47 protein-coding genes and 2 tRNA genes (1 of these 49 running past the window's edge) are annotated in these 57,671 nt (G+C 72.7%); 36 read left to right on the top strand and 13 right to left on the bottom strand.

The window, feature by feature from the left end:
• On the top strand, positions 1 to 2,245 hold the 3' portion of the coding sequence (locus ABD944_RS26170) for a Tex family protein (protein WP_345180877.1). 371 nt of this gene lie to the left of the window's left edge; 2,245 of the gene's 2,616 nt are visible here — the last part of the coding sequence; the start codon falls outside the window, past its left edge; the stop codon is at positions 2,243 to 2,245.
• A gap of 51 nt (positions 2,246 to 2,296) precedes the next feature.
• Here the strand turns inward: ABD944_RS26170 and ABD944_RS26165 are convergent, their stop codons facing one another.
• Positions 2,297 to 3,448, bottom strand: coding sequence for an EamA family transporter (locus ABD944_RS26165; protein WP_345180875.1), 1,152 nt, complete (start codon positions 3,446 to 3,448; stop codon positions 2,297 to 2,299).
• Positions 3,449 to 3,742: 294 nt separating this feature from the next.
• Here ABD944_RS26165 and tig point away from each other — a divergent pair, with 294 nt between their 5' ends.
• The 4 genes from tig to clpX all read left to right on the top strand — a co-directional run bounded on the left by tig (position 3,743) and on the right by clpX (position 8,285).
• Positions 3,743 to 5,230, top strand: a complete 1,488-nt coding sequence (gene tig / locus ABD944_RS26160) for a trigger factor (protein WP_345180873.1) — start codon at positions 3,743 to 3,745, stop codon at positions 5,228 to 5,230.
• A gap of 250 nt (positions 5,231 to 5,480) precedes the next feature.
• Positions 5,481 to 6,113, top strand: coding sequence for a ClpP family protease (locus ABD944_RS26155; RefSeq protein ID WP_345181000.1), 633 nt, complete (start codon positions 5,481 to 5,483; stop codon positions 6,111 to 6,113).
• Positions 6,114 to 6,174: 61 nt separating this feature from the next.
• Positions 6,175 to 6,837 (top strand): ATP-dependent Clp protease proteolytic subunit, encoded by a 663-nt coding sequence (locus tag ABD944_RS26150; protein WP_185034410.1) that lies wholly within the window; start codon positions 6,175 to 6,177, stop codon positions 6,835 to 6,837.
• 173 nt (positions 6,838 to 7,010) lie between these two features.
• Positions 7,011 to 8,285 (top strand): ATP-dependent Clp protease ATP-binding subunit ClpX, encoded by a 1,275-nt coding sequence (gene clpX / locus ABD944_RS26145; RefSeq protein ID WP_149261596.1) that lies wholly within the window; start codon positions 7,011 to 7,013, stop codon positions 8,283 to 8,285.
• A gap of 71 nt (positions 8,286 to 8,356) precedes the next feature.
• Here the strand turns inward: clpX and ABD944_RS26140 are convergent, their stop codons facing one another.
• On the bottom strand, positions 8,357 to 8,950 hold the full coding sequence (locus ABD944_RS26140; RefSeq protein ID WP_345180869.1) for a TetR/AcrR family transcriptional regulator: 594 nt from the start codon (positions 8,948 to 8,950) through the stop codon (positions 8,357 to 8,359).
• A 38-nt stretch (positions 8,951 to 8,988) separates the two neighbouring features.
• On the bottom strand, positions 8,989 to 9,786 hold the full coding sequence (locus tag ABD944_RS26135) for an MFS transporter (protein ID WP_345180867.1): 798 nt from the start codon (positions 9,784 to 9,786) through the stop codon (positions 8,989 to 8,991).
• 195 nt (positions 9,787 to 9,981) lie between these two features.
• On the opposite strand from ABD944_RS26135, the gene ABD944_RS26130 reads away from it, so the two are divergent.
• The gene (locus tag ABD944_RS26130) at positions 9,982 to 11,145 is read left to right on the top strand and encodes a GDSL-type esterase/lipase family protein (protein WP_345180865.1); all 1,164 of its coding nucleotides are present in this window, start codon (positions 9,982 to 9,984) and stop codon (positions 11,143 to 11,145) included.
• 36 nt (positions 11,146 to 11,181) lie between these two features.
• On the opposite strand, the gene ABD944_RS26125 is transcribed toward ABD944_RS26130, so the two are convergent.
• A complete protein-coding gene (locus tag ABD944_RS26125; protein WP_345180863.1) occupies positions 11,182 to 12,306 on the bottom strand; it encodes a class II histone deacetylase in 1,125 nt (374 codons plus the stop codon).
• A gap of 290 nt (positions 12,307 to 12,596) precedes the next feature.
• Between ABD944_RS26125 and ABD944_RS26120 the strand changes: the two genes are divergently transcribed.
• Complete coding sequence (locus ABD944_RS26120; protein ID WP_345180861.1) at positions 12,597 to 13,625, top strand: response regulator transcription factor; 1,029 nt, start codon at positions 12,597 to 12,599, stop codon at positions 13,623 to 13,625.
• A gap of 25 nt (positions 13,626 to 13,650) precedes the next feature.
• Here the strand turns inward: ABD944_RS26120 and ABD944_RS26115 are convergent, their stop codons facing one another.
• Together ABD944_RS26115 and ABD944_RS26110 are read right to left on the bottom strand one after the other, a co-directional pair.
• Complete coding sequence (locus ABD944_RS26115) at positions 13,651 to 14,304, bottom strand: response regulator transcription factor (protein WP_179836648.1); 654 nt, start codon at positions 14,302 to 14,304, stop codon at positions 13,651 to 13,653.
• Complete coding sequence (locus ABD944_RS26110) at positions 14,301 to 15,101, bottom strand: sensor histidine kinase (protein WP_345180858.1); 801 nt, start codon at positions 15,099 to 15,101, stop codon at positions 14,301 to 14,303. The genes ABD944_RS26115 and ABD944_RS26110 overlap by 4 nt, the downstream gene beginning before the upstream one ends.
• A gap of 382 nt (positions 15,102 to 15,483) precedes the next feature.
• On the opposite strand from ABD944_RS26110, the gene ABD944_RS26105 reads away from it, so the two are divergent.
• Both ABD944_RS26105 and ABD944_RS26100 read left to right on the top strand, forming a co-directional pair.
• Positions 15,484 to 18,105 (top strand): valine--tRNA ligase, encoded by a 2,622-nt coding sequence (locus ABD944_RS26105; RefSeq protein ID WP_345180856.1) that lies wholly within the window; start codon positions 15,484 to 15,486, stop codon positions 18,103 to 18,105.
• Positions 18,106 to 18,240: 135 nt separating this feature from the next.
• Positions 18,241 to 19,185, top strand: a complete 945-nt coding sequence (locus ABD944_RS26100; RefSeq protein ID WP_345180854.1) for a hypothetical protein — start codon at positions 18,241 to 18,243, stop codon at positions 19,183 to 19,185.
• Here ABD944_RS26100 and ABD944_RS26095 read toward each other — a convergent pair.
• A complete protein-coding gene (locus ABD944_RS26095) occupies positions 19,157 to 20,359 on the bottom strand; it encodes a folylpolyglutamate synthase/dihydrofolate synthase family protein (RefSeq protein ID WP_345180852.1) in 1,203 nt (400 codons plus the stop codon). The two genes, ABD944_RS26100 and ABD944_RS26095, sit on opposite strands and share 29 nt — an antisense overlap.
• A gap of 107 nt (positions 20,360 to 20,466) precedes the next feature.
• Here ABD944_RS26095 and ABD944_RS26090 point away from each other — a divergent pair, with 107 nt between their 5' ends.
• From ABD944_RS26090 to ABD944_RS26005, 18 genes are all read left to right on the top strand, one after another.
• Entirely contained in the window at positions 20,467 to 21,837 is a 1,371-nt protein-coding gene (locus ABD944_RS26090; RefSeq protein WP_345180995.1) for a bifunctional folylpolyglutamate synthase/dihydrofolate synthase, read from the top strand.
• Positions 21,838 to 21,842: 5 nt separating this feature from the next.
• Positions 21,843 to 22,187, top strand: a complete 345-nt coding sequence (locus ABD944_RS26085) for a DUF4233 domain-containing protein (protein ID WP_345180850.1) — start codon at positions 21,843 to 21,845, stop codon at positions 22,185 to 22,187.
• A 124-nt stretch (positions 22,188 to 22,311) separates the two neighbouring features.
• Complete coding sequence (locus ABD944_RS26080; protein WP_345180848.1) at positions 22,312 to 23,814, top strand: hypothetical protein; 1,503 nt, start codon at positions 22,312 to 22,314, stop codon at positions 23,812 to 23,814.
• Positions 23,815 to 23,859: 45 nt separating this feature from the next.
• Positions 23,860 to 24,267 (top strand): nucleoside-diphosphate kinase, encoded by a 408-nt coding sequence (gene ndk / locus ABD944_RS26075; RefSeq protein WP_345180845.1) that lies wholly within the window; start codon positions 23,860 to 23,862, stop codon positions 24,265 to 24,267.
• Between the two features lie 787 nt (positions 24,268 to 25,054).
• Positions 25,055 to 26,089 (top strand): rod shape-determining protein, encoded by a 1,035-nt coding sequence (locus ABD944_RS26070; RefSeq protein WP_185026548.1) that lies wholly within the window; start codon positions 25,055 to 25,057, stop codon positions 26,087 to 26,089.
• A 141-nt stretch (positions 26,090 to 26,230) separates the two neighbouring features.
• Positions 26,231 to 27,220: a rod shape-determining protein MreC gene (mreC, locus tag ABD944_RS26065; protein ID WP_345180843.1), complete on the top strand. Its 990-nt coding sequence runs from the start codon at positions 26,231 to 26,233 to the stop codon at positions 27,218 to 27,220.
• 1 nt (position 27,221) lies between these two features.
• Positions 27,222 to 27,821, top strand: coding sequence for a rod shape-determining protein MreD (gene mreD, locus ABD944_RS26060; RefSeq protein WP_345180841.1), 600 nt, complete (start codon positions 27,222 to 27,224; stop codon positions 27,819 to 27,821).
• Complete coding sequence (gene mrdA, locus ABD944_RS26055) at positions 27,818 to 29,890, top strand: penicillin-binding protein 2 (RefSeq protein WP_345180839.1); 2,073 nt, start codon at positions 27,818 to 27,820, stop codon at positions 29,888 to 29,890. The genes mreD and mrdA overlap by 4 nt, the downstream gene beginning before the upstream one ends.
• Complete coding sequence (gene rodA / locus ABD944_RS26050) at positions 29,887 to 31,071, top strand: rod shape-determining protein RodA (protein ID WP_345180836.1); 1,185 nt, start codon at positions 29,887 to 29,889, stop codon at positions 31,069 to 31,071. Before mrdA ends, rodA begins: the two co-directional genes overlap by 4 nt.
• Positions 31,072 to 31,131: 60 nt before the next feature.
• The gene (locus tag ABD944_RS26045; RefSeq protein WP_345180834.1) at positions 31,132 to 33,054 is read left to right on the top strand and encodes a TIGR03960 family B12-binding radical SAM protein; all 1,923 of its coding nucleotides are present in this window, start codon (positions 31,132 to 31,134) and stop codon (positions 33,052 to 33,054) included.
• Between the two features lie 149 nt (positions 33,055 to 33,203).
• A complete protein-coding gene (locus ABD944_RS26040) occupies positions 33,204 to 34,061 on the top strand; it encodes a TIGR03936 family radical SAM-associated protein (protein WP_345180832.1) in 858 nt (285 codons plus the stop codon).
• 203 nt (positions 34,062 to 34,264) lie between these two features.
• A complete protein-coding gene (locus ABD944_RS26035) occupies positions 34,265 to 37,357 on the top strand; it encodes an Rne/Rng family ribonuclease (protein ID WP_345180830.1) in 3,093 nt (1,030 codons plus the stop codon).
• A gap of 289 nt (positions 37,358 to 37,646) precedes the next feature.
• Positions 37,647 to 37,964: a 50S ribosomal protein L21 gene (gene rplU, locus ABD944_RS26030; RefSeq protein ID WP_179836635.1), complete on the top strand. Its 318-nt coding sequence runs from the start codon at positions 37,647 to 37,649 to the stop codon at positions 37,962 to 37,964.
• A 14-nt stretch (positions 37,965 to 37,978) separates the two neighbouring features.
• Positions 37,979 to 38,236, top strand: a complete 258-nt coding sequence (rpmA, locus tag ABD944_RS26025) for a 50S ribosomal protein L27 (RefSeq protein WP_067640985.1) — start codon at positions 37,979 to 37,981, stop codon at positions 38,234 to 38,236.
• A 95-nt stretch (positions 38,237 to 38,331) separates the two neighbouring features.
• Positions 38,332 to 39,729, top strand: coding sequence for a GTPase ObgE (gene obgE / locus ABD944_RS26020; protein WP_345180825.1), 1,398 nt, complete (start codon positions 38,332 to 38,334; stop codon positions 39,727 to 39,729).
• Between the two features lie 62 nt (positions 39,730 to 39,791).
• Positions 39,792 to 40,898, top strand: coding sequence for a glutamate 5-kinase (gene proB, locus ABD944_RS26015; protein ID WP_345180823.1), 1,107 nt, complete (start codon positions 39,792 to 39,794; stop codon positions 40,896 to 40,898).
• Positions 40,899 to 40,911: 13 nt separating this feature from the next.
• Entirely contained in the window at positions 40,912 to 42,171 is a 1,260-nt protein-coding gene (locus ABD944_RS26010) for a glutamate-5-semialdehyde dehydrogenase (RefSeq protein WP_345180821.1), read from the top strand.
• A 64-nt stretch (positions 42,172 to 42,235) separates the two neighbouring features.
• Positions 42,236 to 43,990: a TIGR03767 family metallophosphoesterase gene (locus ABD944_RS26005; RefSeq protein WP_345180818.1), complete on the top strand. Its 1,755-nt coding sequence runs from the start codon at positions 42,236 to 42,238 to the stop codon at positions 43,988 to 43,990.
• Positions 43,991 to 44,042: 52 nt separating this feature from the next.
• On the opposite strand, the gene ABD944_RS26000 is transcribed toward ABD944_RS26005, so the two are convergent.
• Positions 44,043 to 45,077: a M48 family metallopeptidase gene (locus ABD944_RS26000; protein WP_345180816.1), complete on the bottom strand. Its 1,035-nt coding sequence runs from the start codon at positions 45,075 to 45,077 to the stop codon at positions 44,043 to 44,045.
• Positions 45,078 to 45,168: 91 nt separating this feature from the next.
• Between ABD944_RS26000 and ABD944_RS25995 the strand changes: the two genes are divergently transcribed.
• From ABD944_RS25995 to ABD944_RS25960, 8 genes are all read left to right on the top strand, one after another.
• Complete coding sequence (locus ABD944_RS25995; protein ID WP_345180814.1) at positions 45,169 to 46,455, top strand: phenylacetate--CoA ligase family protein; 1,287 nt, start codon at positions 45,169 to 45,171, stop codon at positions 46,453 to 46,455.
• A gap of 52 nt (positions 46,456 to 46,507) precedes the next feature.
• Positions 46,508 to 47,107, top strand: coding sequence for a nicotinate-nucleotide adenylyltransferase (gene nadD, locus ABD944_RS25990; RefSeq protein WP_345180812.1), 600 nt, complete (start codon positions 46,508 to 46,510; stop codon positions 47,105 to 47,107).
• A gap of 144 nt (positions 47,108 to 47,251) precedes the next feature.
• Entirely contained in the window at positions 47,252 to 47,665 is a 414-nt protein-coding gene (rsfS, locus tag ABD944_RS25985; protein WP_345180809.1) for a ribosome silencing factor, read from the top strand.
• On the top strand, positions 47,658 to 48,320 hold the full coding sequence (locus tag ABD944_RS25980) for a histidine phosphatase family protein (protein ID WP_345180807.1): 663 nt from the start codon (positions 47,658 to 47,660) through the stop codon (positions 48,318 to 48,320). Before rsfS ends, ABD944_RS25980 begins: the two co-directional genes overlap by 8 nt.
• A 75-nt stretch (positions 48,321 to 48,395) precedes the next feature.
• Positions 48,396 to 48,468: transfer RNA gene (locus tag ABD944_RS25975), tRNA-Ala, on the top strand.
• A 321-nt stretch (positions 48,469 to 48,789) separates the two neighbouring features.
• Positions 48,790 to 48,981 (top strand): hypothetical protein, encoded by a 192-nt coding sequence (locus ABD944_RS25970; protein ID WP_345180804.1) that lies wholly within the window; start codon positions 48,790 to 48,792, stop codon positions 48,979 to 48,981.
• A gap of 113 nt (positions 48,982 to 49,094) precedes the next feature.
• Positions 49,095 to 49,490, top strand: a complete 396-nt coding sequence (locus ABD944_RS25965; RefSeq protein ID WP_345180802.1) for a hypothetical protein — start codon at positions 49,095 to 49,097, stop codon at positions 49,488 to 49,490.
• 84 nt (positions 49,491 to 49,574) lie between these two features.
• A tRNA-Ala gene (locus tag ABD944_RS25960) sits at positions 49,575 to 49,647 on the top strand.
• Positions 49,648 to 49,694: 47 nt separating this feature from the next.
• Here ABD944_RS25960 and ABD944_RS25955 read toward each other — a convergent pair.
• From ABD944_RS25955 to ABD944_RS25945, 3 genes are read right to left on the bottom strand one after another with little or no spacing between them, the layout of a single operon-like run.
• Positions 49,695 to 50,795, bottom strand: coding sequence for a baeRF2 domain-containing protein (locus ABD944_RS25955; protein WP_345180800.1), 1,101 nt, complete (start codon positions 50,793 to 50,795; stop codon positions 49,695 to 49,697).
• Positions 50,796 to 50,843: 48 nt separating this feature from the next.
• Positions 50,844 to 51,353, bottom strand: coding sequence for a DUF1360 domain-containing protein (locus ABD944_RS25950; RefSeq protein ID WP_345180798.1), 510 nt, complete (start codon positions 51,351 to 51,353; stop codon positions 50,844 to 50,846).
• 58 nt (positions 51,354 to 51,411) lie between these two features.
• Positions 51,412 to 51,669 (bottom strand): DUF7218 family protein, encoded by a 258-nt coding sequence (locus tag ABD944_RS25945; RefSeq protein ID WP_345180795.1) that lies wholly within the window; start codon positions 51,667 to 51,669, stop codon positions 51,412 to 51,414.
• A 67-nt stretch (positions 51,670 to 51,736) separates the two neighbouring features.
• Here ABD944_RS25945 and ABD944_RS25940 point away from each other — a divergent pair, with 67 nt between their 5' ends.
• Positions 51,737 to 54,961, top strand: coding sequence for an ATP-binding protein (locus tag ABD944_RS25940; RefSeq protein ID WP_345180793.1), 3,225 nt, complete (start codon positions 51,737 to 51,739; stop codon positions 54,959 to 54,961).
• A gap of 100 nt (positions 54,962 to 55,061) precedes the next feature.
• Here ABD944_RS25940 and ABD944_RS25935 read toward each other — a convergent pair whose 3' ends face one another.
• Together ABD944_RS25935 and ABD944_RS25930 are read right to left on the bottom strand one after the other, a co-directional pair.
• Positions 55,062 to 55,883 carry an ABC transporter permease gene (locus tag ABD944_RS25935; protein WP_345180789.1) on the bottom strand — a complete coding sequence of 274 codons (822 nt, stop codon included), beginning with the start codon at positions 55,881 to 55,883 and terminating at the stop codon, positions 55,062 to 55,064.
• 1 nt (position 55,884) lies between these two features.
• Positions 55,885 to 56,856 carry an ATP-binding cassette domain-containing protein gene (locus ABD944_RS25930; RefSeq protein ID WP_345180786.1) on the bottom strand — a complete coding sequence of 324 codons (972 nt, stop codon included), beginning with the start codon at positions 56,854 to 56,856 and terminating at the stop codon, positions 55,885 to 55,887.
• Positions 56,857 to 57,671 lie beyond the last annotated feature (815 nt).

The following is a 57,671-nucleotide window of genomic DNA, read 5'->3' as shown; positions in this document are numbered from 1 at the left end:
GAAGCGGCGGACGAAGGCCCAGATCGCCCGCGAGGCCGGGCTCGAACCGCTCGCCGAGATGCTGCTCGGCGACCCGTCCCGCGACCCGCAGGCCGAGGCCGCGGCGTTCGTGGACGAAGAGAAGGGCGTCGCCGGCGCGGCCGCCGCGCTGGAGGGCGCCCGCGCCATCCTGGTCGAGCGCTTCGCCGAGGACGCCGACCTCATCGGCGCCCTGCGCGAGCGGATGTGGAACCGGGGGCGCATGGTCTCGCGCGTGCGGGACGGCAAGCAGGAGTCGGGCGCCAAGTTCTCCGACTACTTCGACTTCGCCGAGCCGTTCGCGAAGCTGCCCTCGCACCGCGTCCTCGCGCTGTTCCGGGGGGAGAAGGAGGAGGTCCTCGACCTCGACCTGGAACCCGAGGAGGCGGGGGAGGACCCGGCCGCGCGCAGCTCCTACGAGGTGGAGATCGCCCGCCGGTTCGCGATCGCCGACCAGGGGCGTCCCGCCGACAAGTGGCTGTCGGACGCGGTCCGGTGGGCCTGGCGCACCCGGATCCTCGTCCACCTCGGCATCGACCTGCGCACCCGGCTGCGGCAGGAGGCCGAGGACGAGGCGGTCCGCGTGTTCGCCGCCAACCTGCGCGACCTCCTGCTCGCCGCGCCCGCCGGCACCCGCACGACCATGGGCCTCGACCCGGGCCTGCGCACCGGCGTCAAGGTCGCCGTCGTGGACGCGACCGGCAAGGTCGTCGCGACCGACACGATCTTCCCGCACGAGCCGCGCCGCAGGTGGGACGAGTCGATCGAGACGCTCGCCCGGCTGGCCCGCGAGCACCGGGTCGACCTGGTCTCGATCGGCAACGGCACCGCCTCCCGCGAGACCGACAAGCTCGCCGCCGACCTGATCGCCCGGCATCCCGACCTCGAGCTGACCAAGGTCATGGTGTCGGAGGCGGGCGCGTCGGTGTACTCGGCGTCGGAGTACGCGGGCCGCGAGCTGCCCGGCATGGACGTCTCGCTGCGCGGCGCGGTGTCCATCGCCCGCCGCCTGCAGGACCCGCTCGCCGAGCTGGTCAAGATCGACCCCAAGTCGATCGGCGTCGGCCAGTACCAGCACGACGTGTCCGAGGTGAAGCTGTCGCGCTCCCTCGACGCCGTCGTCGAGGACTGCGTGAACGCCGTCGGCGTCGACGTCAACACCGCGTCCGCGCCGCTGCTCACCCGCGTGTCGGGCATCGGCGAGGGCCTCGCCGACAACATCGTCGCGCACCGCGACGCCAACGGCCCCTTCCGCAGCCGCGCCGGGCTGAAGGGGGTCCCGCGGCTCGGCCCGAAGGCGTTCGAGCAGTGCGCGGGCTTCCTGCGCATCCCCGGCGGGGACGACCCGCTCGACGCCTCCAGCGTGCACCCCGAGTCCTATCCCGTCGTCCGCCGGATCCTGGACTCCGCGGGCACGGACATCAAGTCCCTCGTCGGCAACACCGCCGTCCTGCGCTCGCTCAGGCCGGCGGAGTTCGTCGACGACACCTTCGGGCTGCCGACCGTCACCGACATCCTCGCCGAGCTGGAGAAGCCCGGCCGCGACCCGCGCCCGGCGTTCCGGACCGCCACGTTCAAGGAGGGCGTCGACAAGCTCGCCGACCTCGAACCCGGCATGCTCCTGGAGGGCGTCGTCACCAACGTCGCCGCGTTCGGCGCGTTCGTGGACGTCGGCGTCCACCAGGACGGGCTCGTGCACATCTCCGCGATGTCGGACAAGTTCGTCTCCGACCCCCGCGAGGTCGTCAAGCCCGGCGACATCGTCCGGGTGAAGGTCCTCGACGTCGACCTGCAGCGCAAGCGCATCTCGCTCACGCTGCGCCTGGACGACGAGCCGGGCCGCGACCAGCAGGGCGGCGGCGGTCGGCGCGGCGAGCAGCGCGAGCAGCGCGAGCAGCGCGAGGGCGGCGCGCGTCCGGGACGCGGCGGTCAGGATCGGCGCGGCCAGGGCCAGCGGGGCCCGGGGCAGCGCGGTCAGGAGCAGCGGGGTCAGGAGCAGCGGGGTCAGGAGCAGCGGGGTCAGGAGCAGCGGGGCCAGGAGCAGCGGGGCCAGGGCCAGCGGGGTCAGGACCAGCGCGGCCGGAACCAGCGCGGCGGGCAGCGCCGCGGCGGCCAGGGAGGCGGCGACTTCTCCGGGGGCGGCGCCATGGCCGACGCGCTCCGGCGCGCCGGCCTGGACAAGGGCCTCCCCAGCAAGGACAAGGGCCGCTCCGGCAAGAAGCGCTGACACCCGGCGACAGCGTTGAACGGCGTCCCCCGCTCGGCGGCGGGGCGCCGTTCAGTCGTCGCCGAAGCCGCGCCAGCGACCGTCCGAGCCCGTCTCGGTCGGGCGCCGCGGGCGGACGGGACGCCGCGGCTGCGGCGCCGCCTCGGGGGGAGAGGCCTCGGGCCGGGCGTGGGAACCCTCGCCGAGCGGGTCCTGCGCGTACGGGGAACGCTGCCGCGGCACCTGCGGAGCGTGCCGGTACGCCTGGCCGAGCCTCGGGCCGCCCAGCGCCGGCCCGCCGACCGCCGTGCCGAACGGGTCCACCGCGTCGGCGCCCTCCGCGGAGGAGCCGTCGGGCTCGTCCGGAATCGGCCGGTGCCGGGGGAACTGCAGGACGGCGACCGCGCCCAGCGCCAGCGCGCCCAGCCGCATCGCCGAGTGCGCCGCGTCCTGCGGCCACGGCTCCGCGTACAGGAACGTGCCCATGACCAGCAGGTAGGTCTTGGCGCTCACGGTCATCACGGTGGCCACGATCGAGACCCGGCAGCGCTGGAACGCCATGACCATGATCCCGAACCCGATGGCCGCGGCCAGCACCGTCAGGTACGGCCACGGCGTCGCGGCGATGCGCGGGCTCGTGGCGTGCGCGTCGTCGCTCCACCCTTTGATCGCCAGCTCGGCGGTGCCGACCGGGAAGCCCGAGCTCAGACCGTAGGCGATGCCGGTCACCGGGCGGGCGTGCCGGCCGTCGGGCCGGTGGTCGCCGAGGACCAGGATCAGCACCGGCACCAGCACCGCGGGGGCGACCACCGCGGCGATCTTCCACAGCGGCGCGTCGGCCGAGCCGATCGGCTCGTCTCCCCGCAGCGACGCGGTCAGCAGCAGGATCGCCCCGCCGATCAGCACCAGGCTGAGCCACTCGCGCGGGGTCAGCCGCTCGCCGAAGAAGACCAGCGCGATCAGCAGCAGCGGCACGATGCCCGACATGAAGATCGGTACGGCGGTGGACAGCGGCAGGTTGCGCAGCGCGAGGATCTGCAGGCCGAGGCCGCCGAGCACGATCCCGAGCGCGATCAGGAAGACCCAGTTGCTCACGATCGTCCACACCATGTGCGGGATGCGGTTGCCCCGGACGGGGGGCATCCGGTCCGCCGCGAGCTTGAACACGGCGAACCCGAGGTAGTAGAGACCGGTCGCACTGGAGGCCGCGGCTATCCCGTTCATCCCGGACGAGTATGGGGGTCCCGGTGCTCCATGTCACTGCCCGTACGGTGGCGCTGACTCGGATTCGCCGGGCTTGCGGGCCTCCGATGTCCGCAGCCGGGGCCGCGACCCCATAGACTTGGCCGCGCGAAGGCGCGGAGCCGTATTTCGGCGTGCCCGCGCCGCCGAGAGACTGACCGGCCGAGCACCACGGCGCAGCCCGCTGCGTGGAGGCCGAGGGCTCGCACGTAAAGAGGAAGAGAACGCGTCGAACGCCGCGGCCGAGACAGCGCCCGATCAAGGAGACCGACCCCAGTGAAGACCGATGTCGAGGAGCTGACCCCCACGCGGGTCAAGCTCACCGTCGAGGTTCCGTTCGACGAGCTCAAGCCGAACCTCGACAAGGCGTACAAGGAGATCTCGCAGCAGGTGCGGATCAAGGGCTTCCGGCCCGGCAAGGTTCCCGCCCCGCTGATCGACAAGTACGTCGGCCGGGGAGCGGTCCTCCAGGAGGCGGTCAACGACGCGCTTCCCGAGCTGTACGGCCGCGCCGTCGAGGAGTCCGAGATCTTCGTGCTCGGACAGCCTGACGTCGAGGTGACCGAACTGGAGGACGGCACCCAGTTCGCGTTCACCGCCGAGGTCGACATCCGGCCGAAGTTCGAGGTGCCCGACTACGACGGCCTGGAGGTCGTCGTCGAGGACGCCGAGGTCACCGACGAGCAGGTCGGCGAGACCATCGACAACCTCCGCGAGCGCTTCGCCTCCCTCACCGGCGCCGAGCGCGCGGCCGAGGAGGGCGACTTCGCCACCATCGACCTCGTCGCGCGGATCGACGGCGAGGAGATCGAGGACGCCTCCACCGCGGGCTACTCCTACGAGGTCGGCAGCAACTCCGCGATCGAGGGGCTGGACGAGGCCATCGTCGGCCTCGCCGCGGGCGAGGACAAGACCTTCACCGGCACCCTGGTCGGCGGCGAGCACGCCGGCGAGGAGGCCGAGATCACCGTCACCGTGCAGAGCGTCAAGGTCAAGAACCTGCCCGACCTGGACGACGAGTTCGCCCAGCTCGCCAGCGAGTTCGACACGATCGAGGAGCTGCGCGAGGACGTGCGCGTCCGGCTCGGGCGGCAGGTGAAGCTGCAGCAGCTGTCCGAGGCGCGCGACAAGGCCCTCGAGGCGCTCCTGGAGAAGGTCGACATCCCGCTTCCCGAGAAGGTCGTGGAAGAGGAGATCGGCCGCCGCAACCAGCAGCTGGAGCAGCAGCTCCAGATGGCCGGCATGACCAAGGACGACTACCTCAAGGAAGAGGAGAAGACCGCCGAGGAGTTCGACACCGAGGTCGCCGACGCGGCCCGCCTCGCGGTCAAGGGCGGCTTCGTGCTCGACCAGCTCGCCGTCCAGGAGGAGCTGAACGTCGAGAACGAGGAGCTCAGCGAGTACGTCGTCTCGCAGGCGATGCAGATGGGCGTGCAGCCGCAGCAGCTCGCCGAGTACCTGACGCAGAACAACCAGCTCCCGGCGATCGTCTCCGAGGTCCTGCGCAGCAAGGCGCTGAACCTCGTGGTCGAGCACGTCACGGTCAAGGACGAGTCGGGCAACGAGATCGACGTCGACGCCGTGCAGCGCGAGCTGAACGGCGAGACCGTCCAGGCCGAGGACGCCGGCGAGGACGGCGCCGACGTGCAGGCCGAGGGCGGCGCTCCGGAGGAGGCCCCCGAGGAGACGGCTGAGGCCGCCGCTGAGGAGACCCCGGCCGCCGAGGCTGCCGACGAGCAGGACGGCAAGACCAAGGACGCCTAGAGCTTTTCCTGGACGTCCACGAGGCACCGGGCACGCCCCGCATCCGTACGACGGGTGCGGGGCGTGCGCGTGAGCGGGGTCCGCCGGGCCGGATGCGAGGCGAAGATCGTCCGGAACCCGCGCGTCGCCCGGGCCGCGCCGGGTACGCCCCTGGCGAAAAGCCGGGCCCCCGGGCGTGAGTGGGCCCGTGAGCGCGTTAATGTCCAATCATCCGAACCGATTAAAAGGACCGGAGGAACACCCGGTGAGCATGCCTCCGACTTTCGACGAGTCGTCGCGGATCCAGGCGCGGGTCGCCGAGGCGCCCCTGTTGCCTCTGGGCGACCAGCTGTTCCAGCGGCTGCTGCGCGAGCGCATCGTCTTCCTCGGCCAGCAGGTCGACGACGACATCGCCAACCGCATCTGCGCCGAACTCCTGCTGCTGTCGGCCGAGGACGGCCGGCGCGACATCACGCTCTACATCAACTCGCCAGGCGGCTCCGTCACCGCCGGCATGGCGATCTACGACATCATGCAGTACGTCCCGAACGACATCGTCACGGTCGGCATGGGCCTGGCCGCCTCGATGGGGCAGTTCCTGCTGTGCGCGGGCGCCCGGGGCAAGCGCTACGCCCTGCCGCACGCGCGGATCATGATGCACCAGCCGTCCGGCGGCATCGGCGGCACCGCCTCCGACATCAAGATCCAGGCCGAGCAGATGCTGTACGTCAAGAAGACGCTCGCCGAGAAGATCGCCGAGCACACCGGCCAGGAGCTCGACCAGATCGAGCGCGACTCCGACCGGGACCGCTGGTTCACCGCCGACGAGGCCAAGGACTACGGGTTCGTCGACCACGTCGTGCTCAGCGCCAACCAGGTGCCCTCCGAGGGCCCCGTCTCCTGACGACCTCACAACGATTCGGAGGCACACAGTGAGCGACCTCATCCGACCCGGTTTCAGCGATATGGTCCGGCCCGCCGCGTACGCGGGCGGCTCTCCGAAGCCGGTCGACGACCGCTACATCATTCCGTCGTTCGTCGAGCGCACCACGTACGGGGTCAAGGAGATGAACCCGTACAACAAGCTCTTCGAAGAGCGGATCATCTTCCTCGGCGTGCAGATCGACGACGCGTCCGCCAACGACGTGATGGCCCAGCTGATCACGCTGGAGTCGATCGACCCCGACCGCGACATCAGCATCTACATCAACTCGCCGGGCGGCTCGTTCACCGCCATGACGGCGATCTACGACACGATGCAGTTCGTCAAGCCCGACATCCAGACCGTGTGCATCGGCCAGGCGGCGTCCGCCGCGGCGGTGCTGCTCGCGGCCGGGACGCCGGGCAAGCGGGCGGCGCTGCCCAACTCGCGGATCCTGATCCACCAGCCCGCGACCGAGGGCAGCTACGGCCAGTCCAGCGACATCGAGATCCAGGCCCGCGAGATCATGCGGATCCGCGATCTGCTGGAGTCGATCCTGGCCGAGCACAGCGGCAAGGGCATCGACGAGGTCCGCCGCGACATCGAGCGCGACAAGATCCTCACGGCGGCCGAGGCCAAGGACTACGGCCTCATCGACGACGTCTTCGCCAGCAGGAAGCGGAAGGCCGAGGTAGTGTCGTCCTGAGACGGCACGAGGACGAGGGAGTCCCCCAGCCCGGTCGTCACACTTCCGGGCGAGGGGCTTTCCAAGTCCGCTGGAGGCGGTAACGTCGAACCCGACGTCGTGAGCCTCCGGGACGCAGACCAGCTGCGCCGCATCCTCCAAGGCTGGCGGCCCCACGAAAAGGAGACGGTTGGGTGGCACGCATCGGCGACGGTGGTGACCTGCTCAAGTGCTCGTTCTGCGGGAAGAGCCAGAAGCAGGTCAAGAAGCTCATCGCGGGTCCGGGCGTGTACATCTGCGACGAGTGCATCGATCTCTGCAACGAGATCATCGAGGAGGAGCTCTCCGAGACCTCCGACCTCAAGTGGGACAACCTGCCCAAACCACGGGAGATCTACGAGTTCCTCGACTCCTATGTGATCGGGCAGGAGACGGCGAAGAAGGCGCTCTCCGTCGCCGTCTACAACCACTACAAGCGGATCCAGTCGGGTGACACCGGCCGTGACGACCTGGTCGAGCTGGGCAAGTCCAACATCCTGCTCCTCGGTCCCACCGGATCCGGCAAGACGCTGCTCGCGCAGACGCTCGCCAAGCTCCTCAACGTCCCGTTCGCCATCGCGGACGCCACGGCGCTGACGGAGGCGGGCTACGTCGGGGAGGACGTCGAGAACATCCTCCTCAAGCTGATCCAGGCGGCCGACTACGACGTCAAGAAGGCCGAGACCGGGATCATCTACATCGACGAGGTCGACAAGATCGCCCGCAAGAGCGAGAACCCGTCGATCACCCGGGACGTGTCGGGGGAGGGCGTCCAGCAGGCCCTGCTGAAGATCCTGGAGGGCACCACCGCCAGCGTGCCGCCGCAGGGCGGCCGCAAGCACCCCCACCAGGAGTTCATCCAGATCGACACCACGAACGTGCTGTTCATCTGCGGCGGCGCGTTCGCCGGCCTGGAGAAGATCGTCGAGTCCCGGGTCGGCAAGCAGGGCATGGGCTTCGGCGCGCAGATCCGCTCCAAGTCCGACTTCGAGGAGTCGTCGGCGGTGCTCGGCGACGTGATGCCCGAGGACCTGCTGAAGTTCGGCATGATCCCCGAGTTCATCGGCCGGCTCCCGGTGATCACCTCGGTGCACAACCTCGACCGCGAGGCGCTGATCAACATCCTCACCGAGCCGAAGAACGCGCTGGTGCGCCAGTACCACCGCCTCTTCGAGCTCGACGGGGTCGACCTGGAGTTCACCGACGACGCCCTGGAGGCGATCGCCGACCAGGCCATCCTGCGCGGCACCGGCGCCCGCGGCCTCCGCGCGATCATGGAGGAGGTGCTCCTGTCGGTGATGTACGAGGTGCCGAGCCGGCAGGACGTCGCCCGCGTCGTCATCACCCGCGAGGCCGTGCTGGAGCACGTCAACCCGACCCTCGTCCCGCGCGACCGCCCCAAGCGCGAGCCGCGGGAGAAGTCGGCCTGACCCCGCACGAGATCTGAACCGCACGAGAGCAGCGGGCGCCCACGCGGCACCGCTGCTCTCGGCGTTTCCGGCTAGGGGCGCGGCCGTCCTGCGGCCGCGCGGGACGGGTGGTTCCTGAGGGCGAAGTCGACGGTGTCCAGCGCCCACGCCCAGGACGTGTCGGCCGCGCGGGCCGTGTGGCCGAAGGCGCCCGCCAGCTCCAGGCTCACGTAGCCGTGGAACACGCTGCCGAGGAAGCGCACCGCGTCGGTCTGGTCGGGTTCGGGAAGGTCGTACCCGCGCAGGATCGCCCTCGTCATCTCCGCGTGCCGGGGCCCGGCGCTCGCCGCCGCCGTCTCCGGGTCGAGTTCGAAGCGGGCCGCGGCGTACCGTCCGGGGTGCTCGGCGGCGTAGGCGCGGTAGGCGCCGGCGCACGCCACGAGAGCGTCCTTGCCCGCGCGTCCCGCCACCGCGCCCGCGACCCTGTCGGCCAGTTCCTCCAGGGCCAGCAGGGCGACCCGCACTTTCAGCTCCCGCGCGTTCTCGATGTGCGCGTACAGGCTCGGGTCCTTGACGCCGAGCCTGCGCGCCACCGCCGACACGGTGAGCCGGTCGAAGCCGATCTCGTCGGCCAGCTCCGCCGCCGTCCGGGCGAGGCGTTCGGCGGTGATGCCCGCGCGTGCCATGGAACCTCCGGACCTAGAGCATCTTGGTGACTGCCTATTCATGTTAGGGAACGCGCGGACATGGCGAAGCGGCCCGCTGCGGCCCGCCCGAGTTCGCCGTCCATGCTTTCGAGCGCAGCAGCCATCACGTGGCCCTCACCCCGCTCGGCGGGGACCGCGTCGAGCAGCGACGCCGTCAGTGCGGGCACCGCGAGCGCTCCGCCGAGGCCGACCGGAACCATCAGCGCCGCCACCGTCTCCACCCGGGTATGCGTGCCGACCGTGGTCAGCGCCGCCAGGCCGGCGGTCCCGAGCAGTTGTCCCGCCGCGATCAGCACGCGCGGGCCGAACCGCCCAGCCAGCCGCGCCGAGGCCAGGTTCACCACGGCGACCAGTGCCGTCATCGGCACGAACAGCAGACCCGTGTGGAGGGCCGACTGCCCGCGCTCCTGCTGGAAGTACAGGCTGAAGGTGAACACCCCGCCGCCGAGGCCGCGGCCGATGTCCGGCAGCGCGACGGTGACGATCAGCGCGTCCAGCGAGATGAGGACGAAGCCCAGCAGGGCGGTGCCGAGCGCCACGGGGGATCCGCCCCGGGGCGCCTCCGGCACCGCGGCGCGCTCGTCGTTGGAAGTGGGGGACGGGGGCGTCATGAGGGCTCGCCAAGTCTCGATGATCTCGATACTGGTCTCGACCGGGCAGGGCGCGGTGCGGGCGAAGCGGGCGGCCGGTGCGTCGGCGGCCGACCGTCGCGCGACAGGCAAATGGGCGAGCCCTTGAACGGGACGCGTCGCATTGCGCCCCATCGACCGCGCCCCGTTGACGGCGGACGGCTCCGCCCGGGCGCCGGCGCTCACACGCTGGCATCTGGCGCTCCGGCCCGGCAACGCCCGAATTCTCAAGGCGCCTTTAGCGCGGCTAACAGCCCTTGGCCGGCTGCCGCCGTCGCCCGGCCGAGGCGTGCGCCGGTGAGGCCGCGCGTGCCGGGGAACCTCGTTCCTAGGGTAACTTGGTGGTTGCCTAATACTATTAGGAAATATGAGGGGGCAGGCATGACCGAGTGGATCACCACTCCCATCGACATGCGCATCGTGCGCGGCGCGCTCGAACTGGAGCGGACGGCACGCGGTGTGCTGCCGCACCGGCTGCCCCTCGCCGCCCGCGTCCAGTTCCACGACGAGTACATGGCGAGGACGGAGGAGCAGCCGTCGGGAGTGCGGCTGGCGTTCCGCACCCGGGCCACCGCCGTGGAACTGGACGTCCTGCCCACGAAGCGGGCCTACGAGGGCGCCCCTCCGCAGCCGGACGGCCTCTACGAGCTCGTGGTGGACGGGCGTCCGGCGGGCCGGGGCAGCGTGCCCGGCGGGAACCTGGCCGTCATCGACATGGCGACCCAGAAGGCGGTCACCAGGCCGGGCGAGCCGGGCACCCTCAGGTTCGCGGGCCTGGCCGCCGAGGCCAAGGACGTGGAGATCTGGCTGCCGCAGGTCGAGTCCGCCGAGCTGATCGCCCTGCGCGCCGACGCCCCCGTCGAACCCGTCCCGGACACCGGACGACCCGTGTGGCTCCACCACGGCAGCTCGATCAGCCACGGCTCCACCGCCGCCGGCCCCACCTCCACCTGGCCCGCGGTGGCCGCCGCCCGGGGCGGGGCGGATCTGGTCAACCTCGGCTTCGGCGGCAACGCGATGCTCGACCCGTTCACCGCGCGCGCCATCCGCGACACCCCCGCCGACCTGATCAGCCTCAAGATCGGCATCAACGTCGCGAACGCCGACGCGATGCGGCTGCGCGCGTTCGGGCCCGCCGTGCACGGCTTCCTCGACACCGTCCGCGAGGGGCATCCCGACACGCCGCTGCTGCTCGTCTCGCCGATCCTGTGCCCCGTCCAGGAGCACACGCCGGGCCCCCTGGCCCTCGATCCCGAGGGCCCGAGGCTGCGGTTCCGGGCCACCGGCGACCCGGCGGAGGTCGCGAGCGGGCGCCTGACGCTGACCGTCATCAGGGACGCGCTGGCCGGCATCGCCGCCCGGCGCGCCCAGGACGACCCTCACCTGCACTACCTCGACGGCCGGGCCCTCTACGGCGAGGCCGACTACGCGGAGCTGCCCCTGCCGGACGGGGTCCACCCCGCCCCCGAGACCCACCGCCTCATCGGAGAACGCTTCGTGGCACTCGTCTTCGAGAGCGAGCACGGAGCCTTCGCGGCCCGCTGAGCCAGGGGAGGGGCCCGGGCGCCCGCCCGGGTGCCGCTAGGCGGCCGGGCCGCCGGATATGTCGCCGACCAGCGCCGCGACCTCGTCGACGAGGGCCTTCTGGTGCGGCTGGAGGTCCTGGCCCGCCATCCCGGAGACGACCGGCAGGAACGGGTCGTCGAAGGGCTCGGCGCCGGCCAGGGTCTCGATGACCGCCAGACCGCAGAACGGCACGTACACCGGGTTGTAGCCGCCCTCGTGCGACATCGCGATCCGGCCGGAGCACACGTCCTCGGCGACGTCCATGAGCCGCCGCGTCATGCTCCGGTAGCCCACGGAGGTGAGCAGCTGCCGGGCCAGCGGGTCCATCGCGCTGCCGTCGAAGCCCGAGGCGACGAGGATGAGATCCGGGCGGAACCGCCGCAGGGCCGGCGCCACCACCTGGTCCATGGCGTACAGGTAGCCTCCGTCGCCGGTTCCCGGCGGCAGCGGGACGTTCAGCGCGTACCCGAAGCCGGCGCCGTCGCCGCGTTCGGTGAGCGCGCCGCTGTTCGGCGGGAAGCAGTTGTCCTGGTGCAACGAGATCGTGAGCACGTCCGGGTCGCCGTAGAAGAACGACTGCGTCCCGTTGCCGTGGTGGACGTCCCAGTCGACGACCGCGATGCGCCGCACGCCGAGGACGTCGCGGGCGTGCCGGGCGGCGATGGCGAGGTTGCCGAAGACGCAGAACCCCATGCCGCTGCCCGCGACGGCGTGGTGGCCGGGCGGGCGGACCAGGGCGTACCCGTTGGCGACGTCGCCGTTGACGACCGCCTCGACCATCGCGATGACGCCGCCGGCCGCCAGGGTCGCGATCTCGTGGCCTCCCTTTCCGAAGGGGCTGAAGCCGTCGCCGGCGTCGCCGCCCTTCGGCCACCCGCTCTCCGTCTTGATCCGCTCCAGATGGTCCCGGGTGTGGACCTTCAGGATCTCCTCCTCCGTGGCGTGCCGCGGCCGCACCCGCTCCAGCCGGTCGATGAGCCCGGACACGACGATCAGTTCGTGGATGCGCCGCTTGGTCTCGGCGTTCTCCATGTGCATGAACGGTTGCAGCCCGGCCGCCGGGTCCGCCCCGAACAGGCCGGCGTTCGATCCGGTGTCATGCCAGCCGAAGATCTCGTGGTACAGGTAGCCCGTGGTCATCGCTTGTTCCTCTTCCGGTGACGAGAGCGCTTTGCCCAGTGGAGGTGCCGGTCGCCGCAGGTCCGCCTGCGGGCCCGGTCGCGTTATGGGACCGCGGGCCGGGCGTCCGGGACATCCGTAGAACTGCGGAGTCGCCCGGCCGGCGCGGGAGCGGCCCCCGCCCGGGGCCGGGGGGCGTGCGCGGCTTCGGATCGTGACGCCGGAAGATCTTGTCCGGGCGCCCGTCCGCGCCATAGATTCGGGGCTCTCGTCGTGGTTCGCTGCCCGACCGCGCGCGGCCAGGAGGTGCCATGCCCACATATCGGCATGTCGCGCTCGCGGCCGAGATCGGGATGCTGGTCCACGAGCCCGACGCGGCCCGGGCGCGCGGGGAGATGCTGCGCCTGCTGAACGAGGTCCTGGACGGCGACGCCGCGTCCCTGATCGCGGTCGACCCGTTCGACGGGAAGCACCGCCAGGTCGCCGGGGTCGGCTACACGGCCGAGACGGCGCGCTCGCTGGCCGTCGACTTCGCCCGCACCCCCTGGTTCGACGACGTGCTCAACGCCGATCTGCCCCCGTCCATCTCCGAGGAGCCGAGCCAGAGCTTCCGCCGCGGCTGGTTCTACGAGGAGCACGTGGAGCCCGCGGGATTCCGGGACGGCATGACGGGGGCCCTGCGGCACCAGGGGCGGTACGTGGGCCTCGTGCACCTCTCCAGCGGACGGCAGGGGGCGTTCGACACCCGGGGACGCCGGCTGCTCGCATCCGTCATGCCCGCGCTGGCCGCGGTGGCGGATGTGGCAGGGCGCGCCGTCCACGCCGGCGGGGTGCGGCCCTCGGATCGCGTCGCCCTCGTGTCCGGCGACCGGATCGTGCCGGTGCCGGAGCGGGAGCGGCCGCAGGTGCTGGAGGATCGCGCCTTCCGGGAGGTCGTCGCGGAGTTCCGGGAGTCGGGCGGCCGGCGGCTCCGCGCCCTCTGGCCCCTCGACCGGGCGTGGCACCGCGTCGGGCTGCTCTCACCCGAGCTTCCCGTCCGCCTGCCGGGGGCGGTGCTCGTCCACGCGCGGCCCGCCGTGGTGCCGTACGGACTGACCGGCCGCGAGGTGGAGGTCCTGACGCGCCTGGCGATGGGGATGTCCAACGACGTCATCGCCCAGCAGTTCTTCCTGTCGCCGCGCACGATCCACAAGCACGTCGAGCACGTCCTGCAGAAGACCCGGACGTCGAGCCGGACCGAGGCCGCGGCGCTCGCCGTGCGCGAGGGCATCCTGCGCCCCGTGCCCGGACTGCCCCGGCGCGCCGGGGTGCGGGCCTTCCTGACCCGTGCGGGCGGTTGACCCGCGCCGCCCCCGCGGGGGGACGTCAGCCGCGGGACTCGCCGAGGCCGGCCTCGCGGGCCAGGACGATGGCCTGGGCGCGGTCGGCGACGTGCAGCTTCATGAAGATGTTCGAGACGTGGTTGCGGACGGTCTTCTGGCTGAGGTAGAGCGTCCCGGCGATCTCGGTGTTGCTGCGGCCCTGCGCGATCAGTTCGAGGACCTCCCGCTCCCGCTCGGTGAGCTGCGGGAACGCGGCCTGCCGCGGGTCGGGCATGTCGGTGAAGTAGGTGAGCACGCGGCGCGCGATCTCCGGGCCGTAGATGGCCTCGCCCGCCGCGACCGCCTTCACGGCGCGGGCGATCTCCTCCGCGCCCGACTCCTTCAGCAGGTAGCCGCGGGCGCCGGCGCGCATCGCCGCGAAGACCGAGTCGTCGTCGCGGAACATCGTCAGCACCAGCACGCCGATGCGCGGGCTGGTGCGGGTGATGGTGCGGGTCGCCTCGATGCCGTTGCCGCCGGGCATGTGCAGGTCCATGATGACCACGTCCGGCTGCAGCTCGGCCGCGAGCCGCACCGCGCCCGGGCCGTTCTCGGCCTCGCCGACGACCTCCACCCCGAGCGCCTGCAGCAGGCCCTTCAGCCCCTGCCGGAACACCGGGTGGTCGTCGGTGATGAGCACCCGGATGGTCTCGGTCATCGCCGCTCGTCTCTTCCGATGGAGGGACGATGGTACCCGGCGGCGATCCGCGCGGCGGCGAGCGGCAGGCGGACGGTGACGACGGTCCCGCCGCCGTTCCGGGACGCGATCGCGCAGCTGCCGCCGACCTCGGCGGCCCACTCCTTCATCGCGGCCAGACCGCGGCGCGGCCTCGGCTGGCCCCCGTTGCGGAGGGCGTCCGGCAGGCCGGGCCCGGTGTCGGCGACCATCAGGTGAAGGTCGGCGTCCCGGGTCAGCCTGACCGTCACGGTGCTCTCCGGGGCGTGCAGCCGGACGTTCGTCAGCGCCTCCTGCGCGATCCGGTACGCCGCGACCTCCACCGCGGCCGGCAGCCCCGCGGGCTCGCCGTCGAACCGGACGTCCACCCGCTCGCAGCAGCCGGCGGCGAACGACTCGATCGCGGCGACGAGGCCGAGGTCGTCCAGCGCGGGGGGCCGCAGCCCGTGCGCGAGGTCGCGGATCTCCCCGACGGCGTTCGCGAGCCGGTCCCGGACCTCGGCGAGCAGCGGGTCCATGCGCTCCGGCTCGCCGGCGAGGGTGATGCGGGCGGCGTCCAGCGACATCGCGAGGCTGGCGAGCGTCGGCCCGAGCCCGTCGTGCAGGTCGTGGCGCAGCCGGCGGCGCTCCTCCTCGCGGCTGGCGAGGATGCGCTCGCGGGAGCGCTGCAGGTCGGCGGTGAGACGGTGGAGGTAGGGGATGGTCGCGGCACGTGCCGCCACGGCCCCCGCTGTGAACGCGCCGGCCAGCACGGCGGCGCGTGCCAGTCCCGCTCGCATCCCGTCCCTCTCCCTCCGCCCCGCCATCGCGGGACTTCGCCGCCACCCTTTCCGGCGAGGCGACCCGGTGTCAGGTGACCAGTGTCCCGACCGCGGCGGGAAAACGCTCTCTGACCCCTCCCGCCGCGTGTCGCGGGCGCCGCGCACGACGCTGGCCAGGCCGATGCCCGCGGGCGGCGCGCCCCTCCGCGCGGCGCTCGCGGACGCGGTGCGAGGCGGCCCGGCCGCGGGACGGGCGCCCCCGGAGGCCGTTCCGGTCGACCGGATCAAGGTGATCTGCGTGGACGCGAGCGGTGCGGCGGGGGCCGCCGGAGCGGATCTCCCCGGCGCGACCGGCCGTCCTGGGCCGTCCACCCCGCGCGTCCCCGTAGAATCGTCAGCCGTGACACAGCCCAGCACTGAGCGCGGCCAGGGCGCCGCCGCGGACGTCGACCTTCCCACCCAGTACCGACCGGCCGATGTAGAGGGCCGGCTCTACGAGCGGTGGGTATCGGCGGGGCTGTTCACCGCCGATCCGGAGCGCGCGCCCGAGCGGCCGGCCTTCTCCATCGTGATCCCGCCGCCGAACGTGACCGGCTCGCTGCACATGGGCCACGCCCTCGACCACTCCATCCAGGACACCCTCGTCCGGCGCCGCCGGATGCAGGGCCACGAGGTGGCGTGGGTGCCCGGCATGGACCACGCGGGCATCGCCACGCAGAACGTGGTGGAGCGCGAGCTGGCCAAGGAGGGCCTGTCGCGGCACGACCTCGGGCGCGCCGACTTCGTCGAGCGGGTCTGGCAGTGGAAGGCCGAGTCCGGCGGCCGCATCCTCGGCCAGATGCGCCGCCTCGGCGACAGCGTCGACTGGACGCGCGAGGCGTTCACGATGGACGACGACCGCGCCCGCGCCGTCCGGACGATCTTCAAGCGGCTGTTCGACGACGGCCTGATCTACCGCGCCGAGCGCATCATCAACTGGTGCCCGCGCTGCCTGACGGCGCTGTCGGACATCGAGGTCGAGCACGAGGAGGTCGACGGCGAGCTGGTGTCGATCCGGTACGGGTCGGGCGACGACGAGATCGTCGTCGCGACCACCCGGGCGGAGACGATGCTCGGCGACACCGCCGTGGCCGTCCACCCGGAGGACGCCCGGTACGCGCACATGGTCGGGCGGGAGATCGAGCTCCCGCTGACCGGCCGCCGGATCCCCGTCGTCGCCGACGAGCACGTCGACCCCGCGTTCGGCACCGGCGCCGTCAAGGTGACCCCCGCGCACGACCCGAACGACTTCGAGATCGGCCGGCGGCATTCCCTGCCGTCCCTGTCGGTCATGGACGAGCGGGGCGTCGTCACCGCGCACGGCCCGTTCGCGGGGCTGGACCGGTTCGAGGCCCGCCCGGCGGTCGTGGCCGCGCTGCGCGAGCAGGGCCGGATCGTCAAGGAGGTCCGCCCCTACAAGCACTCGGTCGGGCACTGCCAGCGCTGCTCCACGGTCGTCGAGCCGCGCGTGTCGCTGCAGTGGTTCGTCAAGGTCGAGTCGCTGGCGCGGGCCGCGGGCGACGCCGTCCGCGACGGCCGCGTCAAGATCCACCCGCCGGAGATGGCGTCCCGCTACTTCGAGTGGGTCGACAACATGCACGACTGGTGCATCAGCCGCCAGCTGTGGTGGGGGCACCGGATCCCGGTCTGGTACGGGCCGGACGGCGAGGTCGTCTGCCCGGGGCCCGACGAGGAGCCGCCCGCCGGCTGGACGCAGGACTCCGACGTCCTCGACACGTGGTTCTCGTCCGCGCTGTGGCCGTTCTCCACGCTCGGCTGGCCGGACGAGACGCCCGACCTGAAGCGCTTCTACCCCACGTCCGTCCTGGTCACGGGCTACGACATCCTGTTCTTCTGGGTCGCCCGCATGATGATGTTCGGGCTGTACGCGATGGACGGCGTCCAGCCGTTCGACACCATCGCCCTGCACGGGATGGTCCGCGACCAGTTCGGCAAGAAGATGTCCAAGTCGTTCGGGAACGTCATCGACCCGCTCGACTGGATCGACGCCTACGGCGCCGACGCCACCCGCTTCACGCTGCTGCGCGGCGCGAACCCGGGCGGCGACGTCCCGGTGGCCGAGGAGTGGGCGCAGGGCTCGCGCAACTTCTGCAACAAGCTGTGGAACGCGACCCGGTTCGCGCTCATCAACGGTGCGCACACCCGCGGCGACATGCCCGCCGAGCTCTCCACGGTCGACGCCTGGGTGCTGTCCCGGCTGCACGCGGTGATCGCCGAGGTCGACGCGCACCTGGAGGCGTTCGACTTCGCGAAGGCGTGCGAGGCGCTCTACCACTTCGCGTGGGACGAGGTCTGCGACTGGTACGTGGAGCTGGCCAAGGTGCAGCTCGCCGACGAGCGCGCCGAGGCGACGCGCCGCGTGCTCGGCGAGGTCTTCGACAACCTGCTGCGGCTGCTGCACCCGGTCGTCCCGTTCGTCACCGAGGAGCTGTGGACGTCCCTGACGGGCGCGGAGACGGTCGTCACCGCGCCGTGGCCGGCCGCCGACCCGGCGCGGCGCGACGGCGGCGCCGAGGAGCTCGTCGGCTCCCTCCAGCGGATGGTGACCGAGGTGCGGCGGTTCCGCGCCGACCAGGGCCTCAAGCCCGGTCAGCGGGTCGCCGCGCGGATCGAGTGGAACGGCTCCGCCCTGCAGGGCCACGAGGACGGCATCCGTGCGCTGCTGCGCCTCACCGAGCCGGAGGACGGCTTCTCCTCGACGGCGTCCCTGCCGGTCGAGGACGTGAAGGTGCACCTCGACACCGCCGGGGTGATCGACGTCGCCGCCGAGCGAAAGCGGCTGGAGAAGGACCTGGCCGCCGCCCGCAAGGAGGTCGACCAGGCGCGGCGCAAGCTCGGCAACGAGGCGTTCATGGCGAAGGCGCCCGAGGCGGTCGTGGCGAAGAACCGCGACCGGCTCGCCCAGGCGGAGTCCGACATCGGCAGGCTGGAGTCGCAGCTGGCCGCGCTCCCGGCGGGCTGACCTCCGCGGGGGGCCGGCCCGGCCGCTCTTGACACGGGTGCTGACACGGCGATCCTTCGGCGCCGCGGCGCCTGCCGCAGTTACGATCCGGTAGGGCCCGTGGGCCTTTGCGGTAGTTGAACCATCAGGAGTGCAATGGCCGATTCACCACCTCGGTCCGGCACGCCGGACTCCCCGTCCGGCGACGATCTGGACGCGGCGCAGGTCATCGAGGACGGTCCCGGACCGGAGTCCGCCCCGGCGCCCTTCGGCGGCGCGCGCCCCTGGTGGTCGGTCGACATCGGCGACGGGACCGGCCCGCACGCGATGGTGAACGGCACCGGCCCGCACGCCATGCCGAGGAACGGCACCGGCCCTCACGCGATGCCCGTCTCGGCGAACGGGTCGGGAGCGATGCCGGTCGTGGGCACGGGCCCGCACGGCGTCCTGCGGGACGGCACCGGTCCGCTGCCGCCGGTGCCGGGCCCGCCGGCCGGGCCCGGCGGGCGCCTGCCGAAGCCGCTGCTGGTCGCGGGCGCCGTGGCGGTCGCCGGGGTGCTGCTCGTCGCGGGCGTGCTGGCGCTGCGGGCGGGCGGCGGCGCCGGCGACACCGGGGCGACGGCCGGTCCCGGGCCGTCCAAGAAGGTGGTCAAGGCGGGGCCGACGGCCGGGGGCCTGCACAAGGATCCGCTGACCTCGCCGCAGGCGAGCGTCGCGTACCCGTTCGTCGCGGGCGCGGTCGAGGCGGGCGGCGTCCCGGTGGCCGGGAGCGGCCTCGCCGTCTACACCGAGGAGCCGGTGCGCAAGGTCAACGTGCTGTTCGTGGGCGGGACGGGCCGGATCGGCGATCCCGCGGACTTTCTCCAGGAGACGCAGCCCACCACGTTCATCGCCGGGCAGGACGCCGACCCGGGGCGCAGAGGCGGCAAGGCGGTGTGCGGCACGTTCGCCGTCCTCGCCGAGACCCACACCTACTGCGCGTGGGCCACCAAGGACTCCTTCGGCGTCGTCGCGTCCAACAAGCCCACGGCGAACCCGCAGTTCCCCCTGATGGCCGACCTGATGCACCGCATCAGGAAGGACGTCGAGAAGCCGAAGTGACGTAGAGGCGCTCGGTGTCGGCGCCCACCGCGTCCAGGACGAGGCCGGTGAAGTAGACCGTGCCGAGGGCGACCACGCGGTGCCCGAGCGTCGCGAGCGACTCGGGCGTGATCGCGGCGGGCCCGACCACGTCCCACCGCGGCGGCAGGGCGCGGGTGAACCGCAGGTGCGGCAGCGCGAGCCGGACGAACGTCACGGGCAGCGCGCCCAGCGCGGCGACGGCGCCGTCCAGGTCCTTGTGGTCGGGGAGGCAGACCACGGCGTGGTCGACCGTCCCCCACGCCTCCCGGGCGGCGGCGAGGGCGGCGGCGACCCCGGTCCGGTCGATCGCCGAGTCGACCAGCACCCGGGTGGCCGACCCGGGCACGTCGTGCCACGACAGGCGGCCGGGCAGGACGATCGAGGACAGCACGTCCCGCACCGTCCCGGCGGGGGGCTCGGCCACGCCGGGGAGGCGGCGGGCGGCGACCACGCCGAGTTCGGCGGCCGCGCGTCCGAGACCGGCGGGGAGCAGGTCCCGGGGGAGTCCGCTGCCGCCGGGTCCGACGAACTCCACGGCGCCGAGGACGCCCGCGACCTCGGCCGACTGCGGCGCCGACAGGACGCGCGTCCGCGGCCCGGCGACGCCGAGCTTCTCCTCGGCGATCTCGGCCGGCGTGTCGCCGAGCACCCCGGCGTGCTCCCGGAAGACGGGCGTGATCGCGGCCACGTCCGGGGGGAACAGCGCGACCTCGTCCGACCGTCCGCCCATGCCCGCCTCCAGGACGAGCGCGTCCGCCCCGGCGCGGCGCGCGTGCAGGACGCCCGCGACCGTGAAGAGCCCCGACGGCGACAGGTAGCCGCCGGACGGCGGGGGGAGCGCGGCCACGGCCTCCGCGAGGACGTCCGCCAAGCGGGCGAGTTCCCCGGCGGAGACGGCGCGCCCGTCCACCCTGATGCGGTCGCGCTCGCTGCGCAGCCCGGGACTCGTGACCGTGCACACGCGCAGCCCGGCGGCCCCCAGGAACGCCGATGCGTAGGTCGCCGCCGTCCCCTTCCCCTTGGAACCGACGACGGTCAGGACGGGAACGCCCGGCGCGAGGAGGCCCAGTGCGTCCGCCAGGGCGCGGGCCCGCCCGACGTCGCGGGACTCGCCCGGGGCCCGCCGCTCCCACTCGCGGAAGAACACCTCCATCCCTCCAGTGTGGGCCCGGACGGAGGCGCGCCCGCCGCCGAGTAGGCTCTGTGACCGTGAGTCAGGTATCCGAGCCGTCCGATTACAGGGCCACCGTCGGCGCGATCATGGGGCGTGGGGTCGAGTGGGAGATCGACCCGACCCTCGACCGGATCGCCGACCTGGTCGACGTTCTGGGGGCGCCGCACCGCGCGTACCCGGTGATCCACATCGCCGGGACGAACGGCAAGTCCACCACGGCCCGGCTCGTCGAGGCGCTGCTGCGCGAGCGCGGTCTGCGCACCGGGCTCTACACCAGCCCCGAGCTGACGACGCTGCGCGAGCGCATCGCGATCGACGGGGAGCCGATCAGCGAGGAGCGGTTCGTCGAGGCGTTCAACGACGTGCTGCCCTACCTGCAGCTGGTCGACGACAAGCACGAGACCCGGCTGTCGTTCTTCGAGGTGCTCACCGCGATGGCCTTCGCGGCGTTCGCGGACGCGCCGGTCGACGTGGCGGTGGTGGAGGCCGGCATGGGCGGCGCCTGGGACGCCACGAACGTCGCCGACGGCGCCGTCGCGGTGATCACGCCGATCGGCCTGGACCACACCCGCTACCTGGGCGACACGCTGGAGCAGATCGCCGGGGAGAAGGCGGGCATCATCAAGCCGGGCGCGATCGCGGTGCTGGCGCAGCAGCCGGTCGAGGCCGCCGAGGTCCTGCTGCGGCGGGTCGTGGAGACCGGCGCGACGGCGGCGCGCGAGGGCGTCGAGTACGGCGTGCTCGGCCGGGACGTCGCCTTCGGAGGGCAGCAGATCTCGCTGCGCGGCCTGCACGGCGTCTACGACGAGATCTTCCTGCCGCTCTTCGGCGAGCACCAGGCGAGCAACGCCGCGACGGCCCTGGCCGCCGTGGAGGCGTTCGCCGGAGGAGCCCCCACCCGGGGCGAGCCGAACCTGGAGGCCGCGACCCGGATCGCGCCCGGCGAGTCCTTCCTCGGCGGAGAGGAGGGGCAGCTCGATCCGGCCCTGGTCCGCAGCGGCTTCGCCAAGTCGGCCTCGCCGGGCCGGCTGGAGGTCGCCCGGACGGGCCCGACCGTCCTGCTGGACTCGGCGCACAACCCCGCCGGGATGGCCGCGACCGTCGCCACGGTCACCGAGTCGTTCGGCTTCACCCGGCTCGCCGGGGTCCTCGCCATCGCCGCCGACAAGGACGTCGCCGGGGTCCTCGACCAGCTCGAACCCGTCCTGGCCGAACTGGTGGTGACCCGCAACTCCTCGGCGCGCTCGATGCCGCCCGAGGAGCTGGCCGAGATCGCCGAGGGAATCTTCGGCGCCGACCGCGTCCATGTCGTCCGGCGGCTGGACGACGCCATCGACCGGGCGATCGGCCTCGCCGAGGAGACCGGCGAGTACCGGGGCGCCGGCGTGCTGATCACCGGCTCGGTGGTCACGGCGGGCGAGGCCCGCACCCTGCTGCGCGTCGGTGAAGGCCGGTGACGGGCATGAGCGCGCGGACCGCCCCCAACCCGGCGCGGAGGCTGTTCGCCACCGTGCTGGCGTGCGAGGCCATCGTGATCGCGCTCGCGATCCCGGTGGCGGTGACGGTGCTGGACGTGGACGGGGCGACCGCCGGCGGCGTGTGCGGCGGGCTGGCCGTCGCGTGCGTCGCGCTGGCCGGTCTGCTGCGCTTCCCGTGGGCAGTGCCCGTCGGCACCGTCCTGCAGGTGCTGATCTTCGCGACCGGGTTCATGGTCCCGGCCATGTTCTTCCTCGGTGTCGTTTTCGGGGCCCTTTGGGGCACGGCCATTTGGCTGGGACGCAAGGTGGGGAGCGCTCCGCCGCGCTAGGTTCGCGGGGACGGCACCATTGCGTCCGCCGATTCCCGTGTAATTCCCTTATCGCATTATTTGGACAAACTTCCCTTCCGGGAAATGCGCGTGCGGCGGACGACGACGTCCTAAGGAGCACGCCGTGTCCTCCCACGCACGCGAACATCCGCCCGGCGACCTCGCCAGGACGCGTCCCGCCGGGGCTCCGGCGCGCCTCGCCGAAGGGGACGCCCGGCGGAGGCTCGCGACGCTCGGCGCGCTGCTGCTGACGTTCACCGCGCTGCCCGCGGCGGTCCTGGTGGTGCCCGACGCGTCCGGCGACATCGTCCCCGCCGCCGCGAGCGCCCTCGCGCTCGGCGACGCCGAGATCCCCGGGCTGCTGCGCGCCACCGGGCTGTCCCTGCCCGCCCTGCTGGTCACGGTGCCGCCCGCCGCCGTCGCCGCCCGCCGGCTCCCCGCGTGGGGCGTGCTCGCGGCAGGGCTCGCGGTGCTGCTCGCCGGGATCGGCGCCGCCGGCCTCGCCCGCTCGCTGCCCGACATCGGGACCGTCCGGGCCGTCCAGGGCGTCGGGGCGGGCCTCGTCCTGCCCGCGAGCCTCGTCCTGGTCTGGGAACGCCGGAACCGCGCCCTGACGGCCGCCTGGGCCGGAGCCCTCGCGGGCACGCTCATCCTCGCGATGCCGCTGGCGCTGAAGGCCGTCCCCGTGCCCGCCGACGGCGCCGCCGTCCCCGACTGGCGCGTCGCGCTCGCACCCTGCCCGCTGCTCGCCGTCGCCGCCGCCGGAGCCGCGCTCGCCCACCCCCTCCTGCGCGGACGCCGCCGCCGGAGATCGCCCGCGCTCCGGCGCGCCGAGCGCGGCCGGCTGCTCCTCGTGCTGGTCCCGGCGGGAGGCTTCGCCTTCCTCTCCGTCGTCGCCGCGCACGCCTGGTCGCCCGGCGCGCGGCTCCTCCTCGCCGGGCTCACGCTGCTCGCCCTGGCCGGCCTCGCCCTCACCGGCGGCCGGGACGCGGCCGCCGGCGGCCCGCCCGGCGGCGCGGTCGTCATGATCGCCGTAGGCCTGCTCCTCCAGCCCGTCGCGGGCCCGCTCGCCGGGCTGGCCGCCGCCGGGACGGGGGCCGGGGCCCCGCCGCTGCTCCCGTTCGCCGTGGCCGCCGCCGACGCCCTCGCGGCGGCGCTCGCGGCCACCCGCGCCGGGACGCGCGGCGCCCTCCGCACCGGCCACCTCCTCATGATCGCCGCCGTGCCGCTCGGCCTCGCGGGCGGCGCCCTCGGCCGCTGGGCGCTGCTCGCCCCCCTCGTCCCCCTGGGCGCCGGCGCGGGGCTCGCCCTCGCCGCCTCGCTCCGCGACGCGAAGATCGGCGCCGCGCTGTTCGGGCTGTCGCTGTGCTTCCCCGCGGTGCTGGCCGGGCAGCTGCTCGTCCTGTCGCTGCAGGCCGGGCGGCTGGAGCGGATCCGTCCGCTCACCGGCGCCCAGCATGTGCACGCGCTCCTGGAGGGCTACCGCATCTGGCTGGTCGTCGCCGGGGTGGCCGCCGTCCTGCTCGCCGGAGCCACCGCCCGCCTGTGCGCCCGACACGCCGCGGCACCGCGTCCCCGCGCCGCACGGCCCCCCGGGAATGCCGCCGCGGACCCCGGGGCCGGGTAGGATTCGCGCGCTTACCGAATCCGAAATCCTCTAGGAGAAACTGTCGTGTCCGAGCGCACTCTTGTCCTGGTCAAGCCCGACGGCGTTCGCCGCGGCGTCGTCGGCGAGGTCATCTCCCGGATCGAGCGCAAGGGCCTGAAGCTCGTCGCGCTGGAACTGCGCACCCTCGCCCGCGAGACCGCCGAGGCGCACTACGAGGAGCACAGCAGCAAGCCGTTCTTCGGCGAACTGGTCGACTTCATCACCGGCGGCCCCCTCGTCGCCATGGTCGTGGAGGGCCCGCGCGCCATCGAGGCGTTCCGCTCGCTCGCCGGCGCCACCGACCCGGTCAGCGCCACCCCCGGCACCATCCGCGGCGACTTCGCCCTGGAGATCGGCGAGAACATCGTCCACGGCTCCGACTCTCCCGACTCCGCCGCGCGCGAGATCAAGCTCTTCTTCCCCGAGGTGTAGTGGTGCGCTAGCTGTACTGCCCAGGGGGGCGACCCCCTGGAACCCCCGTTGCGAGCCGAGCGATCCTCACGCCACGGTGCTGGTTTCCGTGCCCGTGCGGGTTGTCGTCGTGGCGCTCCGGTCGCCCGGCTCGGCGGGTCGGGCGACCTCCAGGCGCCCAGAGCGCCTTCCGGCCGCCCGACCCGCGCCCCGGCTCAGGTCGACTCCGAGAGCGTCACGACGTGCACGTCCAAGAGCGTTGGACGTGGAAGGCTCGCGCCCTCCTGGACAAGGGATCTCGGCCGGGGCATGAGTGCGGCTGTGCACTCGGCTGAGGGTGGGTTGAAGCGGGCTTGGATGTTCCTCATCCGAAAAGCGGTCGGAGGGGGCCGGTCGTCGCTCGTCCCAGAATCGGCTTGTGGGCGAGTAAGGGCTGGCCCCGCGGCATCTCGGGCGCCTTCATGCGCCGGTAGATCCACGGCCCGGGGTTCGGCTTTTCTGCCGCCGCGCGAGCGGTGCTTCCAGACGAATCGAACCGTGTTGCGGCGTGGGGCTGTGTCGGGCCGGGGAAGACCCCCTAAGATCCTCGGATACCCGGTGGCGCCGGGTCTGCCGTGGGCGCCGCGCGTCTTTGGCCGACCGGCCGCCGGGTCAGTCCGCCGGGTTCTCTTTATGGAAAACCGGGCTGGTCAGGACGCGTTTTTTTCGCGACGCGCGGCGCGGGGGTGACTGCCCGCGGAGGTACGCGCACGTTACGATGGACGCGCCGCTATACACGCCCGTCAATCATGAAGGGCTCCCTTTCTTCATGGGTAACAAGCTGTCGTTTCTTGGCCGTGACATGGCGGTCGATCTCGGTACCGCCAACACCCTGGTGTACGTGCGCGGGCGTGGCATCGTCCTGAACGAACCCTCCGTGGTCGCGATCAATACCAATACCGGGAAGATCGTCGCGGTGGGCATCGAGGCGAAGCGGATGATCGGCCGCACACCGGGCAACATCGTCGCGGTCCGTCCGCTGAAGGACGGCGTCATCGCCGACTTCGACGTCACCGAACGGATGCTGCGCTACTTCATCCAGAAGGTGCACAAGCGCCGGCACTTCGCCAAGCCGCGGATCGTCGTGGCCGTGCCGAGCGGGATCACCGGGGTGGAGCAGCGCGCGGTGAAGGAGGCCGGCTACCAGGCCGGCGCCCGCCGCGTCTACATCATCGAGGAGCCGATGGCCGCCGCGATCGGCGCCGGGCTCCCCGTCTACGAGCCGACCGGCAACATGGTCGTCGACATCGGCGGCGGCACCACCGAGGTCGCGATCATCTCGCTCGGCGGGATCGTCACCAGCCAGTCGGTGCGCGTCGGCGGCGACGAGCTCGACCAGGCCGTGATCTCTTTCTCCAAGAAGGAGTACTCCCTGATGCTCGGGGAACGCACCGCGGAGGAGATCAAGATGGCGATCGGGTCGGCCTATCCCGGCGGCGACGACGAGCCGCACGCCGAGATCCGGGGCCGCGACCTCGTCAGCGGGCTGCCGAAGACCGTCGTGATCTCCGCCGAGGAGGTCAGGAGGGCGATCGAGGAACCGGTCAACGCCGTGGTGGACGCGGTGAAGACCACCCTCGACAAGTGCCCGCCCGAGCTCTCCGGCGACATCATGGACCGCGGCATCGCGCTCACCGGCGGCGGCGCTCTTCTGAAGAACCTCGACGAACGGCTCCGCGAGGAGACCGGGATGCCCATCCATCTGGTGGACAACCCGCTCGACTCGGTGGTGCTCGGCACGGGCAAGTGCGTCGAGGACTTCGAGTCGCTCAGGCAGGTGCTCGTGCCGGAGCCGCGGCACTGATTCGGACATGGCCGGCCAGGGACGCCAGGGGGCGTTCCCCGGGCGAGCCGATTCGGACATAGTCCGCCGAGGGGGACGCGGGGGCGTCCCCCCTCGTGAGGCACTGGGCTCCCGGCGGACCAGGGAACGGGAGGTCGGTGCGTGAAGGACACCCGGCGCACCCGCGTGGTCCTCGGCGCGTTGCTGGTCGTGGCGCTCGCGATGATCACCATTGACTACCGCGGCGGGCAGGACTCGCCGCTGAGCGGCCTGCGCGGCCTCGGCGCGACGGTGTTCGGCCCCGTGGAGCGGGCGTCGGCGTCCGTCGTCCGGCCGGTCGGCAACACCTTCGACGCCATCACCGACGCGCCCGGCGAGCGGCGCCGGGCCGACCGGCTCGTGCGGCAGAACCAGCGGCTGCGCGAGCAGCTGCGCTCCAGCCGCCTCGACCAGGACCGGTCCGCGCAGCTGCGCAGGCTGCTCGGCACCGCGGGAATGGGCGGCTACAAGATCCACGCCGCGCAGGTGATCTCGGCGGGGCAGGGCTTCGAGGACACCGTCACCATCGACGTCGGCAGCAGCAGCGGCATCCGGCCCGACATGACCGTGATGAGCGCCGACGGCCTCGTCGGCCGCGTCACCCGCGTCGGGCCCGCGACCGCCACCGTCCTGCTCGCCACCGACCAGACGTCCTCCATCGGCTCCCGGCTGGAGGAGTCCAAGGAGATCGGCATCACTCAGGGCCGGGGCCGCCGCGGGCTCGGCCGGGGCGGCGCGACGCCGCTGCGGTTCCAGCTGCTCGACGCCGCCGCCCCGATCCGGGTCGGCCAGCGGATCGTCACGCTCGGGTCGCAGGGGCAGAAGCCGTACGTTCCGGGCGTCCCGATCGGCGTGGTCGAGCGGATCGAGCGCTCCACCAGCGGGCTGACCCGCACCGCCTACGTCCGGCCGTTCGTGCGGTTCACCAGCCTGGACGTCGTCGCCGTCGTGGTCGCCCCGCCGAAGACCGACCCGCGGGACGCGGTGCTGCCGCCCAAGCCCCCGCCGCCCCCGACCCCGACGCCGACCGCGACGCCGTCGGCGAGCAAGAGCCCGAAGGCGAAGCCGCGCCACTCCAAGAGCCCGTCCACGAATCCGACCCGGGGGGACTGACGTGCTGAACCCGCCCGAGGCGTCGCCGGCCGGCCGCGCCGCGGTGACCGCCGTGGTGATCGTCGTGACGCTGATCCTGCAGGTGTCGGTGGCGAACCGGCTGCCGCTGCCCGGCGGCGTCCAGCCCGACCTGGTGCTGCTCGCCGTCGTCGCGCTCGCGCTCGTCGCGGGCTCCATGACCGGGATGGTGGCCGGGTTCCTCGCGGGCCTCGCCGCCGACATCATCCCGCCCGCCGACCACACCCTCGGCCGGTACGCGCTCGTCTACTGCCTCATCGGGTACCTGTGCGGCGTCGCGTCCGCCGAGATGGACCGCCAGTCCGCGGTGCCGTTCCTCGCCGTCGCCGCCGGCGCGCTCGCCGGGACCGTGGTGTACGCGGGCACCGGCATGATCCTCGGCGACCCGCGCGCCGAGTGGGCGACCGTGTCCAGCATGGTGCCGCTGCAGGTGCTGTACGACGTCATCGCGAGCCCGTTCGTGGTGTGGGCGGTGCTGCGCGTCACCCGCCGTTACGAACGCGGGGAGCGCGCCCGCGGCGACCGCCTGGCCGTGCCCGCCGCCCGCTACCGCGCGATGTCGGGGCGGAGCGGGACCCTGTGAACCCGAGGACCCACTTCCGCCTCGTCGTCCTGTACGTGCTCGTCGCCGCGCTGCTGCTCGTCCTGATCGGGCGGATGTGGGCGCTCCAGGTCCTGGAGGGCGCGCACTACCGGGCGGTCGCCGCGGAGAACCGCACCCGCGACATCGTCGTCCCCGCCACCCGCGGCATGATCTTGGACGACCGCGGCAGGCCGCTCGTGCGCAACCGCAGCGCCCTCGTCGTGTCGGTCGACCGCACCACGCTGTCGCGGCAGAAGGACGGCGGCCAGACCATCCTGAAGCGGCTGGCCGCCGTGCTCGGGACGTCCCAGGAGGAGATGACCAAGCGGATCCGGCTGTGCGGGCCCGGCATCAAGCGGCCGTGCTGGCCGGGCTCCCCCTACCAGCCGATCCCCGTCGAGGACCACGTCGACCCCAAGCGCGCCCTGCAGATCATGGAGCGGCAGGAGGACTTCCCCGGCATCACCGCGCAGGTCCAGGCCGTCCGCGACTACCCGCAGCCGGAGGGCGCGCGCCCCGCGCAGCTGCTCGGCTACCTCCAGCCCGTCACGCAGGAGGAGCTCGACAAGCGCAAGGGCCTCAAGGTCACCGGTTACAGCGGCGTCGACCTCGTCGGGCGCGACGGCCTCGAAGCGCAGTACGACTCGGCGCTCAGCGGCGAGCCCGGGTTCCGCAAGGTCCTGGTCGACAGCCAGGGCCGCGTCACCGGCACCGCGCAGGAGCAGCCCCCGACGGCCGGCGGCAACCTCGTCACCAGCATCGACGCCGGCGTGCAGGGCGCGGCGGAGAAGGCGCTCAAGAACGCGATCGACGGCGCCCGCAAGCAGGGCCGCCCCGCCGACGCCGGGGCCGCGGTCGTGATGGACGTGCGCACCGGCCGGATGATCGCGATGGCGAGCTACCCGACCTACGACCCCGGCATCTGGACCGGCGGCATCTCCCAGGACGAGTACGACGCGCTCCTCGGCAAGAAGCAGGGCGAGCCGCTGATCTCCCGGGTCACCCAGGGGCAGTTCGCGCCCGGCTCCACCTTCAAGATCTCCTCGGTGGCCGCCGCGGTGAAGGACGGCAACAGCCTGACCGGCACCTACGACTGCCCCGGCTCCTACAACGTCGGCAACCGCGCGTTCCGCAACTTCGAGGGCGAGGAGCTCGGGGCGATGTCGCTGCACACGGCGCTCGTCAAGTCCTGCGACACGATCTTCTACCGGTTCGCCTACCAGGAGTGGCAGCGCGACGGCGGGATGAAGCCGAAGAAGAACCCGTCGGACCCGATGGTGAAGATGGCCCGCGACTACGGGTTCGGGTCGCGCACCGGCGTCGACCTGCCCAGCGAGAGCGAGGGCCGCATCCCGGACCGCGGGTGGAAGAAGTCCTTCTGGGACGCCACCAAGGCCGCCAACTGCAAGGGCGCCAAGACGGGCTACCCGGAGGTCGCCAAGACCGACCCGGCCCGCGCCGCCTACCTGAAGGCCGTCGCTACGGAGAACTGCACCGAGGGCTACGTCTGGCGGCCCGGTGACGCGGCGAACTTCTCGGTCGGGCAGGGCGACGTCCTGGTGACGCCGCTGCAGCTCGTCCGCGCGTACGCGGCCATGGCGAACGGCGGGAAGCTGCTGACCCCGCGCCTCGGGGTCGCGGTCGTGCGCCCCGACGGCTCGATCGTCCGCCGGATCGACGCGCCGCCGCCGCGCCGGCTGCCCGTCGACGGCAAGGTGCTCAAGTACATCCGCGAGTCGCTCGCGGAGGTGACGAAGAGCGGCACGGCGTCCGGGGCGTTCACCGGCTTCGACTTCAAGCGCGTCGACGTCGGCGGCAAGACCGGTACCGCGGAGGTCTACGGCAAGCAGGACACGTCCTGGTTCGCCTCGTTCGGCCCGGTGGACAAGCCGCGCTTCGCGGTGGTCGCGATGGTCTCCCAGGGCGGGCAGGGCGCGCAGACGTCCGCGCCGGCCGTCCGGGAGATCTGGGAGGCCATGTACGGGACGAAGGACCGCAAGGCCATCCTCCAGGACGGGAGGCTCCCGTCCGAGCTGCCGCGGATGCCCGTCGAGGGGACCGCGCCATGATCACCGACTCCGGGGTCGGCAGCGTCGACGCCTACGCCGCGCACCGGTCGTGGACCAGCCGGCTCGCCGGTCTGCGCAGGCTCGACCTGCCGATGCTGCTGGCCGTGCTGGCGCTGTCGGCGGTGGGCGCGCTGCTGGTGCGCTCGGCCACCTTCCACCTGCTGACCGAGCAGGGCAAGGACCCCGAGGGCTTCCTCAAGCGGCACATCCTGAATCTGATCATCGGCTTCCTGCTTGGCGGCCTCGTCACCGTCCTCGACTACCGGCTCCTGCGCGCCTACGTCCCCATCCTGTACGGGCTGGCGTGCGTGGGGCTGCTGGCCGTGCTGACCCCGCTCGGCTCGACGATCAACGGCTCGCACTCGTGGATCGTGGTCGGCGGCGGGTTCCAGGTGCAGCCGTCGGAGTTCGCCAAGGTCGGGCTCGTGGTGCTGCTGGCGATGATCCTCGGAGAGCCGCGCGACGGGGAGATCGGCCCCGGCCGGCGGGACGTGCTGCTCGCGCTCGTGCTCGCCGGGGTGCCCGGCGTGCTGATCATGCTGCAGCCCGACCTCGGCACCACGCTGGTGTTCATCGCGGTCGTGCTCGGCATGCTGGCGATCTCCGGGGCCCAGAAGCGCTGGCTCGTCGGGCTGGTCGGCGGGGGCGTCGCCGCGGGCGCCGCCGTGTACTTCTTCGGGCTGCTGAAGGCCTACCAGATCGCCCGGTTCACCGCGTTCCTGAACCCCGAGGCCGACCCGCGCGGCGCCGGCTACAACGCCCAGCAGGCCCGCATCGCGATCGGGTCGGGCGGGGCGTTCGGCAAGGGCCTGTTCCACGGCGAGCAGACGGGCGGCCACTTCGTCCCGGAGCAGCAGACCGACTTCATCTTCACGGTGGCGGGGGAGGAGCTCGGCTTCGTCGGCGCGGCCGTGATCATCGCCCTGCTCGGCGTGGTGCTGTGGCGCGGGCTGCGCATCGCCACCCAGGCCGCCGACCTGTTCGGGACGCTCGTCGCCACCGGGGTCGTGTGCTGGCTGGGGTTCCAGACGTTCGAGAACGTCGGGATGACGATCGGGATCATGCCGATCACCGGGCTGCCGCTGCCGTTCGTGTCCTACGGCGGGTCGGCGACCTTCGCGAACATGATCGCCTTCGGCCTGCTGCAGGCCGTCCACGTGCGCCGCCGCCCGTTCGATTAGCGACCGGCGACCGCGTAGGCTGGACGTTCATCCCACGTCCCCTGCACGGAGGGTTCCGTCATGCCGGTCGAGTCGCTCTTCCCACGCCTGGAGCCGCTGCTCCCGAGCGTGCAGAAGCCGATTCAGTACGTTGGCGGCGAGCTGAACTCCCAGCTCAAGGACTGGGACGAGGCCACCGTCCGATGGGCGCTGATGTACCCGGACGCCTACGAGGTGGGGCTCCCCAACCAGGGCGTCCAGATCCTCTACGAGATCCTCAACGAGCGCGACGGCGTGCTCGCCGAGCGGACGTACTCGGTGTGGCCCGACATGGAGGCCGTCATGCGGGAGCACGGCATCCCGCAGTTCACCGTCGACGCGCACCGGCCGGTCGCCGCCTTCGACGTGTTCGGCGTGTCGTTCTCCACCGAACTCGGCTACACCAACCTGCTGACGGCGCTCGACCTCGCGGGCATCCCGCTGGAGGCCGCCGACCGCACCGGCGACCACCCGATCGTGATCGCCGGCGGGCACGCCGCGTTCAACCCCGAGCCGATCGCCGACTTCGTCGACGCCGCCGTCCTCGGCGACGGCGAGGAGATCGCGCTCGCCATCACCGAGGTCGTCCGCGAGTGGAAGGCCGAGGGCGAGCCCGGCGGACGGGACGGGCTCCTGCTGCGCCTCGCCGCGTCCGGCGGCGTGTACGTCCCGCGCTTCTACGACGTGACCTACCTGCCCGACGGCCGCATCCAGCGGGTCGCGCCGAACCGTCCGGGCGTGCCGTGGCGGATCGAGAAGCACACCGTCATGGACCTCGACCAGTGGCCGTACCCGAAGAAGCCGCTGGTCCCGCTCGCCGAGACCGTGCACGAGCGGTTCAGCGTGGAGATCTTCCGCGGCTGCACCCGCGGCTGCCGGTTCTGCCAGGCCGGAATGATCACCCGCCCGGTGCGGGAGCGGTCGATCACCACGATCGGCGACATGGTGGAGCAGGGGCTCAAGGAGTCCGGCTTCCAGGAGGTCGGGCTGCTCAGCCTGTCCAGCGCCGACCACAGCGAGATCGGCGACGTCGCCAAGGGCCTCGCCGACCGCTACGAGGGCACCAACACCTCGCTGTCGCTGCCGTCCACGCGGGTCGACGCCTTCAACATCACGCTCGCCAACGAGTTCTCCCGCGGCGGCCGGCGCTCCGGCCTGACGTTCGCGCCGGAGGGCGGCTCCGAGCGGATGCGCAAGGTGATCAACAAGATGGTCAGCGAGGACGACCTGATCCGCACCGTCACCACCGCCTACGAGAACGGCTGGCGGCAGGTCAAGCTGTACTTCATGTGCGGCCTGCCCACCGAGGAGGACGAGGACGTCCTCGCCATCGCCGACATGGCCAGGCGGGTCATCCAGGCCGGCCGCGACGCGACGGGCCGCAGGGACATCCGCTGCACCGTGTCCATCGGCGGGTTCGTGCCGAAGCCGCACACCCCGTTCCAGTGGGCGGCGCAGTGCGACCACGAGACCGTCGACCGCCGCCTGCGCGCCCTCAAGGACGCCCTGCGCGGCGACAAGGAGTACGGGCGCGCCATCGGCCTGCGCTACCACGACGGCCAGCCGTCGATCGTCGAGGGCCTGCTGTCGCGGGGCGACCGGCGCGTCGGCAAGGTCATCCGCGCCGTCTGGGAGGACGGCGGCCGCTTCGACGGGTGGAGCGAGCACTTCTCCTACGAGCGCTGGACGGCCTGCGCCGAGAAGGCCCTGGCCGGGGAGCCCGTCGACCTCGCCTGGTACACCGTCCGGGAGCGCGACGAGGTCGAGGTGCTGCCCTGGGACCACCTCGACGCGGGGCTCGACCGCGAGTGGCTCTGGCAGGACTGGCAGGACGCCGTCGACGAGACCGAGGTCGAGGACTGCCGCTGGACGCCGTGCTACGACTGCGGCGTCTGCCCCACGATGGGCACCGAGATCCAGATCGGCCCGACCGGCCGGAAGTTGCTCCCGCTGAACGTGGTCTGACGGGATTCGACCGCGTCGTCCCTTGAGCTGCAAGGGTTCCGGGCTTACGGGGGCGGTGCCTGGCCGAACCGGGTCGCGGGCCCCGTACTCTATAGGGAGACCTGTATTTCGACTCGACACGAGTAGGAAGGACCAGAACCCTGGCACCCATGCCGGAGGGTCCGGCACCGGCCCCCGTGACCCAGCGCCTGCGCGTCCGCTACGCCAAGCGGGGCAGGCTGCGGTTCACGAGCCACCGCGACATTTCCCGGGCCGTGGAACGCGCCGTGCGGCGCGCCGGGATCCCCGTCGCGTTCAGCGCCGGATTCACCCCCCACCCGAAGATCTCGTATGCGGGTGCGGCGGCGACAGGGGTGGCCAGTGAGGCCGAATACCTCGAACTCGGGCTCACCGAGACCCGCGACCCTGCGCGGGTGCGAGCCGATCTCGACGCGGCCCTGCCTCCCGGACTCGACGTCCTGGACGTCGTGCCGGTAAGGGCGGGCCACGGCGACGCCCCGGTGAAGCCGGGCGCGTTCACCGATCGGCTCGAGGCGTCCGAATGGCGGATCCGGCTGGACGGTGTCGCCGAAGGCGACGCCGCCGCGGCCGTGGCCGCCTTCATGGCCGCCGAGAACATCGAGGTGGAACGCCTCACGAAGAAGGGACGGCGCCGTTTCGACGTGCGCGCCGCCGTGTCCGCCTGCGAGCTGGACCGGCGTGCCGCCGAGACGGCGGATGCCCCTTGTGCGATACTTCGAATGGTTGTTCGGCATTCCACACCCGCCGTTCGACCCGACGACATCCTCACCGGACTGCGCCAGGTCGCCGACCTCGCGCCGCCGTCACCGCCGCTGGTGACCAGGCTGGCGCAGGGGCCCCTCGACGCGGAAACCGGTGGCCTCGCGGATCCCCTGGATCCCGACCGGGAGACCGGCCTACCGCCCGGCGACGACGCCGGGACGGCCCGCGGCCTTGAGCGGCCGCGGTCCGGGGACGCCGCGAGCGTGGATGCCGTCAGCGCCTGACCGTGGGACCGAAGCCGTGGAGGCACGGAACCGGCCCCGCAGGGTACGGAAGGCGCACCCCCGACGACTTCGTCGTCATGGCCGGACCACCGTCCGGCGGTGACGGCACCGACTGACGAGGTGCTCTCGTGCGGCGCACCGCATCGTTCCGCCTCCGGCGGGACGGGCGGACGCGCCCGGGAGCCTGACGGGAGATTGCCCGGATGCTTGAGAACGAAGCCGATGCGGCCGCGGCCGAAGGCGCCGACGGGACCGTTGACGACGAGTCCGCGCGGACCGAGGGGACCGAGGGGGCGCAGAGCGCGAGCCCCAAGAAGGGGCGCACGGGCGTGACGTCGCGTCCGCGCCGCGCGAGCCGGCCCGCGGGCCCGCCGCCCGACGTGGAGGAGTCCCCTGCCGCGACCCCCGCCGCGCAGCCGGAGGCGGCCTCCGCCGAGAAGCCCGCGCCCGCCGAGGAGGCCGCGGCGCCCGCCGAGACGCAGGAGCCGGCCGAGCCGCCGAAGCGGACCCGGACCCGCGCGCGAAAGACCACGAAGGCCGCCGCCGAGACGGCCGAGCCCGTCCCGATGACCGGCGCCGAGACCTCGCCCGAGGCCCCCGCCGAAGAGCCCGCAGAGCAGCCCGCCGAAGAGGCGCCGGCGCCCCGCACCAGGACCCGCCGCCGCCCCGCCAAGGCCGCCGCCGAGGTCCCGTCCGTGCCGCAGGTCCCGGCCGTCCCGGTCGCCGGGGAGGTGCCGACACCCGAGCAGGTGTCGGAGACCGAGCCCGCGAGCGGCGTCGGCGTCCCCGGCGTGACGTTCCAGCCGCCGATGGTCGTCTTCCAGCCGCCGCAGCCCAAGGCCGAGGCGCCCGCCCGGCCGAAGGCCGCCGAGGCCGAGCCCGCCGTGCAGGACGCCGGCGAGGAGGACGAGGACCAGGACCACGGGCCCGCCGACGAGGACGACTCCGAGGACCGCCCGTCCCGCCGTCGCCGCCGCCGCGGCGGCCGCGGCCGCGGCCGGGGCGGCAAGGAGGGTGCCGAGGACGAGGGCGAGGAGACCGAGGGCGAGGCCGAGGCCGAGGAGCCCAGGGAAGAGCAGCCCGCCAAGCCCGCCAGGGCCGCCAAGGGCAAGGCGGCGAAGGGCGGCAAGGCTTCCAGGGCCAAGGACAAGGAGCAGGCCAAGGAGCCCAAGGCCGAGGAGCCCGAGCAGGGCGCCGCCGAGGGCGAGGAGGACGACGGGGAGGGCGGCACCAGCCGCCGCCGTCGCCGCCGCAGGCGCCGGTCCGGGGTCGACGGCGAGTCCGGCGGCTCCGACGACCCGCCGAACACCGTCGTGCACGTCCGCACGGCCCGCGAGGAGCGCGCCGCCGCCGAGGACGAGGTCCAGTCCGTGCGGGGCTCGACCCGCCTGGAGGCCAAGAAGCAGCGCCGCCGCGAGGGCCGCGAGCAGGGCCGCCGCCGCCCGCCGGTGATCACCGAGGCGGAGTTCCTGGCCCGCCGCGAGGCCGTCGAGCGGGTCATGGTGGTCCGGCAGGAGGGCGAGCGCACCCAGATCGCCGTCCTGGAGGACGACGTGCTCGTCGAGCACTACGTCAACCGCGCGACGCACCAGTCGTACGTCGGCAACGTCTACCTCGGCAAGGTCCAGAACGTCCTGCCGTCGATGGAGGCGGCGTTCGTCGACATCGGCAAGGGCCGCAACGCCGTGCTGTACGCGGGCGAGGTCAACTGGGACGCCTCCGGGCTGGAGGGCCAGCCCCGCCGCATCGAGTCGGCGCTGAAGTCGGGCCAGTCGGTGCTCGTCCAGGTCACCAAGGACCCGCTCGGCCACAAGGGCGCCCGGCTGACCAGCCAGGTCTCCCTCCCCGGCCGGTACCTGGTCTACGTGCCGGACGGCTCGATGACCGGCATCAGCCGCAAGCTGCCCGACAAGGAGCGCACCCGCCTCAAGTCGATCCTCAAGAAGGTCATGCCGGAGCAGGCGGGCGTGATCGTGCGGACCGCGGCGGAGGGGGCGACCGAGGAGGAGCTCGCCCGCGACGTCTCGCGCCTGGCCGCCCAGTGGGAGAGCATCCAGAAGAAGGTCAAGACGGCCTCCGCGCCGTCCCTGCTCTACGGCGAGCCCGACCTGACGATCCGGGTCGTCCGCGACATCTTCAACGAGGACTTCACCAAGCTGGTGGTGTCCGGGGCCGAGGCCTGGGACACCGTCTCCGACTACGTCCAGTACGTCGCCCCCCATCTCGCCGACCGCGTCGAGCGCTGGACCGGCGACCAGGACGCCCTGTCGGCGTTCCGCATCGACGAGCAGATCGCCAAGGCCATGGACCGCAAGGTCTGGCTGCCGTCCGGCGGCTCCCTGGTGATCGACCGCACCGAGGCGATGACGGTCATCGACGTCAACACCGGCAAGTTCACCGGGCAGGGCGGCAACCTGGAGGAGACCGTCACCCGCAACAACCTGGAGGCGGCCGAGGAGATCGTCCGCCAGCTCCGGCTCCGTGACATCGGCGGCATCATCGTCGTCGACTTCATCGACATGGTGCTGGAGAGCAACCGCGACCTGGTGCTGCGCCGCCTCGTGGAGTGCCTGTCGCGGGACCGTACCAAGCACCAGGTCGCCGAGGTCACCTCGCTCGGACTGGTGCAGATGACCCGCAAGCGGGTCGGCCAGGGGCTGCTGGAGGCGTTCTCGGAGACCTGCGAGTCCTGCAACGGCCGCGGCATCCACGTCCACCTGACGCCGGTCGAGCCGAAGGCGGAGAAGGCGGCCGGCAAGGAGTCCGGACGCCGCCGCAAGCGCAAGGGCGAGGTCGAGAAGGCCGTCGAGGAGAAGCTGTCCCGGCACGAGGCCAAGCCCAAGGAGCCCGCGGAGGAGCCCGCCGCCGAGCCCGTGAGCCCGGCCGCCGAGACGGCGCCGGTCGTGGAGGCCGCGCCCGAGCCGGTCCGTTCGCGGCCGAAGAGGTCCCGGCCCGCCAAGCGCCCGGCCGGCCCGCCGCCCGAGATCGACGAGGCCCCGGCGCAGGCCGCCGTGGAGGCCGCCGAGGCCGCCGAGGAGACCGCCGGCACCGCGCCGGGCACGCTGGACTCCGCCGAGCCGGTGCCGGTCGACGCGAACGGCGCCGAGCCGGCCTCCGGCGCGCCCTCCGGCGAGCCCGCGGGCGAGCTGAACGGCGCCGTGGAGGCCGCCGGCGAGTCCAACGGATCCGCGCCCGCGGGCGACCAGGACGGCGCCGAGCCCGCCCGTCGGCGCCGTGCCCGGCGCCCCCGCGCGACCGCGGCCCAGGCCGCCGACGGCGGCGAGTCCTCGGACTGACGCGGTAGCGGGGCCCTGGCCGGACGCGTTCGCGTTCCGGCCAGGGCATCCGGTACCCTTGACCTTCGGCGCGTCATCGGCGCGTCGCCCGAATCCGCACCGCGAGCCCCGTCCGGGGATCGTTCGGTGCTCACCTCATCGATCCGGTGGGGCACAGCAGAGAGCGCCAGGGTCCTCCTGGTGTGCCGCCCTCGGCCCGGTGCCGGGGGTAGGCCCCCGTCCGGGGGCTGGTAAGCCACGCGTGGGACCGGTTCACTCCGGAAGCGCGCGCAGACGAAGGGTTTCCGCGGTGTACGCGATTGTCCGCGCAGGCGGCAGGCAGGAAAAGGTCGCCGTCGACGACGTGCTGACCGTCGACAAGCTGGCCGGTGACGTCGGGTCGACCATCACGCTCCAGCCCCTGCTGGTCGTGGACGGCGACGACGTCGTGAGCCGCACGGCCGACCTCGCCCGCTACGAGGTGACCGCCGAGATCCTCGGCGCGGTCAAGGGCCCCAAGATCAACATCATGCACTACCGGAACAAGACCGGGTACAAGCGGCGGATGGGTCACCGTCAGCCGTACACCGAGGTCAAGATCACCGGTATCAAGGCCGGCAAGAAGTAAGGGAGAGCGGTCTCATGGCACACAAGAAGGGCGCATCGTCCAGCCGCAACGGTCGCGACTCCAACGCCCAGCGCCTCGGTGTGAAGCGCTTCGGCGGCCAGGTCGTCAACGCCGGCGAGATCATCGTCCGCCAGCGCGGCACCCACTTCCACCCCGGCCCGGGCGTCGGCCGCGGCGGTGACGACACGCTGTTCGCGCTGGTCGCGGGCGCGGTGCAGTTCCGCCGCTACCGCGGTCGCAACGCGGTGAGCGTCGTCCCGCCGGCGGAATAGTCCGCCGGGGGCAGCGACTTTTTGTTCGAAGGGGCGGACCGTTTCCGGTCCGCCCCTTCGCCGTTCTTACCAAGGTTTTCCTGAGGAGAGTCACCGTGGCCGCTGGAGCGGGATCGGGCGCGCAGTTCGTCGACCGGGTGGTGCTGCACGTCGCGGCGGGCAACGGCGGCAACGGCTGCGCCTCGATCCACCGGGAGAAGTTCAAGCCGCTCGGCGGCCCTGACGGCGCCAACGGCGGGCGCGGCGGCGACGTCGTCCTCGTCGTCGACTCGAACGCCGCGAGCCTCCTCGAATACCACCGGCGCCCGCACCGCAAGGCGGGCAACGGCAGGCCCGGCCAGGGCAGCCTGCGGACGGGCGCGGACGGCGACGACGTGATCCTGTCCGTCCCCGACGGCACCGTGGTGAAGTCGGGCGACACCGTCCTCGCGGACCTGGTCGGCGAGGGCACCCGGTTCGTGATCGCCAAGGGCGGCAGCGGCGGTCTCGGGAACGCGGCGCTGGCGACGGCGAAGCGCAAGGCGCCCGGGTTCGCGCTGCTCGGCGAGCCGGGCGAGGAGCGCGACGTCGTCCTGGAACTGAAGAGCGTCGCCGACGTCGCGCTCGTCGGGTTCCCGAGCGCGGGCAAGTCGTCGCTGATCGCCGCGCTGTCGGCCGCCAAGCCGAAGATCGCCGACTACCCGTTCACGACGCTGATCCCGAACCTCGGCGTGGTGAGCGCGGGCGACACGACGTTCACGGTCGCGGACGTGCCGGGCCTCATCGAGGGCGCCAGCGAGGGCCGCGGCCTCGGTCTCGACTTCCTCCGCCACATCGAGCGCTCCTCCACCCTCGCGCACGTCCTCGACTGCGCGACGATGGAGCCGGGCCGCGACCCGGTCAGCGACTTCGAGGTCATCGAGCGCGAGCTCCAGGCCTACGACCGGGTGCTGGGCGACCGCCCGCTGTCGGACCGCCCCCGCATCGTCGTCCTGAACAAGGTGGACGTGCCCGACGGCCGCGACCTCGCCGAGATGGTGCGGCCGGAGTTCGAGGCCCGGGGCCTGCGGGTGTTCGAGGTGTCGGCGGCGTCGCACGAGGGGCTGCGGGAGCTGTCGTTCGCGATGGCGGCGATGGTGTCGGAGTACCGCGCCTCGCTGCCGGCGGCGGAGCCCACCCGCATCGTCATCCGGCCGGAGCCGGTCGGCGGGGACACCGACTTCGAGGTCAGGACCCTCGGCGACAACACCTACCTGATCACCGGCACGAAGCCGGTCCGGTGGCTGCGCCAGACCGACTTCGCCAACGAGGAGGCCGTGGGCTACCTCGGCGACCGCCTCGCCCGGCTCGGGGTGGAGGACGCGCTCGCCCAGGCGGGCGCCAGCGCCGGCGCCACGGTCCTGATCGGCACCATGGACGACTCGATCGTCTTCGACTGGGAGCCGGAGGTCGCGGCGGGCGAGGGCACGACGGGCCCGCGCGGCACCGACCGCCGCCTGAGCGGCTGGTCCTGAGCTAACAGCCGGGGACGTGGGGACGTTCCCGTAGAGAGCAGTGGCGTGAGCGGAGCTGAGTCATGAGTGGGCGTGAGGCGGTCGCGAAGGCGCGGCGGATCGTGGTGAAGGCGGGCTCGTCCTCGCTGACCACGCCGCAGGGCACGATCGACGTGAACCGCGTCGACGCGCTGGTCGACGTCCTCGCCGCGCGCCGCGGCGAGGGCACCGAGATCGTGTTCGTGTCGTCGGGCGCGATCGCGGCGGGGCTCGGCCCGCTCGGGCTGACCCGCCGCCCGCCCGACCTCGCGACGCAGCAGGCGGCGGCGAGCGTCGGGCAGGGCCTGCTGTTCGCCCGCTACACCTCCTCGTTCGCCCGTTACGCGCTGACGGTGGGGCAGGTGCTGCTCACCGCCGACGACATGATGCGCCGCTCGCACCACCGCAACGCCCAGCGGACCCTCGCGCAGCTGCTCGCCATGGGCGTCCTGCCGATCGTGAACGAGAACGACACCGTCGCGACCGACGAGATCCGGTTCGGCGACAACGACCGGCTGGCCGCGCTGGTCGCGCACCTGATCCGCGCGGACGCGCTGGTCCTGCTCTCCGACGTGGACGCCCTCTACACCGGCGACCCGCGCCGTCCCGGGAGCCGCCGCGTCGACGACGTGCGCGGCCCGGACGACCTCCGGGACGTCGAGCTCGGGGGCTCCGGGCGGGTCGGCACCGGCGGCATGGTCACCAAGGTCGAGGCGGCGAGGATCGCGGGCATCCCCGTCGTGCTGACCAACGCCGCGTCGGCGGCGCGCGCGCTTTCCGGCGACCAGGTCGGGACGCTGTTCCACCCAGCCGAGGGCCGCCGGATGTCGACCCGCAACCTGTGGCTGGCGCACGCGACGACGGGCCAGGGCCGCGTCATGCTGGACCCGGGCGCGATCGAAGCGGTCGTGCGGCGCCGCAAGTCCCTGCTCCCGGCGGGGGTGACGGGCGTCGAGGGCGACTTCGCCGCGGGCGACCCGGTCGACCTGTGCGACACGGCCGGCACGGTCGTCGCGCGCGGCCTGGTGAACTACGACGCGTCCGAGATCCCCGAGCTGATGGGGCGCTCGACGCGCTGGCTGGCCCGTGAGCTGGGCGCCGAGTACGAACGCGAGATAATCCACCGCGACCATCTGGTGATACTTCGATGACGGGAGCCTGCTGATGAGCGACGAGCGCGAGGAGTTCCTGCGGGTGGCGCGGCGCGCCAGGGAGGCCGCCGCCGGGCTGGCTCCGCTGCCGCGGTCGGCGAAGGACGCGGCACTGAACCGCATCGCAGACGCCCTGGTCACCGCCGCCCCGGAGATCGTCAAGGCGAACGAGGCCGACGTCGCGCGGGCCCGCGGCAACGGCACCTCCGAGTACATGATCGACCGGCTGAGCCTGTCGGAGGAGCGGATCGCCGCGATCGCCGACGCCGTCCGGAAGGTCGCCGCGCTGCCGGACCCGGTGGGGGAGACGGTCCGCGGGAACGTCCTGCCGAACGGGCTGGAGCTGCGCCAGGTGCGGGTGCCGCTCGGCGTCGTCGGGATCATCTACGAGGGCCGCCCGAACGTGACCGTGGACGCCGCCGCGCTGTGCCTCAAGAGCGGGAACGTGGCGATGCTGCGCGGCTCGTCGTCGGCGTACGACTCCAACACGGTGCTGGTCGAGGTGATGCAGGGCGCGCTCACCGGCACCGAGGTCCCGCCGGACGCGGTGCAGCTCGTCCCGGGCACGTCCCGCGAGTCGGTGAAGCACCTGATGCGGGCGCGCGGCCTGGTGGACGTGCTGATCCCGCGCGGCGGCGCGTCGCTGATCAACTCGGTGGTGGAGGAGTCGACCGTCCCGGTGATCGAGACGGGCGTCGGGAACTGCGCGGTGTACGTGGACGCCGCCGCCGACGCCGACACGGCCCTGGACATCCTCCTGAACGCCAAGACGCAGCGTCCTTCGGTGTGCAACGCCGCCGAGACGTTCCTCGTGCACGCCGACATCGCCGACACGTTCGTCCCGCGCGCGCTGGAGGCGCTGGAGAGCGCCGGTGTCACGGTGCACGGCGACGAGCGGATCCGCTCCTTCGGCGCCAACGTCGTGGAGGCGACCGAGGACGACTGGTACGCCGAGTACCTCTCGCTCGACATCGCCGCCCGCGTGGTCGACTCCCTCGACGACGCCGTCGCGCACATCCGCCGGTACGGCTCGGGGCACACCGAGGCGATCGTCACGACCTCCCAGCCGGCCGCGAAGCGGTTCGTCGCGCTGGTCGACTCGGCGGCCGTGATGGTGAACGCCTCGACGCGCTTCACCGACGGCGAGGAGTTCGGGTTCGGCGCGGAGATCGGCATCTCGACGCAGAAGCTGCACGCCCGCGGCCCGATGGGGCTGCCGGAGCTGACGTCCACCAAGTACGTGGTGACCGGGGAAGGGCACGTGCGCGGCTGAGCTCCGGATTTGTGACATTTTTGCCATTGATGTCACGTGTGCGGGTGTGGTCTGATTCACGATTGTGACTCGTCAGTACAGCCGCCGCCGCGTCCTGCGGGACGCCGCCCTCGGCGCGGGGATCGCCACCACCGGACTGGCGGCCTTCCCCGCCCGTCCCGCCGCCGCGGCGCCCGCGCTGCGCGGTCCCACCGCCGGCACCACCCTCGACCGGACCTACCTGCTCGGCGCCGCGGGCGCCGGCGGGTACCGCAAGGTGACCACCGGTCCGGGTGAGCCGCACCTGCTGCGCCGCGACCTCGGCGGCGCCGCCTCCGCGCGGCGGGCCGCCACCCGCCGCGGCGTCCTGGCGTTCGGCCACCTCACCGACGTCCACATCGTCGACGCGCAGTCCCCGGCCCGCGTCGAGTTCGTCGACCGGCTCAAGGACGGCCTGGACGTCCTGCCGGTCGAGGGCGCCTACCGGCCGCAGGAGATCCTGTCCACGCAGGTCGCCGAGGCCATGGTGCGGGCGGTGAACCGGGTCGGGCGCGGACCGGCGACCGGGCTCGGCCTCGCCTTCACCATCAACACCGGCGACGCCGCCGACAACGTCCAGTACAACGAGCTCCGCTGGATCATCGACCTGCTGGACGGCGGGCGCATCCGCCCCGACTCCGGCGACCCGAACCGCTACGAGGGCGTCATGGACTGGGCGTCCTACGACCGCTCGTTCTGGCACCCCGAGGGCCCGCCGCCCGGCGCCCAGGCGGACCTGCCGACCACCAGGTACGGCTTCCCGCGCGTGCACGGCCTGATCGACGCCGCGCGCCGCCCGTTCCAGGCGACCGGGCTCGACGCGCCGTGGCTGGCCGCGTTCGGCAACCACGACGGGCTCGTCCAGGGCAACCTGCCGGTCAACCCGCTGGTCTCCGGCCTCGCCACCGGCGGCATCAAGATCGGCGCTCCGGCGGACCCCGGCCAGGCCGAGCGCCTCGCCCGCATGATGAGCCGGGGCGACGCCGCCGAACTCGTCCGCCTCAGCCGCGAGCAGGGCGGCGCGGGCGGCCTGTTCCGCCCGGTGACCCCCGACCCGGACCGCCGCATGCTGTCGCGCGCCGAGGTCGTCGCCGAGCACTTCAAGACCACCGCGTCCCTGCGCGGCCACGGCTTCACCCTCGCCAACCTCCGCGACGGAACGGCCTACTACGCCTTCGACAAGGGCGTCGTGCGCGGCCTCGTCCTCGACACCGTCAACCCCAACGGCTACTCCGAGGGCTCGCTCGACCGGAAGCAGCTCGCGTGGCTGGAGGCGCAGCTGAAGGCGGGCAGCAGCCGCTCCATCGCCCCGGACGGCACGGTCGTGAAGCGCGCGGTGAAGGACCGGCTGTTCGTCCTGTTCAGCCACCACCCCATCGGCTCGCTGGAGAACCCCCTCGGCGGCGACCGCGTCCTCGGCGACGAGGTCGAGGCGCTCCTGCTGCGCTACCCGAACGTCGTCCTGTGGGTGAACGGGCACACGCACCGCAACCAGGTCATCCCGCACGCGCGCAAGGGCGGCGGGGGCTTCTGGGAGGTGAACACGGCCGCGCACATCGACTTCCCGCAGCAGAGCCGCATCGTCGAGCTGGCCGACAACGGCGACGGCACCCTCTCGGTGTTCGCGACGGTCCTCGACTCCGCCGGGCCCGCCTCCTACGGCGGCCGCCTCACCGACCCGGCCGGGCTGGCGTCGCTGTCCCGCGAACTGTCGGGCAACGACTGGCAGGACCGCGACGAGAACCGCCGCGGCGAGGCCGCCGACCGCAACGTCGAACTCCTCGTCCCCGCCCCCTTCTGAGAACGGCGAAGGGCCGCCGCGTCCGTGTCGCGGCGGCCCTGGCTCAGCCCGGTCAGTTGCCGGACGCGGGCCCGTTGTCGCGCCGGGTGAACCGGTCGAACAGCCCGCCGGCGGCCCCCGCCGCGGCGTCGGCCATGTCGCGGACCTTGCCCACGAACGGGTCGGCCGTCCGCTCCCACGACTCGCGGTACGACTGCGCGGCCTCCTTGATCCCGTCGCGGACCGACGCGTTGCCGTCGTCCTCCCGGCGGGCGTAGTCCCCGGCAAGGATGCGGTCGTACTCGCCGCTGCGCGCCCACTGCTCGATCTCGGCGAACCGGATCACCGCGAACGGGTGCGACTGCCCGAGCAGGTTCATGAACTTCAGCAGCCCGTCCCGCACGTCGCCGGCCGCGTCGTACTCGCGCGCCTGCTGCAGGAACGCCTCGCTGCTCATCTCGCCGAGCCGCGTACCGCCCGCGAGCTTCATGTTCACCCGCTTGGCCGCGTCGAGGTCCTGCCCGGCGAGCAGCCCGGCCCGGTCCGAGGACAGCTCCGCCTTCCGGAACCACTCCCGCAGCCCGATGATGATCGCCGCGATGCCGACGTTGCCGAGCGGCAGCCACGCCAGCCGCGCCCCGAGCTGCAGCAGGATCTGCATCATCGTCTGGTACACCGCGTGCCCGGACAGGATGTGCCCGACCTCGTGCCCGACGACGAAGCGCAGCTCCTCCTCGTCCAGCAGGTCGATCAGGCCGGTGTTCAGCACGATGAACGGGTGGTCGGACCCGAGCGCCATCGCGTTCGGCGTCGGGTCCTGCCGCACGTAGAGCTCGGGGACCTCCGGCATGTCCAGGATGTAGGAGGCGTCCCGGACCATGTCGTAGATGTGGCGGAACTGGTCCTCCCCGACGCGCACCGTCCCGCCGAGGAACATCAGCCGCAGCGACCGCTCGTTGACCAGCCCCGACAGCTTGCGCAGCACGACGTCGAACCCGGAGAGCGAGCGCAGCGCGACGAGCGCCGAACGGTCCGCCGGGTGTTCGTAGGCCCGGGAACTGATCCCCGGGAACCGCGTACGTGCTCGATCCGGTGTGTTCTCCGTCATGTCTGGCATGGTAGTTCCGACGATCCACTTTGCCGCAGGGTTCCCCGCCGCGGGAGCCGCGTCCGGCTCCGGCCGCGCCCGGGAGGCAGCCATGTTCGACCCGAAGGCCGAGGCGATGTCCCTCGACGAGCGCGCCGCGCTGCAGCGGCACCGGGTGTGGGGGCTGGTCGACCGGCTCCTGGCCGCCGGCGGCGTGCAGGGCCGGCGGCTCAGGGAGGCCGGGGTCGGGCGCGGGGCCGACGTGACGCTCGCGGGGCTGCGGGACCTTCCGTTCACCACCAAGCAGGACCTCTGGGACCACTACCCGTTCGGGATGCTCGCCGTGCCGCGCGACCAGGTCGCCGCCGTGCACGGGTCCAGCGGGACGCGGGGACGCCCCACGCTCGTCGCCTACACCAGGGCCGACCTCGACCTGTGGGCGGCGATGTGCGCGCGCTCCCTGTCGTGCGCGGGGGCGTCGCCGGGCAGCATCGTCCACAACGCCTACGGGTACGGGCTGTTCACCGGCGGGATCGGCATCCACCAGGGCGCGGTGGCGCTCGGCGCGACCGTGGTGCCGATGTCGGGCGGCATGACCGACCGGCAGGTGCGCATGCTCGCCGACCTCCGTCCCGACATCCTCACCTGCACCCCCGCGTACGCGCTGCGGCTGGGGGAGGCCGTCGCCGAGGCCGGGGTCGAGCCGACGTCGCTCAAGGCCGGGCTCTTCGGCGCCGAGCCGTGGTCGGAGGAGCTGCGCACGGCCATCGAGGACGTCCTGCCGATCAAGGCGATGGACGTCTACGGGCTCTCGGAGATCATCGGGCCCGGGGTGGCCACCGAGTGCCTGGAGCAGGACGGCCTGCACGTCAACGAGGACCACTTCGTCGTGGAAGCCGTCGACCCCGCCACCGGCGTCCCCGTCGAGGACGGCGTTCCGGGCGAGCTCGTGTTCACCACCCCGACCAAGCAGGCGCTGCCGCTGCTGCGGTACCGGACGGGCGACATCGCGTCCCTCACCCGCGGCGAGTGCGCCTGCGGACGGACCCTGGTGCGGATGAGCAAGATCCTCGGCCGCGCCGACGACATGATCGTCGTCCGGGGCGTGAACGTGTACCCGAGCGAGGTCGAGCGGGTCCTGCTCGGCTCCGGGCTCGTCCGGCCGCACTACCAGCTCGTCGTGGACCGGCGCAGCCCCACCGCGCGGCTCATCGTCGCCTGCGAGGCCCTCTCCGGCGATCCGCGGGCCGCGCTCGTCCACGCCCTGTACGAGACGCTCGGCCTCACCGCCGAGGTCGCGGTCCTGCCCGAGGGGACCGTGCCGAGGGTGGAGGTGGGCAAGGCCGTCCGCGTCGTGACCTGGGAGGACGGCGGGCCGCCGCTGCCCGGCCTGGCCTGAGCCGCCGGGGGCGGAGGTTCCGGACGCGGACCGGCTGGCTATTGTCGTCGCTATGACGCAAAAGCGGCGCATGGGGATCATGGGCGGCACGTTCGACCCGATCCACCACGGGCACCTGGTGGCCGCCAGCGAGGTCGCGCACTTCTTCTCCCTGGACGAGGTCGTGTTCGTGCCCACCGGCCTGTCGGCCCACAAGGAGGGGAGCAAGGTCGCCGCCGCGGAGGACCGCTACCTCATGGCCGTGATCGCCACCGCGTCCAACCCGCGCTTCTCCGTCAGCCGCGTCGACATCGACCGGCCCGGCGCCACCTACACCGTCGACACGCTCCGCGACATGCGCGAGATCCAGGGTCCGGACGCCGACCTGTTCTTCATCACCGGTGCGGACGCGCTGGAGAAGATGCTCACCTGGCACGACACCGACGAGCTCTTCGAACTCGCCCATTTCGTCGGCGTCACCCGCCCCGGCCACCGGCTCGCCGACCCCGGGCTGCCCGACGGGCGCGTCTCCCTCATGGAGGTGCCCGCCCTGTCGATCTCCTCCACCGAGTGCCGCGAACGCGTCGGCAGCGGCGAACCCATCTGGTACCTCGTCCCGGACGGGATCGTCCAGTACATCAACAAGCGGGGGCTCTACCGCGCCGCCGCCTGACGGGCGCCGCGGCCACATATTCTGGACGGGGAACGGGGCCGCATCTGCCATTGCGGTCGAACAACAACAAAGAGGTCGATCGTCCGCCGCCCATGAGAAGGTGGGAGCGGAGACGACCCCTACAGGGAGGATCGCGAGCGCATCGTGACCGCATCCGAGAGGGCGGCGCAGCTCGTCCGGATCGCCGCCGAGGCGGCGGGCGACAAGCTGGCCGACGACATTCTTGCCTACGACGTGAGCGAGCAGCTCGTCATCACCGACGCGTTCCTGCTCTGCTCGGCCCCCAACGACCGCCAGGTCCGCGCCATCGTGGACGAGGTCGAGAAGCGCCTGCGCGAGGAGGCCGAGGCCAAGCCCGTCCGCCGCGAGGGCGAACGCGAGGGCCGCTGGGTCCTGCTGGACTACGCCGACATCATCGTGCACATCCAGCACGAAGAAGACCGCATGTTCTACGCCCTCGAACGGCTCTGGAAAGACTGCCCTCTCATCGCCCTGCCGGAGAGCGTCACCGCCCACCAGGCCCAGCGCGCCCGCGCCGTCGGGAGCCCGAGTGAGTGACGCCCGCCCCGCCCGCGAACCGGGCAGACGCCGCCTCGTCCTCTGGAGACACGGCCAGACCGCCTGGAACGTCGAACGCCGCTTCCAGGGCAAGACCGACATCCCTCTCGACGAGACGGGCGTCGCCCAGGCCCAGCGCGCCGCCCGGCTCCTCGCCGGCCTCCGCCCCACCGCGCTGCTCTCCTCGCCGCTGCGCCGCGCCGCCGACACCGCCCAGGCCCTCGCCGAGGTCACCGGACTGCCCGTCGGCTACGACCGCGACCTCATCGAACGCGACGGCGGCGCCTGGGAAGGCCTCACCTCCCGCGAGATCCGCGAACGCTACCCCGCCGAGCACGCCGCCTGGCAGCCGCCCGGCGGCGAGACCAGCGCCCAGGTCGCCAAACGGGTCGGCTCCGCGCTCGAACGCGCCCTCGACGAACTGGAGCCCACCGGCCAGCTCGTCGTCGCTTCCCACGGCGCCGCCCTCCGGCTCGGCATGTCCCACCTCCTCGGCCTCCCCGAAGAGACCTGGGAGCGCCTCGGCGGCCTGTCCAACTGCTGCTGGTCCGTCATCACCGAGATGCGCAACGGCGGCTGGCGCCTCGCCGAACACAACGCCGGCACCCTCCCCGAACCCGTCCTCAGCGACGACCGCCCCGACGCCGGCACCTGACCAAACGATTCGAGACCAGCCCCGGCCGTCCTATACACTGGCTGGGCGCCGCGGGATGAACGTCCACGCGGCGGCGGGGCTATGGCGCAGTTGGTAGCGCGCCTCCATGGCATGGAGGAGGTCTGGGGTTCGAATCCCCATAGCTCCACGAACGGAGTTGGGAGGACCGTGCCCACGGAAAGCGTGGGCCGGGACTCCCTTCTTCATGTCTGCCTGGGGGGCGACCCCCAGACCCCCGATGTGGGGGCTCCGCCCCCACGCCCCCTCCCGGCTGAGGTTCCTGGGCATCTGCGGGTTGGTGTGGCTTGCTCCTGGTGATTTGGGGCTTCGCCCTTGCCCCCTCTCGGTTGAGGTTCTTGGGCGTCTGCGGGGTGGTGTGGATTTGCTGTGGGCGGTCTGGGCGGGGGCGGGGGATGGTTTCATGCGGGGTATGGGAAGACACCGCAGGGGGGCTCCGCGGGAGGTCACCGTGGCCGACCTCATCGATGAGCTGCGCCGGTTCGATCCGGGCGCCGAGGTGCGGCTGGCCATCCAGCCGCGGATGCCGCAGGAGCACGCCGTCGGGGCCGTTGCGCAGGCGGACGGGATCGTCTGGATCGGCGACGGGGGGCAGCGGGGCTACGCGCCCGACGAGGTCGGCGAACGCCTCGGGTGGGGCTGACGCAAAGCCTTCACCATGGCGGCGGCTACCTTTCCTCCGCCCGCGCTTCACCTTGTCGATCATGCGGGAAGGCCCTCACGTGGCGATGCATGATCGAGATGAGGGTTGACCCCATGAGAAGCCGGTTCACCGGGAAGAGGATGCTGCTGGCCGCAGCGGTCGCCGGAGCGTCCGTCGCGGCGGCGGCCGCTCCCGTGCAGGCCGCTCCGCCGCCCGACTCGGAGGCCAACCAGGTCGACGACTGCGCCGAGGCGCTCAACGTGCTGTCCTCGTTCAAGCTGCTCCCGAACCAGCCCGACCTCGGCCGGACCCTGTGCTCCATCGCGAAGCAGCAGAGGGATCAGAAGGACAAGTACACGAACGAGGTCCACACCGAGTACACCGACGACAACGGCAAGAAGGTCGAGAGCGACACGTCCCTCGGCTCGGTCGAGTGGCTCAAGAGCTTGACCGTCCACGTCCCGACGGTCAACGACCACTGGTACGTCTACACCTCGAAGAGGCCCTGACCCGCGCGCCGGCCGCGGAGGGTCGCCCCTCCGCGGCCCGCGCGTCCCAACCGCTCCCAACGTGCACTAAGCTTTTCCTCGCGAGGGGCTATGGCGCAGTTGGTAGCGCGCCTCCATGGCATGGAGGAGGTCTGGGGTTCGAATCCCCATAGCTCCACGAACGACTCAGGAGTGGTCGCCAAAGGCGCCACTCCTTTTCGTTTCTCAGGCCGTGAAACGCAGGACGGCGCCCACGTGCAGAGTGGGGGCCTGGCCGTTCGTGGGCAGGACGACGAGTTCGCCGTCCGTCGCGGCGGCCGCTCGCACCAGGGCGGCGTCGGCGCGGACCTCGCGGGGGTCGGCGACGCCGAACTCCTCACGCAGCTCCTCGGCGGTGGTGGCGACCTGGGACGGATCGGGGCCCACCCACAAGCGGGCCTGCGAATCCGGTTCGTCCGCCAGCAGGAGCGTCTCCACCCGGGCCTGCCGCACGGCCTCCGTCGTCGCGTCCAGTCCGGAGACGGCGCGCTGCCCGTTGGCGAGTTCCCTGTCGAAGCGCGCCGCCACGGTCATGATGCGCTCGGTCGACTTCAGCTGCAGGAGGCGGCGCAGTTCGGCGTCGAGGTCCGGGTCGTCGACCGTGGTGTTCTTGTCGGCCTCGACGGTGTGCTCCAGGACGTGGTCCGAGACCTCCTCCAGGACGGCCGTCCGGGCGCGGGTGTCGCCGGCGATCACGACGGCCTCGGCGCCGCAGCGCTCCGCGGCCCGGTCGATCTCGTGGGCGACCTTCTTGGCGTTGAGCTTCCAGACGTTCTCCGAGGAGCGCTGGAACCGGGACTGGTTCCAGTCGCCCGCCTTGACCTTGCGGATGGGGTAGTCCTCGTCCCCGTCCACGTCGATGCGCTCGTGCTTCCCGTCGGCGGTGACGCAGTCGATCACGCCGCCGCGCCGGTCGACCACCGCGAGCAGGTGCGGGAACCGCTCGCCGCGCTCGACGAGGTAGGGCAGGACGTCGGGGAGCGGGGCGAGGGTGGCGCGCGTGCCGCGGGGCGGGCCCGGGAGGCGGTCGCTGTGCACGACCTCACCGTCCGCCGCGAAGATCACGATGCCTTCGGAGCGGCGCCGCGCCATGTCGTCCTGGACGGTCTGCTCGATCGCCCGGAGCGTGGCGTCCGGCGTGTGCTGGGCCTCCAGTTCCGAGCGCAGCGCCCGCCACCGCAGCTCCGCGGCCTTGGACGCGTCCTCGGTGGTCCGGGTGAGGTCGGCGTACACCGACGCGTACGGTCCCGGCCGTTGGTAGAGCGTTTTGAGGAATGCCAGATCCATGGGTTGGCCGTACCCCCCGTATCTGTGACAAACGTTTCGGTTGGGACGTCAGCCCTCGGCGGACTTCTGGAGCCGCGCGTAGGCGAGCTGGAGCCAGTCCGACCCGGCGACCGCGGTCATCGTGGCTCCGGCGAGCCGGGTCGCGTCCGGGGCGAACACCAGCCCCGCCGCGTACGCCGTCGCCACCCACTGGGCGGTGCAGAACGGGCACGTGATCAGCTCGCCCACGGCGTGCCGGACCCCCTTGCCCCGCACCTCCTCGGACAGCTCGGCCGGGCCGGCCGTCCCCGAGTAGCGGGTGAACGGGGCGCGCAGCGGGCTCGTCACCGGGTCCTTGGTGATCAGCCGGGACGCCTTGTGCGTCGTGACCGTCATCAGCGCCAGATCGGCGAGGCCGATCGCCGGGGTGCGGTCGCGGAGGCGGCGCCCGAGCAGCGCCAGCGTCGCCGTGGTGAGGCCGTAGACGGCGAGCGTGCCGAGGTACGAGCCGAGTGGCCGGTCCTCCCCGGCCGCGTACTCCTCCTTCTGCTTGCGCGCGGTGTCGACGACCGCGTTCATGGGCTCTCCTTCGTTCGGGGGGACGAGTGCGCGGCTCGCCGTCCTCGGCGGGGCGTCTCTAGTGGTCGCGCAGCGCCTTGACCAGCTCCGACTTGGTCATCGAGGAGCGGCCCTCGACACCGATCTCGCGGGCGCGCTTGAGGAGGTCGTCCTTCGTCCAGTCGTCGTAGGAGGGGCTCTTGCCGCCCTTGCGGCCGATCGTCTTCTCGCCCTGGTTCGCGGACGCGTTGGCGATCCGCGCCGCCTTCTCCTTGCTCTCGCCCTTGTCGCGGAGCTCCTGGTACTTCTTCTCGTCCTTGATCTGTGCTCTGGGCATAGGGAATCCGTACCCGGCTCGCGGGATCCACACATCGGGGACAATGGCTCCCGGGAAGGGGGCCATCGTGCGCATCGGCATCCTGGGACCGCTCGACGTGCGGGACGGGGCGGCGCGGCCCGTCGAGGTCGCCGGCCGCAGGCTGCGGGCCCTCCTCGTGCGGCTGGCGGCCGAGGCGGGCCGTCCCGTGTCGGCCGAGCGGCTGCTCGACGACCTGTGGGAGGGCGCCCCGCCCGGCGGGAACGCGCTCCAGGCGCTCGTTTCCCGGCTGCGCGGCGTCGCCGGGCGCGACATCGTCGAGCACGGCCCGGCCGGCTACCGGCTCGGGATCGACCCCGCCGAGATCGACGCGGTCGCGTTCGAGCGCGGCGTCTCCGCCGCCCGCGCGGAGCAGGACCCCTGCGCGCGGGCCGAGGGCCTGCGCACGGCGCTCGCCCTCTGGCGCGGACCCGCCCTCGCCGACGTCGCCGACAGCGATTTCGCCTTCCCGACCATCGCGCGGCTGGAGGAACTGCGGCTCGCCGCCGTGGAGGACCGCGTCGACGCCCAGATCGCCGCCGGGCTCCCCGTCCCGCCCGTCGCCGAACTGGAGCCCCTCGCCGCCGCGCACCCGCTGCGCGAGCGGCTGCGCGGCCAGTTGATGCGCGCCCTCTACGCGGCGGGACGCCAGGCCGACGCCCTGGAGGTGTACGAGGAGACGCGGCGCGCCCTCGCCGACCGGCTCGGCGTCGACCCGTCCCCGGAGCTGGCCGCCGTCCACCTGTCGATCCTCCGGCGCGAGGCGGCGGCCCCGCCGACCGAGCCCGCGCCCGCCGCCCCGCGGCCCGCGCGCACCAACCTGCCCGCCCAGCTCACCAGCTTCGTCGGCCGGGAGGAGGAGTCGCAGCGGGTCGGCAAGCTGCTCCGCGAGACCCGCCTGGTCACCCTCACCGGCCCCGGCGGCGCCGGCAAGACGCGGCTGGCGGGGGAGAGCGCCGCCGCCCTCGTCGACGAGATGCCGGACGGCGTGTGGTTCGTCCCGCTCGCCCCGGTCAGCGACCCGGGCGACGTCGTGCACGCGGTGCTGTCGGCGCTCGCGGTCCCCGAGACCGTCCGCCCCGCCGAGACCCGCGTGGCGGTGCGGCCCCTCGAACGGCTCACCGACTTCCTCGCCGCCAAGCGGACCGTGCTCGTCCTCGACAACTGCGAGCACCTCATCGACGCCGTCGCGCGGCTCGTCGACCACGTCGTCGCGCACGCCGACGGCGTCCGCGTCCTCGCGACCAGCCGCGAACCGCTCGGCATCACCGGCGAGTCGCTGTGCCCGGTGCCGTCCCTCCCGCTGCCGACCGAGGACGCCGCCGACCCGGCCGACGCCCTCGGCTACGCCTCGGTCCGCCTGTTCGCCGACCGCGCCGCCGCCGTCCGTCCCGGCTTCGCCGTCGACGCGGGCAGCGTCGCCGACGTGGTCGCGATCTGCCGCGAGCTCGACGGGATCCCGCTCGCGATCGAGCTGGCCGCCGCCCGGCTGCGCTCCCTCACCCCCGGACAGGTCGCGGCCCGCCTCGGCGACCGGTTCCGGCTGCTGACCGGCGGCAGCCGCACCGCCCTGCCCCGGCACCGGACCCTGCGCGCCGTCGTCGACTGGAGCTGGGATCTGCTGGACGAGGAGGAGCGCACCGTCCTGCGCCGCCTCTCGGTGTTCGCCGGCGGCGCCACGCCGGACGCCGCCGTCCGCGTGTGCGGCCTCGACGCTCCGGACGCCCCCGACCCGCGGGACGTCATCGACGTGATCGCCGCGCTCATCGACAAGTCACTGGTGATCGCCGACGGCGACGCCGAGGTCCGCTACCGGCTGCTGGAGACCGTCCGCGTCTACGCGGGGGAGCGGCTGGAGGAGGCCGGCGAGACCCGCCGCGTCCGCGACGCGCACGCCGCCTACATGGTCGAGTTCGCCGAGCGGGCCGAGCCGGAGCTGCGCCGCCACGACCAGCTGGTCTGGTCCGCCCGCCTGGCCGCCGAGCGCGAGAACTTCAGCGTCGTGTTCCGGCACGTCACCGAGACCGGCGACGTCGAGTCGGCCCTGCGGCTCGTGGCCGGGCTGGTGTGGTTCTGGATCCTGCGCGACATGGAGCGGGAGTCGGGCGGGTGGACGGTCGTCGTCCGCGACATGGCGGGCGGCGCCGCGCCTCCCGGCCTGGAGGAGGCGTACGCGCTGTGCGTCGTCTTCGCCACCCTCGTGACCGAGCTGACCGATGTGGCCGGGCCGACGAGGGAGTCGATGCAGGCGGCGGTGAAGAGGACCCTGAGCGTCGTCCCCGGGTCGCCCGCGCATCCCGTGCTCGCGCTCGCCGAGACCGGGGCCGCCATGTTCGGCGGCGACGTCGAGGGGATCCGGCGCAGCCTCCACCGCATCCGGGAGCACGCCGACCCGTGGGTGCGGGCCGTCGTCCGCGTCATCCTCGGGCACATGGGCATCAACACCGGCCAGATCGACGACGCCGCCGAGCAGGCCGCCGACGGCTACGCGCGGTTCCGCGAGCTGGGCGACCGGTTCGGAATGATCGTCGCGCTGAGCGGCATGATGCAGGCCGCCGTGGCGCGCGGCGACCTGACGGAGGCGCTCCGCCTCGGCGAGGAGGCGTACGGCTACGTCACGGGCGGAGTCAGTCCCGAGCAGGGCGCCACGCTGCTCGCCCACCTCGCACGGGTGCGCGCCCGGCGGGGCGATATCGCGCGCGCCCACAGCGACCTCGAACAGGCCATGGCGCAGGCCGAGCGGGTCGGCGAGTTCGCCGAAGCCGCGACCTCGTCTCTTCTGCTGTGCGAGCTCGCCTTGCAGGAGGGTGACCGCGGGGCCGCGCGCCTTCATGCCGATCGCGCGTGCGCGTGGGTCCAGTCGCGCGGGCATCGTCCTGACTTCGCGCAGGCCGTCCGCAAGACGCACAGCCGCCTCGGCTGCCTCGCGGAGGAGGACGGCGACCTGGAGGCCGCGAAGCGCTGGCACGTCCAGGCGCTGAGCGATCTGCAGAACGACGTGCTGCTGGGAAACCCGACCGTGGCGGACGTCGTCGAGGGCGTCGCCGCCTACGCCGCCGCGCGTGGGAAGCACGCGCGCGCCGCCGAGCTGCTGGGCACGGCGCACAACCTGCGCGGCTACGGCGACGCGGGGAGCTACGACGTCGGCCGGACTCTGTCGCTCGTCCGCGGCGTCCTCGGCGAGGAGGCGTTCACCGCCGCGTACGAGCGCGGGCGGCGGGTCACCCGGGACGACGTCTTCGACCAGGCGGACGGACTGGTCACCTTGCTCTGATCGCATGCGCTCTCCGGGCGGTCGTTCGGCACCGGAAAGGCGCGTCGCCCCGGAGACCGACTCTCCCGGGGCGACGCGCGTTCGGAGGCGAGGCCGGACGTCAGGCCCTCCGCGAGTACATGCGCATGGCCAGCGGGAACGTGACGACGACGATCCCCGCCGCCCAGGCGAGCGTGTACCAGACGTGGTTGCCGACGGGGCCGCCGACGGTGAGCGCGCGCACCGACTCCGCCAGGTGCGTGATCGGGTTGACCTTCGTCCACGCCTCCAGCCAGCCCGGCATCGTGGACGTGTCCGGCACGAGGATGCTGCTGCCGAACGTCAGGGGCATCACCCAGATGAACGCGAGCCCCTGCACCGTCTCCGGCGTCGGCGCGACCAGCCCCACGAGCACGGAGATCCAGCAGACGGCCAGATAGAAGACGTAGGCCAGCGCGAACGCCGCGATCACCGACAGCGGATCGGTGTGGAACCGGAAACCGAGGACCGACCCGAAGGCCACGAGCACCGTCATCACGGTGATGAACCGGACCGTGTCGCCGAGCACGGTCCCGAGCAGCGGCGCCGAACGAGCGATCGGCAGGCTCCGGAACCGGTCGAACACGCCCTTGTGGATGTCCTCGTTCAGCGCCGTCCCGAGCCCCATCGTGGCGAACATCGCCATCTGCGCGACGAGCCCCGGAAGCAGCTGCTGCAGGTACGAATGCGTGTCGCCGGCCACCGCGCCACCGAACACGTACAGGAACAGCAGCAGGAACACGATCGGCATCAGCGTCGTGTCCAGCAGCTTCTCGGGCGAGTGCTTCAACTGGGAGACGTTGCGCCACGCCAGCGTCAGGCCGTGCCGCAACGTCCTTCTCATGCTGATGCGCGCGGGCGGTTCTGCGGCGGACGGACGGCTGTCAACGGTGATGGCGGTCATGTCAGGCTCCCTCGGGAACGAGTTCGGGCGTGGGTTCTTCGGCGTGGTGGCCCGTCAGTGTGAGGAACACCTCGTCGAGGCTCGGCATCCGCAACGCCAGCTCGGACGCCACGATGGACGCCTCGTCCAGCCGCCGCACCAGAACCGACAGCAGGCGCGGATCGTGCACGGGCGCCGTGACCAGACCCGCGGCCTCCTGGACCTCCGGACGCTCCCCGGTCAGCTCCGCCACGATCGCGGCGAGCTGCGCCGCGCGGAACGGCTCGGCCGCCCGGACCACCAGCGTGCGCCGCCCGATCCGCCCCTTCAGATCGTCGGAGGTGCCCTCCGCGATGACCCGCCCCTGGTCGAACACCGCGATCCGGTCGGCGAGCGCGTCGGCCTCCTCCAGGTACTGCGTGGTCAGCAGCACCGTCGCCCCCTCGGCGACGACCTCCCGGACCGTGTCCCAGACCTCGTTGCGCGCCCGCGGGTCCAGGCCGGTCGTCGGCTCGTCCAGGAAGATGATCTCCGGGTGGTTGATCAGGCTCGCCGCCAGGTCCAGCCGCCGGCGCATCCCGCCGGAGTACGTCTTCACGGCGCGGCCGCTCGCGTCGGTGAGCCGGAACCGGTCGAGCAGCCGCCGCGCCCGCGCCTTCGCCTCGGCGCGGCCGAAGTCCAGCAGCCGGGCGATCATCACGAGGTTCTCGAAGCCGGTCAGCTCCTCGTCCACCGACGCGTACTGCCCGGTCAGCCCGATCTTCGCCCGGACGCGCACCGCGTCCTTGACCACGTCGAACCCGCCCACCTCGGCGCGTCCGGCGTCCGGCTTCAGCAACGTCGCCAGCACGCGCACCGCGGTGGTCTTGCCCGCACCGTTCGGTCCGAGGACCCCGAGCACCGTCCCCCTGCGGGCCGCGATGTCCACTCCGTCCAAGGCCTTCGTGTCCCCGAACCGTTTCCGCAGCCCCTCCGCGCGGATCACATCGTCCATCTGAGTGCCTCCCGTAGTTCTTTCGCTGTGACGGTCACCACCGTGGGCCACGTCGCTGACGCCACGCGGACACCGGTGCGCGGACGCTGACGTGACGCTGACGGGCCGGTGACGCCGGTGACTTGAACCGCGCGTGACCTGGGAGTTTCGGTGAAGGGACGAACAGGTGGCCGGTCCCGATTTGACGGGCCCTCCGAGGCTGCCTAATCTCTGTGGTGCCCCAAGGGGATGCGGGACGCCGACAGGCGGACGGCCCCGGGGGACACTGACAGAGGAAAACGGTTCGCAGCGTTCTGCGCACCGGGGTACTCTTGAAGGACAAGCCCGGACGGGATGCAGGACGCCGCAAGGTGGCCGGCCCGCAGGGCGCCTCCCACGGAACGATCTCTCCGAGTCTCTGGCTTGGTGTCGTGTCGTCGCGTGGGGGACGGGCACACCTTCGACGGGCAAAAAGATCTTCGCAGATCGACTTGACAACGAGGATGAGCCTGGTAAGTTAGCAGGGTTGCCCCGGAGCCGGGGTCCGCGAGAGCGGGGGTCGGCGCGGTGGGTGTCCGTTTCTTGAGAACTCAACAGCGTGTTAAAAGCCAGTGCCTTTATCGGCCCGGTCTTTTTCGACCGGGTCGCCCCGTGCCATCTCTTCGGAGGTGGTGGGGATTTCTTTGAGGCAATGCTGTCCCTCTTTGTGGGGGATGGTGATGCTGGGATTGTTTCCTGAGGTTTGGCTGGTCGGGGTTCGCCCCCTGGCTGGTCGTTGGACCTTGATGGAGAGTTTGATCCTGGCTCAGGACGAACGCTGGCGGCGTGCTTAACAC

Origin of the sequence: Actinomadura verrucosospora (genome assembly GCF_039540335.1) — a bacterium.
GTDB lineage: Bacteria > Actinomycetota > Actinomycetes > Streptosporangiales > Streptosporangiaceae > Spirillospora > Spirillospora verrucosospora.
Note: the sequence above shows the minus strand (reverse complement) of the source record. Positions and strands in the feature narration are given on the sequence as shown.

What these genes read in the sequence shown, in the direction of transcription:
- ABD944_RS26085 (WP_345180850.1), top strand. Translation starts at nt 21,843, where the DNA reads ATGAGCGCGCGGACCGCCCCCAACCCGGCGCGGAGGCTGTTCGCCACC.
- rpmA (WP_067640985.1), top strand. Translation starts at nt 37,979, where the DNA reads ATGGCACACAAGAAGGGCGCATCGTCCAGCCGCAACGGTCGCGACTCC.
- ABD944_RS26100 (WP_345180854.1), top strand. Translation starts at nt 18,241, where the DNA reads ATGGCCGATTCACCACCTCGGTCCGGCACGCCGGACTCCCCGTCCGGC.
- proB (WP_345180823.1), top strand. Translation starts at nt 39,792, where the DNA reads ATGAGTGGGCGTGAGGCGGTCGCGAAGGCGCGGCGGATCGTGGTGAAG.
- ABD944_RS26045 (WP_345180834.1), top strand. Translation starts at nt 31,132, where the DNA reads ATGCCGGTCGAGTCGCTCTTCCCACGCCTGGAGCCGCTGCTCCCGAGC.
- ABD944_RS26010 (WP_345180821.1), top strand. Translation starts at nt 40,912, where the DNA reads ATGAGCGACGAGCGCGAGGAGTTCCTGCGGGTGGCGCGGCGCGCCAGG.
- ABD944_RS25955 (WP_345180800.1), bottom strand. Translation starts at nt 50,795, where the DNA reads ATGGATCTGGCATTCCTCAAAACGCTCTACCAACGGCCGGGACCGTAC.
- ABD944_RS26165 (WP_345180875.1), bottom strand. Translation starts at nt 3,448, where the DNA reads ATGAACGGGATAGCCGCGGCCTCCAGTGCGACCGGTCTCTACTACCTC.
- ABD944_RS25945 (WP_345180795.1), bottom strand. Translation starts at nt 51,669, where the DNA reads ATGCCCAGAGCACAGATCAAGGACGAGAAGAAGTACCAGGAGCTCCGC.
- ABD944_RS26000 (WP_345180816.1), bottom strand. Translation starts at nt 45,077, where the DNA reads ATGACGGAGAACACACCGGATCGAGCACGTACGCGGTTCCCGGGGATC.
- ABD944_RS25995 (WP_345180814.1), top strand. Translation starts at nt 45,169, where the DNA reads ATGTTCGACCCGAAGGCCGAGGCGATGTCCCTCGACGAGCGCGCCGCG.
- ABD944_RS26110 (WP_345180858.1), bottom strand. Translation starts at nt 15,101, where the DNA reads ATGCGAGCGGGACTGGCACGCGCCGCCGTGCTGGCCGGCGCGTTCACA.
- ABD944_RS26040 (WP_345180832.1), top strand. Translation starts at nt 33,204, where the DNA reads ATGCCGGAGGGTCCGGCACCGGCCCCCGTGACCCAGCGCCTGCGCGTC.
- ABD944_RS25930 (WP_345180786.1), bottom strand. Translation starts at nt 56,856, where the DNA reads ATGGACGATGTGATCCGCGCGGAGGGGCTGCGGAAACGGTTCGGGGAC.
- rodA (WP_345180836.1), top strand. Translation starts at nt 29,887, where the DNA reads ATGATCACCGACTCCGGGGTCGGCAGCGTCGACGCCTACGCCGCGCAC.
- ABD944_RS25950 (WP_345180798.1), bottom strand. Translation starts at nt 51,353, where the DNA reads ATGAACGCGGTCGTCGACACCGCGCGCAAGCAGAAGGAGGAGTACGCG.
- ABD944_RS26070 (WP_185026548.1), top strand. Translation starts at nt 25,055, where the DNA reads ATGGGTAACAAGCTGTCGTTTCTTGGCCGTGACATGGCGGTCGATCTC.
- ABD944_RS26125 (WP_345180863.1), bottom strand. Translation starts at nt 12,306, where the DNA reads ATGACCACGGGCTACCTGTACCACGAGATCTTCGGCTGGCATGACACC.
- ABD944_RS26140 (WP_345180869.1), bottom strand. Translation starts at nt 8,950, where the DNA reads ATGGCACGCGCGGGCATCACCGCCGAACGCCTCGCCCGGACGGCGGCG.
- ABD944_RS26150 (WP_185034410.1), top strand. Translation starts at nt 6,175, where the DNA reads ATGGTCCGGCCCGCCGCGTACGCGGGCGGCTCTCCGAAGCCGGTCGAC.
- nadD (WP_345180812.1), top strand. Translation starts at nt 46,508, where the DNA reads ATGACGCAAAAGCGGCGCATGGGGATCATGGGCGGCACGTTCGACCCG.
- ABD944_RS25965 (WP_345180802.1), top strand. Translation starts at nt 49,095, where the DNA reads ATGAGAAGCCGGTTCACCGGGAAGAGGATGCTGCTGGCCGCAGCGGTC.
- ABD944_RS26090 (WP_345180995.1), top strand. Translation starts at nt 20,467, where the DNA reads ATGGGGCGTGGGGTCGAGTGGGAGATCGACCCGACCCTCGACCGGATC.
- ABD944_RS26155 (WP_345181000.1), top strand. Translation starts at nt 5,481, where the DNA reads ATGCCTCCGACTTTCGACGAGTCGTCGCGGATCCAGGCGCGGGTCGCC.
- ABD944_RS26035 (WP_345180830.1), top strand. Translation starts at nt 34,265, where the DNA reads ATGCTTGAGAACGAAGCCGATGCGGCCGCGGCCGAAGGCGCCGACGGG.
- ABD944_RS26120 (WP_345180861.1), top strand. Translation starts at nt 12,597, where the DNA reads ATGCCCACATATCGGCATGTCGCGCTCGCGGCCGAGATCGGGATGCTG.
- ABD944_RS26095 (WP_345180852.1), bottom strand. Translation starts at nt 20,359, where the DNA reads ATGGAGGTGTTCTTCCGCGAGTGGGAGCGGCGGGCCCCGGGCGAGTCC.
- ABD944_RS26115 (WP_179836648.1), bottom strand. Translation starts at nt 14,304, where the DNA reads ATGACCGAGACCATCCGGGTGCTCATCACCGACGACCACCCGGTGTTC.
- ABD944_RS25935 (WP_345180789.1), bottom strand. Translation starts at nt 55,883, where the DNA reads ATGACCGCCATCACCGTTGACAGCCGTCCGTCCGCCGCAGAACCGCCC.
- ABD944_RS26130 (WP_345180865.1), top strand. Translation starts at nt 9,982, where the DNA reads ATGACCGAGTGGATCACCACTCCCATCGACATGCGCATCGTGCGCGGC.